The sequence below is a fragment of the uncultured Ilumatobacter sp. genome, from assembly GCF_963980585.1.
Taxonomy (GTDB): Bacteria; Actinomycetota; Acidimicrobiia; order Acidimicrobiales; family Ilumatobacteraceae; genus Ilumatobacter_A.
The window spans coordinates 1-51,921 of record NZ_CAXCAM010000023.1 but is presented as its reverse complement, the minus strand read 5'-3'; the positions used below and the strand labels follow the sequence as shown (position 1 = coordinate 51,921).

The 51,921-nt window shown below is 63.8% G+C and carries 49 protein-coding genes; 29 read left to right on the top strand and 20 right to left on the bottom strand.

All coding sequences use genetic code 11. The annotated features are described in order from the left end of the window. On the bottom strand, positions 1-199 hold a 199-nt coding region (locus ACH2DW_RS09150), incomplete at its 3' end, for an FMN-binding negative transcriptional regulator (RefSeq protein ID WP_394929435.1). A 55-nt stretch (positions 200-254) separates the two neighbouring features. Between ACH2DW_RS09150 and dcd the strand changes: the two genes are divergently transcribed. After that, positions 255-836, top strand: a complete 582-nt coding sequence (gene dcd, locus ACH2DW_RS09145) for a dCTP deaminase (RefSeq protein ID WP_394929434.1) — start codon at positions 255-257, stop codon at positions 834-836. Positions 837-866: 30 nt separating this feature from the next. Here the strand turns inward: dcd and ACH2DW_RS09140 are convergent, their stop codons facing one another. The 5 genes from ACH2DW_RS09140 to gpmI all read right to left on the bottom strand — a co-directional run bounded on the left by ACH2DW_RS09140 (position 867) and on the right by gpmI (position 8,427). Next, positions 867-3,002: a DEAD/DEAH box helicase gene (locus ACH2DW_RS09140; protein WP_394929433.1), complete on the bottom strand. Its 2,136-nt coding sequence runs from the start codon at positions 3,000-3,002 to the stop codon at positions 867-869. Between the two features lie 108 nt (positions 3,003-3,110). Next, the gene (locus tag ACH2DW_RS09135) at positions 3,111-5,399 is read right to left on the bottom strand and encodes a heterodisulfide reductase-related iron-sulfur binding cluster (protein ID WP_394929432.1); all 2,289 of its coding nucleotides are present in this window, start codon (positions 5,397-5,399) and stop codon (positions 3,111-3,113) included. A gap of 61 nt (positions 5,400-5,460) precedes the next feature. Beyond that, entirely contained in the window at positions 5,461-6,204 is a 744-nt protein-coding gene (locus ACH2DW_RS09130) for a hypothetical protein (protein ID WP_394929431.1), read from the bottom strand. Positions 6,205-6,255: 51 nt separating this feature from the next. Further along, positions 6,256-6,681 carry a cyclic nucleotide-binding domain-containing protein gene (locus ACH2DW_RS09125; RefSeq protein ID WP_394929430.1) on the bottom strand — a complete coding sequence of 142 codons (426 nt, stop codon included), beginning with the start codon at positions 6,679-6,681 and terminating at the stop codon, positions 6,256-6,258. A gap of 90 nt (positions 6,682-6,771) precedes the next feature. Further along, positions 6,772-8,427 (bottom strand): 2,3-bisphosphoglycerate-independent phosphoglycerate mutase, encoded by a 1,656-nt coding sequence (gene gpmI, locus ACH2DW_RS09120; protein WP_394929429.1) that lies wholly within the window; start codon positions 8,425-8,427, stop codon positions 6,772-6,774. 78 nt (positions 8,428-8,505) lie between these two features. On the opposite strand from gpmI, the gene ACH2DW_RS09115 reads away from it, so the two are divergent. Continuing rightward, positions 8,506-10,188 (top strand): M14 family metallopeptidase, encoded by a 1,683-nt coding sequence (locus ACH2DW_RS09115; RefSeq protein ID WP_394929428.1) that lies wholly within the window; start codon positions 8,506-8,508, stop codon positions 10,186-10,188. Positions 10,189-10,193: 5 nt separating this feature from the next. Here ACH2DW_RS09115 and ACH2DW_RS09110 read toward each other — a convergent pair whose 3' ends face one another. Continuing rightward, entirely contained in the window at positions 10,194-10,694 is a 501-nt protein-coding gene (locus tag ACH2DW_RS09110) for a GNAT family N-acetyltransferase (protein WP_394929427.1), read from the bottom strand. Between the two features lie 137 nt (positions 10,695-10,831). On the opposite strand from ACH2DW_RS09110, the gene ACH2DW_RS09105 reads away from it, so the two are divergent. The 5 genes from ACH2DW_RS09105 to ACH2DW_RS09085 all read left to right on the top strand — a co-directional run bounded on the left by ACH2DW_RS09105 (position 10,832) and on the right by ACH2DW_RS09085 (position 15,759). Beyond that, positions 10,832-11,257: a cytidine deaminase gene (locus tag ACH2DW_RS09105; RefSeq protein ID WP_394929426.1), complete on the top strand. Its 426-nt coding sequence runs from the start codon at positions 10,832-10,834 to the stop codon at positions 11,255-11,257. A 304-nt stretch (positions 11,258-11,561) separates the two neighbouring features. After that, positions 11,562-13,427 (top strand): molecular chaperone DnaK, encoded by a 1,866-nt coding sequence (dnaK, locus tag ACH2DW_RS09100; protein WP_394929425.1) that lies wholly within the window; start codon positions 11,562-11,564, stop codon positions 13,425-13,427. Positions 13,428-13,429: 2 nt separating this feature from the next. Further along, positions 13,430-14,092 carry a nucleotide exchange factor GrpE gene (locus ACH2DW_RS09095; protein WP_394929424.1) on the top strand — a complete coding sequence of 221 codons (663 nt, stop codon included), beginning with the start codon at positions 13,430-13,432 and terminating at the stop codon, positions 14,090-14,092. A 64-nt stretch (positions 14,093-14,156) separates the two neighbouring features. Beyond that, positions 14,157-15,299, top strand: coding sequence for a molecular chaperone DnaJ (gene dnaJ, locus ACH2DW_RS09090; protein ID WP_394929423.1), 1,143 nt, complete (start codon positions 14,157-14,159; stop codon positions 15,297-15,299). Positions 15,300-15,309: 10 nt separating this feature from the next. Continuing rightward, entirely contained in the window at positions 15,310-15,759 is a 450-nt protein-coding gene (locus ACH2DW_RS09085; RefSeq protein ID WP_394929422.1) for a heat shock protein transcriptional repressor HspR, read from the top strand. A 49-nt stretch (positions 15,760-15,808) separates the two neighbouring features. Here ACH2DW_RS09085 and ACH2DW_RS09080 read toward each other — a convergent pair whose 3' ends face one another. From ACH2DW_RS09080 to ACH2DW_RS09065, 4 genes are all read right to left on the bottom strand, one after another. Further along, on the bottom strand, positions 15,809-16,054 hold the full coding sequence (locus ACH2DW_RS09080) for a hypothetical protein (protein WP_394929421.1): 246 nt from the start codon (positions 16,052-16,054) through the stop codon (positions 15,809-15,811). A 10-nt stretch (positions 16,055-16,064) separates the two neighbouring features. Beyond that, a complete protein-coding gene (locus tag ACH2DW_RS09075; RefSeq protein ID WP_394929420.1) occupies positions 16,065-18,038 on the bottom strand; it encodes a protein meaA in 1,974 nt (657 codons plus the stop codon). Positions 18,039-18,351: 313 nt separating this feature from the next. After that, the gene (aat, locus tag ACH2DW_RS09070) at positions 18,352-19,026 is read right to left on the bottom strand and encodes a leucyl/phenylalanyl-tRNA--protein transferase (protein WP_394929419.1); all 675 of its coding nucleotides are present in this window, start codon (positions 19,024-19,026) and stop codon (positions 18,352-18,354) included. 126 nt (positions 19,027-19,152) lie between these two features. Then, the gene (locus ACH2DW_RS09065; RefSeq protein ID WP_394929418.1) at positions 19,153-20,004 is read right to left on the bottom strand and encodes a 3-hydroxyacyl-CoA dehydrogenase family protein; all 852 of its coding nucleotides are present in this window, start codon (positions 20,002-20,004) and stop codon (positions 19,153-19,155) included. A 96-nt stretch (positions 20,005-20,100) separates the two neighbouring features. On the opposite strand from ACH2DW_RS09065, the gene mbhE reads away from it, so the two are divergent. The 14 genes from mbhE to ACH2DW_RS08995 all read left to right on the top strand — a co-directional run bounded on the left by mbhE (position 20,101) and on the right by ACH2DW_RS08995 (position 34,999). Continuing rightward, positions 20,101-22,548, top strand: a complete 2,448-nt coding sequence (mbhE, locus tag ACH2DW_RS09060) for a hydrogen gas-evolving membrane-bound hydrogenase subunit E (RefSeq protein ID WP_394929417.1) — start codon at positions 20,101-20,103, stop codon at positions 22,546-22,548. Continuing rightward, on the top strand, positions 22,545-23,057 hold the full coding sequence (locus ACH2DW_RS09055) for an MnhB domain-containing protein (RefSeq protein ID WP_394929416.1): 513 nt from the start codon (positions 22,545-22,547) through the stop codon (positions 23,055-23,057). Before mbhE ends, ACH2DW_RS09055 begins: the two co-directional genes overlap by 4 nt. After that, positions 23,054-23,470 (top strand): sodium:proton antiporter, encoded by a 417-nt coding sequence (locus tag ACH2DW_RS09050; RefSeq protein ID WP_394929415.1) that lies wholly within the window; start codon positions 23,054-23,056, stop codon positions 23,468-23,470. Before ACH2DW_RS09055 ends, ACH2DW_RS09050 begins: the two co-directional genes overlap by 4 nt. Then, a complete protein-coding gene (locus ACH2DW_RS09045; protein ID WP_394929414.1) occupies positions 23,467-25,077 on the top strand; it encodes a Na+/H+ antiporter subunit D in 1,611 nt (536 codons plus the stop codon). The genes ACH2DW_RS09050 and ACH2DW_RS09045 overlap by 4 nt, the downstream gene beginning before the upstream one ends. Continuing rightward, complete coding sequence (locus tag ACH2DW_RS09040; protein WP_394929413.1) at positions 25,074-25,652, top strand: Na+/H+ antiporter subunit E; 579 nt, start codon at positions 25,074-25,076, stop codon at positions 25,650-25,652. The genes ACH2DW_RS09045 and ACH2DW_RS09040 overlap by 4 nt, the downstream gene beginning before the upstream one ends. Beyond that, positions 25,649-25,900 (top strand): monovalent cation/H+ antiporter complex subunit F, encoded by a 252-nt coding sequence (locus ACH2DW_RS09035; RefSeq protein ID WP_394929412.1) that lies wholly within the window; start codon positions 25,649-25,651, stop codon positions 25,898-25,900. Before ACH2DW_RS09040 ends, ACH2DW_RS09035 begins: the two co-directional genes overlap by 4 nt. Continuing rightward, complete coding sequence (gene mnhG, locus ACH2DW_RS09030; RefSeq protein ID WP_394929411.1) at positions 25,900-26,277, top strand: monovalent cation/H(+) antiporter subunit G; 378 nt, start codon at positions 25,900-25,902, stop codon at positions 26,275-26,277. The genes ACH2DW_RS09035 and mnhG overlap by 1 nt, the downstream gene beginning before the upstream one ends. 38 nt (positions 26,278-26,315) lie before the next feature. Then, entirely contained in the window at positions 26,316-26,936 is a 621-nt protein-coding gene (locus tag ACH2DW_RS09025; protein ID WP_394929410.1) for a DNA-3-methyladenine glycosylase I, read from the top strand. 175 nt (positions 26,937-27,111) lie between these two features. Further along, complete coding sequence (locus ACH2DW_RS09020) at positions 27,112-28,620, top strand: AMP-binding protein (protein ID WP_394929409.1); 1,509 nt, start codon at positions 27,112-27,114, stop codon at positions 28,618-28,620. Positions 28,621-28,744: 124 nt separating this feature from the next. Continuing rightward, positions 28,745-29,464 carry a redox-sensing transcriptional repressor Rex gene (locus ACH2DW_RS09015; protein ID WP_394929408.1) on the top strand — a complete coding sequence of 240 codons (720 nt, stop codon included), beginning with the start codon at positions 28,745-28,747 and terminating at the stop codon, positions 29,462-29,464. A 12-nt stretch (positions 29,465-29,476) separates the two neighbouring features. Continuing rightward, complete coding sequence (locus ACH2DW_RS09010; RefSeq protein ID WP_394929407.1) at positions 29,477-30,739, top strand: glutamyl-tRNA reductase; 1,263 nt, start codon at positions 29,477-29,479, stop codon at positions 30,737-30,739. A 19-nt stretch (positions 30,740-30,758) separates the two neighbouring features. After that, positions 30,759-31,631: a hydroxymethylbilane synthase gene (gene hemC / locus ACH2DW_RS09005; RefSeq protein ID WP_394929406.1), complete on the top strand. Its 873-nt coding sequence runs from the start codon at positions 30,759-30,761 to the stop codon at positions 31,629-31,631. Between the two features lie 21 nt (positions 31,632-31,652). Next, positions 31,653-32,432 carry a uroporphyrinogen-III synthase gene (locus tag ACH2DW_RS09000; protein WP_394929405.1) on the top strand — a complete coding sequence of 260 codons (780 nt, stop codon included), beginning with the start codon at positions 31,653-31,655 and terminating at the stop codon, positions 32,430-32,432. A gap of 86 nt (positions 32,433-32,518) precedes the next feature. Next, complete coding sequence (locus ACH2DW_RS08995; protein ID WP_394929404.1) at positions 32,519-34,999, top strand: choice-of-anchor D domain-containing protein; 2,481 nt, start codon at positions 32,519-32,521, stop codon at positions 34,997-34,999. An 83-nt stretch (positions 35,000-35,082) separates the two neighbouring features. On the opposite strand, the gene ACH2DW_RS08990 is transcribed toward ACH2DW_RS08995, so the two are convergent. Then, positions 35,083-36,318: a hypothetical protein gene (locus tag ACH2DW_RS08990; protein WP_394929403.1), complete on the bottom strand. Its 1,236-nt coding sequence runs from the start codon at positions 36,316-36,318 to the stop codon at positions 35,083-35,085. 272 nt (positions 36,319-36,590) lie between these two features. Between ACH2DW_RS08990 and hemB the strand changes: the two genes are divergently transcribed. Genes hemB through ACH2DW_RS08975 form a run of 3 tightly spaced genes read left to right on the top strand, consistent with a single transcriptional unit; the run spans position 36,591 to position 39,777 of the window. Continuing rightward, positions 36,591-37,565 carry a porphobilinogen synthase gene (gene hemB / locus ACH2DW_RS08985; protein WP_394929402.1) on the top strand — a complete coding sequence of 325 codons (975 nt, stop codon included), beginning with the start codon at positions 36,591-36,593 and terminating at the stop codon, positions 37,563-37,565. A gap of 47 nt (positions 37,566-37,612) precedes the next feature. After that, the gene (locus ACH2DW_RS08980; protein WP_394929401.1) at positions 37,613-38,974 is read left to right on the top strand and encodes a glutamate-1-semialdehyde 2,1-aminomutase; all 1,362 of its coding nucleotides are present in this window, start codon (positions 37,613-37,615) and stop codon (positions 38,972-38,974) included. 44 nt (positions 38,975-39,018) lie between these two features. Continuing rightward, positions 39,019-39,777: a hypothetical protein gene (locus ACH2DW_RS08975; RefSeq protein ID WP_394929400.1), complete on the top strand. Its 759-nt coding sequence runs from the start codon at positions 39,019-39,021 to the stop codon at positions 39,775-39,777. A gap of 3 nt (positions 39,778-39,780) precedes the next feature. On the opposite strand, the gene ACH2DW_RS08970 is transcribed toward ACH2DW_RS08975, so the two are convergent. Genes ACH2DW_RS08970 through ACH2DW_RS08955 form a run of 4 tightly spaced genes read right to left on the bottom strand, consistent with a single transcriptional unit; the run spans position 39,781 to position 43,350 of the window. Next, positions 39,781-40,728: an NAD(P)/FAD-dependent oxidoreductase gene (locus ACH2DW_RS08970; protein WP_394929399.1), complete on the bottom strand. Its 948-nt coding sequence runs from the start codon at positions 40,726-40,728 to the stop codon at positions 39,781-39,783. A 5-nt stretch (positions 40,729-40,733) separates the two neighbouring features. Further along, positions 40,734-41,594, bottom strand: coding sequence for an alpha/beta fold hydrolase (locus ACH2DW_RS08965; RefSeq protein WP_394929398.1), 861 nt, complete (start codon positions 41,592-41,594; stop codon positions 40,734-40,736). Further along, complete coding sequence (locus ACH2DW_RS08960; RefSeq protein ID WP_394929397.1) at positions 41,594-42,349, bottom strand: hypothetical protein; 756 nt, start codon at positions 42,347-42,349, stop codon at positions 41,594-41,596. Before ACH2DW_RS08960 ends, ACH2DW_RS08965 begins: the two co-directional genes overlap by 1 nt. Then, complete coding sequence (locus ACH2DW_RS08955) at positions 42,349-43,350, bottom strand: NAD-dependent epimerase/dehydratase family protein (RefSeq protein ID WP_394929396.1); 1,002 nt, start codon at positions 43,348-43,350, stop codon at positions 42,349-42,351. Before ACH2DW_RS08955 ends, ACH2DW_RS08960 begins: the two co-directional genes overlap by 1 nt. Here ACH2DW_RS08955 and ACH2DW_RS08950 point away from each other — a divergent pair. The 3 genes from ACH2DW_RS08950 (at position 43,349) to ACH2DW_RS08940 (ending at position 45,692) form a co-directional block, all read left to right on the top strand. Next, complete coding sequence (locus ACH2DW_RS08950; protein WP_394929395.1) at positions 43,349-44,005, top strand: M23 family metallopeptidase; 657 nt, start codon at positions 43,349-43,351, stop codon at positions 44,003-44,005. The genes ACH2DW_RS08955 and ACH2DW_RS08950 overlap by 2 nt on opposite strands. Positions 44,006-44,180: 175 nt before the next feature. Continuing rightward, positions 44,181-44,879, top strand: a complete 699-nt coding sequence (locus tag ACH2DW_RS08945; RefSeq protein ID WP_394929394.1) for a M23 family metallopeptidase — start codon at positions 44,181-44,183, stop codon at positions 44,877-44,879. Between the two features lie 120 nt (positions 44,880-44,999). Then, the gene (locus ACH2DW_RS08940; RefSeq protein WP_394929393.1) at positions 45,000-45,692 is read left to right on the top strand and encodes a hypothetical protein; all 693 of its coding nucleotides are present in this window, start codon (positions 45,000-45,002) and stop codon (positions 45,690-45,692) included. Between the two features lie 12 nt (positions 45,693-45,704). On the opposite strand, the gene ACH2DW_RS08935 is transcribed toward ACH2DW_RS08940, so the two are convergent. The 3 genes from ACH2DW_RS08935 to dnaX form a co-directional block, all read right to left on the bottom strand. Beyond that, the gene (locus tag ACH2DW_RS08935; RefSeq protein ID WP_394929392.1) at positions 45,705-45,899 is read right to left on the bottom strand and encodes a hypothetical protein; all 195 of its coding nucleotides are present in this window, start codon (positions 45,897-45,899) and stop codon (positions 45,705-45,707) included. 100 nt (positions 45,900-45,999) lie between these two features. Then, positions 46,000-46,611: a recombination mediator RecR gene (gene recR / locus ACH2DW_RS08930; protein ID WP_394929391.1), complete on the bottom strand. Its 612-nt coding sequence runs from the start codon at positions 46,609-46,611 to the stop codon at positions 46,000-46,002. Further along, on the bottom strand, positions 46,611-48,731 hold the full coding sequence (dnaX, locus tag ACH2DW_RS08925) for a DNA polymerase III subunit gamma/tau (protein WP_394929390.1): 2,121 nt from the start codon (positions 48,729-48,731) through the stop codon (positions 46,611-46,613). The genes recR and dnaX overlap by 1 nt, the downstream gene beginning before the upstream one ends. A gap of 82 nt (positions 48,732-48,813) precedes the next feature. Here dnaX and ACH2DW_RS08920 point away from each other — a divergent pair, with 82 nt between their 5' ends. After that, entirely contained in the window at positions 48,814-49,284 is a 471-nt protein-coding gene (locus ACH2DW_RS08920; RefSeq protein WP_394929389.1) for a hypothetical protein, read from the top strand. Positions 49,285-49,462: 178 nt separating this feature from the next. Next, positions 49,463-51,316 carry a copper resistance CopC/CopD family protein gene (locus tag ACH2DW_RS08915; protein ID WP_394929388.1) on the top strand — a complete coding sequence of 618 codons (1,854 nt, stop codon included), beginning with the start codon at positions 49,463-49,465 and terminating at the stop codon, positions 51,314-51,316. Positions 51,317-51,404: 88 nt separating this feature from the next. Here ACH2DW_RS08915 and ACH2DW_RS08910 read toward each other — a convergent pair whose 3' ends face one another. Then, positions 51,405-51,794, bottom strand: coding sequence for a hypothetical protein (locus ACH2DW_RS08910; RefSeq protein ID WP_394929387.1), 390 nt, complete (start codon positions 51,792-51,794; stop codon positions 51,405-51,407). Between the last annotated feature and the right edge of the window lie 127 nt (positions 51,795-51,921).

Here is a 51,921-nt window from a genome sequence, read left to right as displayed (position 1 = left end):
GCATCCATTGGGTGTTGGCCCGAGCGAAGTGACCGCGTAAGGATCCCAGATCTCCCGTCTGCCGATCGAGCAGCAGCGGGATTCCGCTTGCGGCGAAGGCGTCAGACGAGCGGGAGATGACGTGTCCAAACGCCGCTTGCTTGATCAGATCGTGCAGCACTGGGAGGTCCTCGACGCGGTTCGCAGGCGGGTTGTACATGATCGGAACGTAGCGTTCTCTTCGTCCTCGCGGTCGGCTGGGTATCGTGGCGACCGTGATCCTGTCTGACCGCAACATGCGCGAACAGCTCGAAGCTGGACGCATCGTCATTGACCCGCTCGATGACTCGCTCATCCAGCCCTCGTCGATCGATGTTCGCATCTCGAACATGTTTCGCGTCTTCCGCAATCACAGTCGTGGTGTCATCGATGTCAAGCAGGACCTAACCGACCTCACTGAACTGATCGAGATGCCCGAGAGCTCAGACGGCCGCGACACCGATGCGTTCATGCTGCACCCTGGTGAGTTCGTGCTCGGCTCGACGTACGAGCGAATCGGCATGCCGGATGACCTGGTCGGCCGTGTCGAAGGCAAGTCGAGCCTCGGCCGTTTGGGTCTGATGATTCACTCGACGGCAGGGTTCATCGACGCGGGATTCGATGGGCACATCACCCTTGAACTCGCCAACGTGGCGAGCCTGCCAATCACCCTGTACCCGGGAATGAAGATCGGCCAGATCAGCTTCATGGAGATGACGTCGCCCGCCGACAAGCCGTACGGCCAAGGCGCCGCCGGCTCCAAGTACCAAGGCCAGCGCGGGCCAACGCCGAGCCGGTACTTCGAAAACTTCAGCTGAGGACGAGTTGGTGCCTGGCACCAAGTCGTGCTAGTCGGTGTAGGGGCGGGCCTTGACGGGCTTGCCGCGCATCGTGGCCCGGTCCATCGCGTTGATCACGCGCTCAACGTCATCCTTCGGTACGCCGACCACTGAGTGCTGCTCGGAGATGCGGATCGGACCGATCTGGCGGCCGGTCAGCCCGGACTCGTTCGCAATGGCGCCCACAAGGTCACCAGGCCGCACGCCAGCCTTGCGGCCGAGGCTGATGAACACGAACGCAGTATCGGAGTTGTCGAAGTCACGCTTCTTGCCGGTGCGGTCATCGCGGTCGAACTTCTTCTTGCCCTTGGACTTCTTGTCGTCCCACTCGCGATCATCACGATGGCGGCCCTTGCCGTCAGCGCGTTTGTCCTTGAAGTTCTTGCTGCGATCGTTGCGCGCCGAGGCATCAGGGATCTCGCGCTCATCCATCACAGCGCCACGCGACTCGTGCACAAGCTTGATGGCAGCGAGTGCAATGTTGCGATCACTGTCTTCGCCGGCAAGGGCATGCAGCACCTTGTTGAAGTCCTCGAGATCGACCGAGGCCAGGGACTCACGAATCTGGTTCACCGTGACTTCGACTTGACGGGCCCGCAGGTCCGCGACGCTGGGCACCTTGGCGACCTCGATGGTCGTCTTCATCAGGCGCTCGATATTGCCGAGCTGGCGGCGGTCGCGCGGGTCAGCAAGTGTGATCGCGGTACCTTCGCGTCCGGCGCGACCGACACGGCCGATGCGATGGACGTAGCTCTCCGCCGCTGCCGGAACGTCGTAGTTCACGACATGGGTCAACGTGTCGACGTCGAGACCGCGGGCGGCGACATCGGTTGCGACGAGCAGTTCAGCGGTGCCGTCGCGCAGGCGCGCCATGACGCGATCGCGCTGGGTCTGGTCCATGCCGCCGTGCAACGCCTCGGCGCGATAACCGCGCAAGCCCATGGTCGCGGTGAGCTGGTCGACATCCATGCGAGTTCGGCAGAACACAATGGCGGCGTCGGGGGTCTCGATGTCGAGGATGCGACCGAGTGCATACGGCTTGTCGTTGCGCTTCACGTAATACACGCGCTGGCGGATGAGCTTCTGGCTCTCCTGCGTCTCGGCCTTGCCGATCTTGATCTTGTGCGGATCACGCTGGTGACGCTTCGCAATCGAGTTGATCCGCGGCGGCATCGTGGCCGAGAACATCACCGTCTGGCGATCATCGGGCGTGCTCTCAAGAATCGACTCGATGTCGTCGGTGAAGCCCATGTCGAGCATCTCGTCGGCTTCGTCGAGGATGACCGTCTTGATCTGATCGAGCCGCAGCGAACCACGACCAATGTGGTCAATGGCTCGACCCGGCGTCGCGACCACGACATGAGCACCACGATCCAGAGCACCGAGCTGACGACCGATTGGCTGGCCGCCGAACACCGGGACCACCTTGGCACCGAGCTTCTTGCCGTACTTTACGATTGCTTCGCTGACCTGGACAGCCAGTTCGCGAGTCGGCGTGAGCACGAGCACCGACGGTGCATCTGGGAAACCGGGCTCGATTGCATTGAGCGCCGGAAGGGCAAATGCAGCGGTCTTGCCCGTGCCTGTGGCCGCTTGGCCGAGCAAGTCTTGGCCAGTCAGGAGAGCCGGGATGGTTTCGCGTTGGATCGGCGTCGGCTCTTCGTAGCCGAGGTCGTTGAGCGTCTGCACGAGTTCGGGACGCAAACCGAGCGCAGCGAAGCCGCTCGGAGCCGGCGTGTGGGGCTCCGCTGCAGCTTCGACCTTTACGTCGGCGGTTTCGGGCTCCTCGACACGTTCGGTGTGGACATCAGCGATTTCGGCAACGGCTTCGGTATCAGCGTCCTCGGTGGCCGCATCGTCCGAAGAGTCGTCCGATCTGGTGGTCTCGGAGCGTTGCTCGAATCCCGCCATGATCTCGGCGATGTCCTCATCAGCGACATCGTCGGTGCTGACGTCGTCAACATCGACGGCAACGAGGTCCGCGTCAGCAATTTCGATGACGTCCTCTCCTGTTACCGAGTCAATGTCAGGCGTATCGGTGCTGCCATCAGTGGCTGGTGCGAGCCGGGTGATGTCGACGAAATCAGGTTCGGTTCGGTCGGTGGGGTTTGGCTGCGCCCAGCTGCCAGTGTCGTCAGTACTCATCACATTGCTCCTCGAAGAAGGAAACAACGATACGGACCGCGACTCAGAACCGTCGTTGACCCGTTTGCGCAGTCGAGTGCTCGGCCGGCGTAGTGGAGCCGATGCGTCTCAGACGGAGGTCAATGGGCCATCGTCAGGCTCAGCGGCCTGCTCGCTGTCGAGCAACGGTGATTCGCCCGCATGGAATTCCGCTTCGCCCGTTTCGATGGCTTCGAGCAGGTGGATCGAAATGTCGGCGACCTTGACCTCGTCCTCTTCCTTGCCAGCGGCCTTCACGCCATCGTCGAGCATGATGTAGCAGAATGGGCAGGCGGTCGCGACGCGCGATGCGCCGGTGGAGATGGCCTGCTCGGCCCGCTCGTCGTTGACCTTGACGCCGGTGTTCTCTTCCATCCACATGCGGGCGCCACCGGCGCCACAGCACATGCCCTTGGTGCCGTTGAGCGACATCTCGACAACCTCGATGCCCTTGATGGCACCAACGACCTTGCGTGGAGCGACATAGACGTCGTTGTGGCGACCGAGGTAGCAGGAGTCGTGGTAGGTGATCCGCTCTTCGAGCGTGGCCTGGCTCACATCGAGCTGACCCGATTCGATGAGCTGCTCAAGCAACTGCGTGTGGTGAATGACTTCGTAGTTGCCACCGAGTTGCGGATACTCGTTCTTCAACGTGTTGAGGCAGTGCGGGCACTGGGCGATGATCTTCTTGACACCCATCTCGTTGAGCATCTCGACGTTCGGCTGAGCGAGCATTTGGAACAGGTACTCGTTGCCCGAACGACGAGCCGAGTCACCGGTGCACATTTCTGATGGACCAAGAATGGCGACGTCGATGCCAGCGCGCCGCAGCAGTTTGGCCATCGACTGGGTGACCTTCTTGTTCTTGTCGTCAAACGAGCCGGCGCAGCCAACCCAGTAGAGGTACTCGCTCTTGAGCGCTTCGCCGGGATCGACAATGTCGACGAACTCGAGCCCTTCGGCCCAATCGCCACGCTCGCCCTGGTTGAGGCCCCACGGGTTGAACTGGTTCTCCATCGCCCGGTAGGCGTTGCCAAGTTCAGCGGGGAAGTTCGACTCCATCAGCGACAGGTAGCGCCGCATGTCGAAGATCTTGTCGGTGATCTCGATATTGACCGGGCAGATCTCGTCGCACGCCTTGCAGGTCGTGCAGGCCCAGATTTCTTCGGCCGTGATGCGGTCGAACAAGTTGTTGGCCGGCACGGTGATCTCTTTGTCCTCGCTCAGCGGAGGACTGGTGGCCGGAGCACCCGAAGCGGCCATCACGGCGCCGGCCTTGAGCACGATCTCACGCGGGTCGAGCGACTTGCCCGTGGCATGGGCGGGGCACACCGATGTGCAACGGCCACACATCGTGCAAGCATCGAGGTCGAGCAGTTGCTTCCAGGTGAAGTCCTCGACAACCGAGGCACCGAACGACTCGAGCTCGGTCTCCATCAGGTTCGGCATCGGGCGCATGGCACCCTTGGGACGGTCCTTGTCCTTGAGGTACATGTTGATTGGCGACGTGAAGATGTGACGCAGCATCGTGATGGGCAAGATCGCAAGGAAGGCAACGAACGCGGCGACGTGGCCAATCCACCACCACTGATGCCACACCTCGAGGCTGCTTTGTGACCAGCCGTCGACGAGGGTCGACAGCGGGTAGCCAATGAAGCTCCACTGCTCGTAGTCCGGGCCACCTTCGAGGGCGATTCGGAACATTTCGGCGCCGAAGCCGGTGACGCCGATCGCAAAGAAGACGCCGAGGATGATGGCGTGCTCGGGCTTGCTCTTGATGCGGATGCGGTACGGCCGCTGCACGTAGCGCCGCACGATCGCCCACACAATGCCGCCGAGGAACACCAGGCCGGCGAGATCGCCGATGAAGGCGTAGGCCTTGTACGTGGTGCCGTGGAGGAACTTGAGCTGCTCGGGAAGCTGGTGGTCGATTTCGAGCACGGTGGTGACGCCGAGCAGCACGAGGAACCCGAAGTAGATCATCGAGTGCATGAGGCCGGCACCCGCATCGCGCAGCAGGGTCTGCATGTAGACGCCTGCGCGGAAATCCTTGAGGCGCTGCTTGGCGTTCTTGGTCGTGGTGCGCCGCTGTGACGGTGCGCCGCGCTCCCAGTTCTTCATCCGGAAGCTGAACATGATGCCGACCCAGATGAGCAAGACCGGGATGACGGTGTAGAAGACGATCTGGATGGGTCCGGGGATATTCACGAACACGGTGCGGTGCACCGCGTTGTCGTTTTCCCACTTGGTGATCTGGGGCAAGATGCCCGAGACGAGGGTGAACAGGGCGACAGCAGTGAACAGAACGAGCGCGAGTTGGTTCGGCTTGAACCGTTTCGGGGTCGTGTCGGCCTCGGGAGAATCAGTGGCAGCACTCATGCGCCCGCAAATCTACCCGCGAGCAACCACGCGCTTCATTTCTGCTCAGAGTTGCTCGTGACTACCCGCGCAGATACGCGAGACCGTGCAGGAAGAACTCGACAGCGCGACCGAGCGGTTCTTCGACGATGTCCAACTCGGCAAGGGTCAGCGTGGCGCCGAACGGAGCGGTCCAATACTCGGCTGGTCCCGGACGTTCCGGACCCCACGGGCCGACATACAGGTAGGGCTCGTTGAGGCCACCATCGCCCGCGGCGGCCCCGAGATTCAGCCGGACACCCGGCTTTGCGGCAAGGTCGATGCCGAAGTCGAAGTGCTCGGGCCACAGCCGGCCCACCGACGCCTCGGCGCCGGGGATCGACGCAACTGCTTCTTCCATTGCGCGTTGGCCAACCAGATACCACTCGCCGAGCACCGACGACGTGACGCTGTCCAAGATGATGAGTTCGTCAGGGTCCCCAAGCGGTGGGGTGTCACCGCCCACCCAGAAGCCGGGGTCAGGCTCGAAACCAATGGCATTGCACAGCCCGCGGATGGTGTTGCCGACAACAATCTCGACCTGTGTTGTTGCGACCAACTCGCGGACGTCGTCGCCAACGACGCGCTCGATGAACATCGAGCCGCCGACAAGGCGGACACGTTCGCGCTGCGGGCCAACCGGGGGTGTGCCAAAGCCGCCCGGCAACGGGACGAGGTCAAACAGTCCGTCGTGACGGAACCGGGCCTGACCGAGGACATGGGTGGCGAGCCGTTGCGCGACGAGCCGCTGCTGCTCCCAGTTGTCCGGCAACGGATGAAAGTTCATCGCGCCAGTCTCTCAGACTTGCAACGCCGCCATCGCTGCGACGCGACCATGTCAGCCCGTGTAGGTGCGATCCATGATCCGAATGCGGGACGCAAGTGAACCCATCAGCTTGTGCGCAATCGAGGGCACCTCGTCGAGCACGTTGATGAACCGGCGTTGGTCGATGACCAGCAGGGTGCAATCCGTGGCACACACCACCGACGCGGTACGGGGCCCGTGGTCGAGCAGCGAGAGTTCGCCGACGACGTCGCCGTCGCTGAGCGTGGCGATCTTGCGGTTGTTGCGCTTGATCGTGACCTCGCCCTTGAGGATGACGTAGGCCTCGCGGCCCATATCGCCCTGGTCGACGACAACCGAGCCCGCCGTCATGGTGATCTCGTCGGCCGCCTTCGCGACTTTTTCCAGCTCCTTCTTGCTACACGCGCTGAACAGCGGGACGTTCTTGAGACTGTTGAGTTGCGCTTTCATGCTGGCCATTCCGGCCACACTAGACGCAGGTCGATGTGTCGGGTGTCACTGAAGCACGCGCGGGTACCTCAATGGCTCTGCGAGCAAGCGGTGACGAACTCAGAATGTGATCAGCGGGGCGAGGTAGTCATCCGGGGCCTCGTAGCCGAGCAGGTTGAACACCGTCGCAGCAACGTTGGCGAGGCCATGGGCGGCGCCCGGCTGGCCATCGGCCATGTGGTACTCGCCGTCATAGTTCGGGTCGTGGATGGCGAACGGCACCGGGCTGAGCGTGTGGCTGGTCTTCGGCGATCGGACGCCGTCTTTCTCTGTGTACATCACATCGGCGTTGCCGTGATCCGCGGTGTACACGAGCACGCCACCGAGGTCGTCGATCGCCGCAACGAGCTGCGCCATGCACTCGTCGATCACTTCCATTGCTTCGACCGTGGCGTCCAAGTGGCCGGTGTGGCCGACCATGTCGCCACTCGGAAAGTTCAGCCGGCCGAACCGGTACTCGCCTGAGCGGAGGAGATCGATCGTCTCGGCGGTGATCTCGCGTACCTTCATGGCGGGCGTGGTGTCGAACTCGACGTTGTCGGATGGGATCTCGATGTAGGTCTCGAGCGACTCGTCGATGTAGCCAGACTTGTTGCCGTTCCAGAAGTAAGTGACGTGGCCGAACTTCTGGGTCTCACTGATCGCAAAACTCTTCACTCCTTCCGCGCAAAGGAACTCACCCATCGTTCGATCGATGGCAGGCGGCTCTACCAGGTATCGCTTCGGGATGAAGGCGTCGCCGTCGTACTGCAGCATCCCGGCGAAGAACACATCAGGGCGTGGCTCGGCGTTGGCGCCGGTGCGGTCGAACACGTCGAAGTCGTCTTCTTCGAACGCGCGGGAGATCTCGATGGATCGGTCGCCGCGATAGTTGAACAGAATGACCGTGTCACCGTCGACGATCGTGCCGACCGCGCGTCCCGCGTTGTCGCCGACAACGAAGCGTCCGAGGTACTGATCGCCCTTGTCGGTCTCGGCGTACATCGTCTCGACGGCCTCAGTCGCTGAGTGGAACACCGGACCTTCGCCGTGAACGTGGCACATGTAGCCCCGCTCGACCATGCCCCAGTCGGCTTCGTAACGATCCATCGTGATCGTCATCCGGCCGCCACCGGAGGCAATGCGGAAGTTGCGACCCACTCCCGTCGCGTTGATCTCGGCGAGCACGGCCTCGGTGTCTTGAATGTAGGCGAGCGCGGAACGGGCGGGGACGTCGCGGCCGTCGTGGAGAATGTGCACCGCACAACTCGTCACACCCTCGTCAGCCGCGCGCTGCAACAGCAGATACAGGTGTTGGTTGGTCGAGTGCACGCCACCGTCGGAATGCAACCCGAGGAGATGCAGCGTGCCCGCCCGGTCACCGACGCATCGCGTGATGGCCTGTTTCCACACGTCGGTCTCGAAGATCGCACCGTTACTCAATGCCTTGTTCACGAGCTTGGCGCCCTGCGCGAAGATCCGGCCGGCACCGAGCGCGTTGTGCCCAACTTCGCTGTTGCCCATGTCGTCATCAGTGGGCAAGCCAACCGATGGGCCGTGCGCAGCCAGCTCGGTGTACAACTCGCCAGCGGTCAGCTCGTCGAGTGTCGGCGTCGTTGCGGCGGTCACCGCATTGCTCGGACCGGCAGGTGCAACTCCGACGCCATCGGCAACGACTACCAACACCGGGCCGGGTCGGCCGGCGAACGACGGATGCTTCTGCAACGACAACGTCATACGCCCAGGCTAAGGAGCAGAACGGGGCGGCATGGTGTCCAGGTGCCCGGATGCCGCCGGCCGTCGTACGATCACGCAATGGCCGACGTGTACGACTTCGACAGCTTTCTGCGCTACGAAGCGTTGGTCACCTGGCTCGATCAGCTCGCCGACAAACATCCCGCACTGGTCACGATCGAGACGTACGGTCAGTCGCACCAGGGACGCGATCTGCTGATCGTCACGGTCACCGACTCTTCGACGGGCGGGCACGGGACGAAGCCGGCGCACTGGATCGATGCGAACATTCACTCGGTCGAACTCACCGCCTCAGTCGCCGCCTGCCGTGTGTTGCAGCACCTGGTCGACGGCTTCACAGCCGGTGACGAACAGGTTGTCCGCGCGCTGCAGACCCGGACGTTCTATGTGGTCCCGCGGGTCAACCCGGACGGTGCCGAGTGGGCGATGGCCGACTCGCCGCAATTCCGGAGATCGAGCGTCCGTCACTGGCCACTCGCCGACGGTCATCGCTGGCCCGGACATCAGAGCGAAGACATCGATGGTGACGGCCGCATCCTGCAGATGCGTCTTGCCGACGACGATGGCCAATGGGTGCCGCACCCCGACGACGCGCGGCTGCTTGTGCCGGTCCCGCTCGACGGAATCGCTGGAGGAACACAGCGCTACCGGTTGTTCGGTGAAGGAACAATCGAGGACTTCGACGGCTTCACGATGCCGAAGCCGCGTCCGCCACAGGGACTCGACATGAACCGCAACTTCCCGGCCGGGTGGGGAACCTCCGTTCCTGGCTCAGGTGACCACCCGCTGTCAGAACCCGAGATCGACGCGCTGATCCGCGCAATGGTGGCCCGACCCAACATCTGCGGCTTCAATGCATTCCACACCAGCGGTGGCGTGCTGCTCCGACCGTCGTCGACGAAGTCCGACTCGGCGCTGCCACCGAACGACGTCTGGGTGTGGAAGGAGCTTGCCAAGCGTGGCAGCGAGTTCACCGGCTACCCGGCGCACTCGGTCTACGAAGACTTCACGTGGGACCCCACTGAGACGATGAGCGGCGCATCTGACGACTGGGCCTACGAGCATCTGGGCGTCTACGGATGGACCACCGAATTCTGGGACCTCGTCCACGCCGCCACCGGCGAGAAGGCGTCGACGCACTTCTGGTACACAGGCCCCACGGACGCCGAGGCGCTGGCCGTGGTGCGCTGGCTCGACGGGCAACCCGGTGGCGCTCGAACAGTGGGCTTCGTCGACTGGTACGAGTTCGACCATCCGCAGTTGGGGCCGGTCGAGTTGGGTGGATGGAACGATCTCTACTCGTGGGTGAACCCGCCGCTGCATCTGCTGAAGGCCGAGGTCGACGGGCACGGCGCGTTTGCCGTCGCACAGGCGCTCGCTGCTCCGTGTCTCGACATCAAGTACACCGACGTCAAGCAGCTTGGACCTGACACCTGGCAGGTCTCCGTCGGCATCGCCAACGTCGGGTGGTTGCCAACGCAGGTGACCGAAAAGGCGAAGAAGGACGGCATCGTCCGCCCGGTCGCCGTCGAACTCGCGGGTGCCGAAATCGTCAGTGGTTCTGCCCGCATCGAGCTTGGTCAACTCGACGGTGCGATCGCGGCCCGGTTCAATCGAGGCGACGGTGGCGCACCGGAGCGGGCCCTCGCGTCATGGGTGGTTCGTTGCCCGGCCGGTACCGAGTTGTCGGTCACCGCGTCGCATCAACGAGCCGGAACGAAAGCGGCCGTGATCACGACCTGAGTTGCTCAGGCGTATTGCTCGCGGCGACCAGCTGAACGATTCGGTGTCCAGTCCAGGTCGAGGTACTGCTTGAAACCCTTGTGAGTCTCCTTGAAGCCGTGGTCCGCGTAGAAGACGTGGGCGTCATCACGCTTGATGCTGCTCGTGAGTTGCAGGCGGTAGCAACCGAGGTCCTTCGCTCTGCTCACTGCATAGTCGAGCAACTGTCCGCCCACACCGGTGCCGCGCTGATCTTCAACGACATGCATCGACTCGATTTCGGCGCAGCGACCGCCGCGATGTTGGAAGTGGCGGAACGTGAAGAGCTGCAGCATTCCCACGATGCGGCCACCCAGTTCGGCGACCAAGAGGTACGAGCCGTCGGTGCGATCAATCTCGCGAAGCGCGTCGACATAATCGTCGATGTAGTACGGGTCGTCGGCGCCTGGGCCGAGCCGCCCACCGAGCAGGACATCAACAAGGTCTTCAACATCACCGTCGAGCGCGTCTCGGACATACAGCTGCACGGAAGCAGATTCTTGCAGATCTGAGCGAGGCCCCGCGCGATGGTCGATCATCGCTCTGCGTGGCACGATGGAGGCATGACCCGTTGGACTCCGGAATTCGTCACCGTGCGACGTTGCGTCGTGGCGAGGTTGGCACAGTGACTTCCACCGGAGGTGCCAGCGCTCCGACACCTGCTGACCTGTTGGATGCAGCTCGCGCCGCGCAGGCTCGAGCGCACTGCCCGTACTCGGGTTATGCCGTTGGCGCAGCGATCCGCACGGTGTCCGGTGCGATCTATGCCGGCTGCAACGTCGAGAACGCGGCGTATCCCGAAGGCACCTGCGCGGAGGCTGGCGCGATTGCCGCGATGGTGCTTGACGGCGAGCGAGAGATCGTTGAGGTCGTCGTCGTCACCGGGGGAGCGACACCCGGGACCCCGTGCGGCGGCTGTCGCCAACGCCTCCGCGAGTTCGCCGGCCCGGACGCGGTGATTCACGCGACGACTGTCGACGGTGCCGAGCTCACCGTGACGATGGCCGACCTGCTCCCCGCGTCATTTGGCCCAGAGTTTCTCGCCAACTGACCATCCAGCGCACTCACCATCCAGCGCACTCACCATCCAGCGCACTCACCATCCAGGGCCTGAATCATCCGGAGCACCCGTCCGCTCCGAAAGATGTTGGACCAGCGTTGCCTGGCGACGATTTTCCTGCACATTTCGGGCCAAGTCGGGCCAAGTCGGGCTGCGCCGTTGCAAAGTTGAGTCGTCTTGACTCAGGATTGATGATGGGAGGTTGTGATGCGGGGAGGAAACCTCTATCTTGAGTGTCACTACATCAGGATCTACCCCCCGTACATCTCTCGAACACAGCAAGAAGGAGCATCACATGCCCAAGGCAGTCGGTATCGACCTCGGTACCACCAACTCAGTCGTCTCGGTCCTCGAAGGCGGCGAGCCCGTCGTCATTCCGAACTCCGAGGGCGGTCGCACCACCCCGTCGGTCGTGGCGTTCTCCAAGACCGGCGAAGTGCTCGTCGGTGAAGTCGCGAAGCGCCAGGCCATCACCAACCCCGATCGCACCTTCCGAAGTGTGAAGCGCCACATGGGCGAGGCCTGGAAGTCCGACGACATCGACGGCAAGCAGTACACCGCACAGGAAATCAGCGCCCGCACACTGATGAAGCTCAAGCGCGATGCCGAGAGCTACCTGGGCGACACCGTGACCCAGGCAGTCATCACCGTGCCCGCGTACTTCGACGACGCGCAGCGCACCGCCACCAAGGAAGCCGGCACAATTGCGGGCCTCGAAGTGCTCCGCATCATCAACGAGCCGACCGCAGCTGCGCTCGCGTACGGCCTCGACAAGGGCGACGAAGACGAAACCATCCTCGTGTTCGACCTCGGTGGCGGCACGTTCGACGTGTCGGTCCTCGAGATTGGCGACGGCGTGTTCGAAGTCAAGTCCACGCACGGCGACACCGTTCTCGGTGGCGACGACTGGGACCAGCGCATCATCGACTGGCTCGTCCAGCAGTTCAAGGCTGCCCAAGGTGTCGACCTCAGCGCCGACCGCATGGCAGCACAGCGTCTGCAGGAAGCAGCCGAGAAGGCCAAGATCGAGCTGAGCCAGACGCAGTCGACGCAGATCAACCTGCCGTTCATCACCGCCACGGCCGACGGCCCGCTCCACCTCGACGAGACGCTCAGCCGCTCGAAGTTCCAGGAGCTCACCGCGGACCTCATCGAGCGTTGTCGTGTCCCGTTCGAGCAAGCTCTCAAGGACGCTGGCGTCGCCAAGGGCGAACTCAACCACGTCATCCTCGTCGGTGGTTCCACCCGCATGCCGGTCGTGACCGAGTTGGTGCAGGATCTCACTGGCAAAGAGCCAAACAAGACCGTCAACCCGGACGAAGTGGTCGCCATCGGTGCTGCTGTCCAGGCAGGCGTGCTGCGCGGCGACGTCAAGGACGTGCTCCTGCTTGACGTCACCCCGCTGTCCCTCGGCATCGAGACCAAGGGCGGCATCATGACCAAGCTCATCGAGCGCAACACCACCATCCCCACGAAGCGCACCGAGACCTTCACCACGGCCGAGAACAACCAGCCGTCGGTCGAGATTCACGTGATCCAGGGCGAGCGCGACATGGCGAGCTACAACAAGACCCTCGGCAAGTTCCAGCTCGTTGATCTGCCGCCTGCAATGCAGGGGGTGCCGCAGATCGAAGTCACCTTCGACATCGACGCCAACGGGATCGTGCATGTCAGCGCCAAGGACCGGGCCACCGACAAGACCCAGTCAATGACCATCACCGGTCAGTCCACACTCGACAAGGACGTCATCGACCAGATGGTGAAAGACGCCGAGGCGCACGCCGAAGAAGACAAGCAGCGGCTCGCCGAAGCCGAGGCCCGCAACAACGCCGACAGCCTCGTGTACCAAACCGAAAAGGTGCTGCGGGACCAGGGCGACACAGTGCCTGCCGAAGAGAAGGACGCGGTCGAAGCACCGCTCGCCGACCTCAAGAAGACACTCGAGGGCAACGACCACGACGCCATCAAGACCGCCACCGAGGCGCTCATGGCCGCCAGCCAGGCATTCAGCCAGAAGCTCTACGAGGCAGCGGCCAAAGACGGTGGCGCCGAGGGTTCGTCAGCATCGGGCCAGGGCGACGGCGCAGTCAACGACGACGACATCGTCGATGCCGAGATCGTTGACGATCCGGCCGACGGAGACGCCGAGGCAGGTGCTTGAGCATGTCCGATATGGGAGACGGTGATCTTTACGATCCCGACGACCTGAGCGACGCGGAGCTGACCGGGACCGTTTCTCGGTCAGCATCCGAGTCCGCCGCCGCCGCAGATGCGGCTGCAGCATCGACCACGGACGGCGATGACACTCCTGAACGACAGAGCGAGTTCGACGATATCGACACGCTGTCGGCGCTCGACTTCGACACGCCCGACGCCAGTGGTGCCGAGGCAGACATCGACTGGTCCGAAGTCGACGTTCCGGCGTTGCTCGCCGAGCGCGATGAATTCAAGTCGATCGCGCAACGCGTGCAGGCTGAGTTCGAGAACTTTCGCAAGCAGGCCAACATCCGAGCGCAGGCCGACGCCGACCGGGCAACCGGCCGGTTGGCCGAAGCGTTCCTGCCGGTGCTCGACGCGGCTGAGGCCGCGTTCCTTCGCCATCCCGACGAAGTGGGCCCGCTGCTCAACCAGATGCTGACCGAGCTCAAGAAGCAAGGCCTCGAAAGTCTGGACCTCGACGGGCAACTGTTCGATCCCGAGGTGGCCGAGGCTGTGGCGCACGAGCCTGTCGACGGTGGCGAACCGTTGGTGGCTGAGGTGCTGCGCAGCGGATACCAGTGGAAGGGCAAGACCCTCCGCGCCGCCATGGTGAAGACAAAGGACTGAGAACATCACACGTGAGGTCCGCCTCACGTGTGATGTGAAGAGCGCTCCGAGGAGGTGAGCACAAATGGCTGCACAACGAGACTGGTACGAAAAAGACTTCTACAAGGCGCTGGGCGTGGCTGAGAGCGCCACCGACAAGGAGATCACGAAGGCGTATCGCTCGCTTGCTCGCGATTTCCACCCGGACAAGAACCCCGGCAACGACGCCGCCGAAGAGAAGTTCAAGGAAGTGTCGGCCGCGTACGACGTGCTTGGTGACGAGGACAAGCGCGCCGAATACGACGAGGTCCGTCGCATGGGTCCCGCCATGATGGGTGGCCGACCTGGCGGATCGGACGGATTCTCCTTCAACGTCGGTGACATGGGCGACGTCCTCGGTGGCATGTTTGGCCGAGGGGGCAGCCAGCGCGGTCGCGGAGGCGCAGGCGTCCAACCCCGCCGCGGTGCTGACATCGAAGCGTCGCTGACCATCGACTTTGCCGACGCCGTCACCGGCCTGGAGACCGCCCTCTACCTCACGACTGAAGCACAGTGCTCCACGTGCGGCGGCAGCGGCGCGAAAGCTGGCACTGCCCCGAAGGTCTGTGGCCACTGCGGCGGCAGAGGCGTGACCGACGACAACCAGGGCATGTTCTCGTTCTCGTCACCGTGTCAGGTCTGCCAGGGTCGCGGCAATGTGATCGAGTCCCCATGCGGCACCTGCCGCGGCGGAGGCATCGAGAAGCGACCACGCGAAGTCAAGACCCGTCTGCCGGCGGGCGTGAAGGACGGCCAGACCATCCGACTCAAAGGCCGCGGTGGACCGGGGCGCAACGGTGGTCCGAACGGCGATTTGCTGGTCGAGTTGACCGTGATGCCCCACGACCGGTTTGGTCGCAGCGGCCAAAACCTCACCGTGTCGGTACCCGTGTCGTTCGCGAATGCCGCACTTGGGGCCGACATCGACGTGCCGACACTTGGTGGCCCGTCAGTCACCATGCACATCAAGCCCGGCACTCAGTCCGGAAGCCGGCATCGGGTGAAGAGCAAGGGCATCGAAACCACGAGCCGGGCCAAGGGCACCGTGCAGGGCGATCTGATCGTCACGGTCAACGTGGTCGTACCCACCGAGTTGAACGACGAGCAACGTTCGGCAATCGAGCACCTCCGCTCAGCAAGTACGGTGGAGAGCGAGCAGGCAACGCCCACGACAGGCGCAACCGCCTGAGGAGGCTCACATGAGTGACCAACCGGACAACGGCGGACCCGAGCGCAAGCGCCCGACCGCGGTCTACGTGATCTCGGTCGCCGCTGAGCTCTCTGGAATGCACCCTCAGACGTTGCGGATTTACGAGCGCCGCGGTCTAGTCATGCCGGCGCGTACCCAGGGCGGCAATCGTCGTTACAGCGACGCCGACATCGAGGTGCTCCGCCGAATCTCGGAGCTCACCAACGAGGGAATGAACCTTGAGGGTATTCGTCGAGTGATGCGCCTGGAAGCCGAGAACGCGCGCCTGCGTGCTGAACTGGAGCAGGCTCGCTCGATCGCTGTGCACGCCATCGAAGACGCCGAACGAAACCAGCGCGGAGCGCGTGCCGCACAGCACGGCTCCGGCAGCGAGCTGGTTCCGCTCAAGCAGGCCGTTGCGGTCTTCGGAAAGCGCGCCAGCATCTTCCGTCGCGACTAGCTGTCACCCGACTCGGCTGTCACGCACGGGTTGGTGCCCGGAGCGAGCCTCAGCCGTCGTCGACCCAGGTCTGCAGGTCGCGCCAGTCGATCAGAGCTTGCTCAACCAAACCCACCACGGCGGCGACATCGCGCCGGGCGAGGTCGAGCACGGCGCGTGGAAGCCGGTCCCGGTCCCGTTGGCGGGTGTCGGGCATCCGGTCGAGTTCGGCGATCACGCGGTCGGAATCGTCGCCGAACTCACGCCGAACACGGGTGATGATCTCGTCGGAGAACAGGTATCGGGGCCCAGCCATCAGCGAGCCATCAGTCGGCGCGGTGGGCGACAGCAAGCTCGGCCACGTCACGCATGATGCCGGCGATCTCGTAGTCCTTCGGCGTGTAGATCGCAGCGATTCCGATCTCGCGCAGGCGCGGCCGATCGTCTTCAGGGATGATGCCGCCGACGACAACGGGGGCATCGACACCCATTGCCTTGAGATGGTCGAGCACGTCGGGCACGAGATTGAGGTGCGAGCCAGACAGGATCGACAGGCCGATCACGTCGGGGTCTTCATCGCGAGCCGAGGCGGCGATTTGTTCTGGAGTGAGCCGAATGCCGGAGTAGACGACTTCCATGCCGGAGTCGCGTGCCGCGACAGCGATTTGCTCGGCGCCGTTCGAGTGTCCGTCGAGGCCGGGCTTGGCAACGAGGAACTTCGGCGGGCCACCTGTCATCGACTTGACGAACTCGACCACCTCGCCGAGACCTGCAGCGGACCCGGTTGCACCTGCCACTCCGGTCGGTGCCCGGAACTCGCCGTACACCTCGCGCATGAGGTTGCCCCACTCACCGGTCGTGCCGCCCGCTCGGGCGAGCGCGATTGAGGCAGGCATCACGTTGTGGTCACCCTCGGCCGCAGCGCGCAGCTCGGCGAGTGCGGCATCAACGGCTGGCTGGTCACGACCAGCGCGCCATGCCGCGACGTCGGCAACCAACTCGGCTTCGACCGCGTGGTCGACCTTGAGGATCGCGCCTTCGCCGCCCAGCGGTGAGTCGGTGGTCTCGCGGAAGTCGTTGACGCCGACGACGGTCTGTTCGCCTGACTCGATGCGTCGAGTGCGTTGCGCCATCGACGACACGAGCCTCGACTTCAACGTTTCGACGGCTTCGAATGCTCCGCCCATTTCGAGGACGTCGTCGAGTTCAGCTTGAGCGGACGCCCGTAGCTCGTCGGTCTTTGCTTCGATCACCGTGGAGCCATCGAAGATGTCGCCATACTCGAGGAGGTCGGTCTCAAAGGCCAACACCTGCTGCATGCGCAACGACCACTGCTGATCCCATGGCGTCGGCAGACCCAACGCTTCGTTCCAGGCAGGGAGCTGCACCGAGCGGGCGCGGGCCCTCTTCGACAGGGTGACTGCCAGCATCTCGAGCACGATGCGTTGCACATTGTTCTCGGGTTGGGCCTCGGTGAGACCGAGTGAGTTGACCTGCACGCCGTATCGAAATCGCAGCGCCTTCGCGTCGGTCACGCCGTAGCGCTCCCGGCCGATCTGTTCCCACATGTCGGTCATCGCACGGAGCTTGCAGACCTCTTCAACAAATCGAATTCCGGCATTGACGAAGAACGAGATCGAACCGAAGACCTGACTGAACTGTTCGTCGGACACCTGCCCTGAGGCCCGCACGGCATCGAGCACATCGATCGCCGTCGCCATGGAATAGGCGATTTCCTGTGTGGGCGTCGCACCGGCTTCCTGCAGGTGATACGAGCACACGTTCATGGGATTCCACTTGGGTGCGTGCTCGGCGCACCAGGCGACCATGTCGACGATCAGCCGACGCGACGGCGCAGGGGGGAAGATGTAGGTGCCGCGAGACAGGTACTCCTTGACGATGTCGTTCTGCGTCGTGCCGCGCAGCTCGCTCGAGGCCACACCCTGCTCTTCGGCGTTGGCGACGTACAACGCGAGCAGCCAGGCCGCGGTGGCGTTGATCGTCATGGAGGTGTTCATCTGACCGGGCGGGATCTGGTCAAGCAGCGTGCGCATGTGGCCGAGGTGCGCCACGGGCACGCCGACCTTGCCAACCTCGCCACGCGACATTTGGTCGTCCGGGTCATAACCCGTCTGGGTGGGCAGGTCGAACGCGATCGACAGGCCGGTCTGGCCTTTGGACAAGTTGGTGCGATAGAGCTCGTTGGATGCCGCAGCAGTGGAATGGCCGGAGTAGGTCCGCATCATCCACGGCCGGTCGCGTGTTGCCCGCTCAGCCGTCGTCTTGCTCGCGTCAGTCATGACTCCAGTGTCGTCGGTTCGGCAGGAAATCCTCAAGTTTCTGTTCAAGTATTGGGCCGTTGCGCCGAAACAAATGGTGTCAGCAACTTGCCGACTGAACACGATCCGGAGGATCCAAAAACCTCCAAAAACCTCCGCAAACATCGCAGCCAGAGCTCATCGTCTTCTCCCCCTTGACGAGAGTTCTTGGCTGACAGGTTTCCCTCCTTTGGCGGGAACCCCGTCAGCCGGATGGCGGATCCGGCCGACGACGAATACAGGAGCGGAGCGACCAAGGGTCGCTCCGCTCTATTCGTTTTCCCAGCCGGACGAGTCAGCGGGGTTGGATGGCGTGCGCCAGCAGCCGCACGTAGTCGTTGCGACTCACTTCAATGGCGCCGAGCGATGCGAGGTGATCAGTCGCCCACTGTGTGTCGAGCAGGACGGCCCCGGTGGCGTTGAGGTGGTTGACAAGATGCACGAGCGCAACCTTCGACGCGTCGCTGACATCATGAAACATCGATTCGCCAGCGAAGAAGCCATTGACGCGCACGCCGTACAGGCCGCCCACGAGTTCATCGTCGAGATATGTCTCAACGGAATGGGCCCAACCCAGTTCGGCCAGACGTACGTAGGCGTCGACGAACTCGGGAGTGATCCATCGACCCTGTCGCTGGGGATCGGCGCACCGCTCCATGACGCCGCGGAAGTCGGTATCCATCCGAACGTCGAATCGACGGCAACTGGAGCGGAGCGACTTCGAAACGATGAGGCCGTCGAGCGGGATGACGCCGCGCGGATCAGGTGAGTACCACGCGATCTTGCTGCGCCGTCGATTGGGGTCGACCGGCATCGGGAAGAGACCGGTGCGATACGCGGCCAGCAGCGTGCCTGGTTCGAGGTCGGCGCCGAGCGCCACGAGTTCTTCGCCCGGTTCGCTGGTGATGGGGTCGGGGAGCGCGTACCGCGTCGCTGGCGGTTCCAGCGGAGACGGGCTGACGCGTGACATGGTCCCAGCGTGGCAACAAACGCCGCAAGTGAACGAAAGAGGGACAATCTTCCTGTCAGATTCTGGTCAACCCGCCACCGAGGGTGACCGTTGCCTCACGCATAACTGACTTCTGGGACTGACTGCTCAGTACGAGCGGAAGCCCTGCTTGGTCTTGCGGCCAAGGTGGCCGGCGGCAACCATGCGGCGCAGAAGCGGCACAGCGGCGTAGTTGGGATCGCGGAACTCGGTATAGAGCGCGTCAAGAATCGACACCGACGTATCGAGGCCAACAAGGTCCAGCAGCGCAAACGGGCCCATCGGGAAGTTGCAGCCGCCCATCATGGCGGTGTCGATCGAATCCATCGACGCCGTGCCCGCCTCATACATGCGCACGGCATTGTTGAGGTAGGGGAAGAGCAGTGCATTGACGATGAATCCTGCGCGGTCTTCGACCAGTACGGGGTCCTTGCCACACGCGCTGGCGAATGCCGTTGCTGCCTCGATCGTGTCGTTGGACGCAGTGAGAGGGCGGATGACCTCGACGAGTGACATGGCGGGTGCCGGGTTGAAGAAGTGGATGCCGCAGACCTTGTCAGGGCGCTGCGTCATCATTGCCAACTCGACGACGGGGAGCGTCGAGGTGTTGGTGGCGAGAATGCCCTCGGGCTTGACGATCTGCTCGAGTTCGCCGAACAGTGCACGCTTCACTTCGAGGTCCTCGACAACGCTTTCGATAACGAGGTCGCAGTCGGCGAGCTGACCGAGATGATCGGTGACCGAAATTCGGCCGAGGATGGCCTGGCGCTCATCTTCGGTCAGACGTCCCTTGGCGACGTGTCGAGCAAGACCAGAGTCGACCTTTTGGAGTACGGCGTCAGCGCCAGCCTGGGTGCGCGACCGCACGATGACTTCGAGTTCTGCACGCGCCACCACTTCGGCCAGGCCTGAACCCATGATCCCGGAGCCGAGGATGCCGACCTTCTTGATTTCCGTCATGGCGACGAGCTTAGTTACCGATGGGTAACACACAGCAATCTGTTGCTGACCTCGTATCGTCGGTCCCTGGCGTCCAGCCGACGTCGGCCTCTCCACATGTTCGTCCTGCTCGTCTTCCATCTCGTCCTCGGTGTCGCCATCATCGCGGCAGGACGCAGTCTCGGTCGTCATGGATTCGCACTGGCTGCTCTCGCGCCGCTCGCCACGATCGTCTGGGCGATCACGCAATCGGATCGGGTGCTCGATGGCGAGGCGAGCATCGAGACGTTCTCGTGGGTCGGCGGCCTCGATATCGCGATCGATCTGCGACTCGACGCCTTCGCGTTGTTGATGGTTGCGCTCGTGTCAGGCATCGGGCTGCTGATCTGCATCTACGCCCTCGGTTACTTCCAGCCGCACGGACCTGATGACGTCGTCAAGGACAACGTCGGCCGGCTGGCCGGGATGATGACGCTCTTCGCCGGCGCGATGCTCGGTGTCGTTCTGTCGGACCATCTCATTGCGCTGTTCATTTTCTGGGAGTTGACGTCGATCACGTCGTACCTCCTCATTGGCAACGACGACACCAACCCCCGCGCCCGCGCAGCGGCGCTGCAGGCGATCCTCATCACCGGCATGGGTGGACTGGTTCTGCTCGCTGGGTTGATCATCATCGGGCAGTCAGCAGGGACCTATTTGCTGTCAGAGTTGATCATCGATCCGCCGACCGGGGCAATCGTCAATGCCGGCGTTATCTGTGTCTTGATCGGAGCCTTCACGAAGTCGGCTCAGGCGCCGTTCAGCAGTTGGCTCCCAGGTGCCATGGTCGCACCCACGCCGGTCAGCGCGTATCTGCACTCGGCGACCATGGTCAAGGCGGGCGTATACCTTGTGGCCCGCCTTGCCCCGATGTTCGCCGTCTCTGGGAACTGGCGTGTGGTCGTCCTTACGGTCGGGTCGGCCACGATGTTGATCGGCGGACTGCGGGCGCTTCGTCAACACGATCTCAAGCTGCTCCTGGCGTACGGCACGGTCAGCCAGCTTGGCTTCATGATGCTGCTGTTCGGCACCGGCGACGATCACATCGCGCAGGCCGGAGTTGTTCTGCTGCTTGCGCATGCTGCATTCAAGGCCGCGTTGTTCATGGTGGTCGGAATCGTTGATCACCAGGTCGGCACCCGCGACATCCGCAAACTGCACGGCTTCGGGGCGTCCTGGAGGCCGGTACTCATCGCCGGTGTGGTCGGGGCCGCGTCGATGGCGGGGTTGCCTCCGCTGTTCGGGTTCATCTCGAAGGAGAAAGCTCTCGAGGGCTACGTCGACCACGGTGATTTTGTCGGATCGACGATCGTCCTCGTCGTCATTGTCGTGGCATCAATTCTCACGTTCGCCTACTCGGCCCGTTTCGTCCTTGGTCTCTTCGGAGCATTTGCCGAGTCCGACGCCGATGACGTCTCCCATGCCGCGCACGCCCCGTCGTTCACGTTCGTTGCACCAGCGTTGCTGCTGACCGTCGTCAGCCTTGCTGCTGGTATTGCGCCGGTGCTGGTCGATCGGTTGGTCGAGGCGGCCACCGTCGCATTGCACCCCGAGGCCGAACCAAAACACCTGCACCTGTGGGCCGGTTTCACCACAGCGTTCGCGCTGTCGCTCGTGGTCATCGGTGTCGGTACGTTGCTCACGCTCTTGCGTCGTCAGGTGAGCGCTGCCCAGCGCTCCGCGTCGCGCGCGTTGCGATTTGTTCCCACCAGCGAACAGGCCTTCAACTTCCTGCTGCGTGCCGTCGGGGTCACGGCGCGTCGAGTCACCGGATTCCTGCAGAACGGTTCGTTGCCGATCTATGTGTCGGTGATCCTGATGGTTGCCACGGGCGTGCCGTTGATTGCCTTCGCGAGTGCTTGGAGCGGCTTTGGTGACATGATTGAAGCACCGGCTCAGGTGGTGCTTGTCGCGATGATCATGGCCGCTGCGCTGGGCGCCTCGATTGTGCGGCGACGTATCGCCGCCGCGCTGATGCTCGCTGCAGTTGGTTACGCGATGGCCGGTTTCTACGTCTCGCAAGGTGCACCGGACCTCGCACTCACCCAGTTCGCGATCGAGACGCTGAGTACCGTCTTGTTCGTTCTCGTGCTGCGGTACCTCCCCGCGACGTGGACGCATCGGGCTCCGGCTATCGCGGCACCGATGCGGATCGCCGTCTCGGTGTTCGTTGGCATCGCCATCTTTGTTTTCGCTTTGGTCGCCAGCGGAGCTCGCAGCGATGTCTCGGGTCCGCAGCAATCCGAGGCGATGGTCGAAAATTCGCTGACGAAGGGCAAGGGCCGCAACATCGTCAACGTGATCCTGGTCGACTTCCGCGGTTGGGACACGATGGGTGAGATCACGGTGCTGCTCGTTGCCGCGGTCGGCGCGGTCAGCCTTGCCCGCAGCGGTCGGCGGCCCGACCAGACCGGTGCGCCAACCTTTGAAGAGATTCTCGATCCGGTTGAGCCCGATGACTTCGTCGACGACGACGGTCCGGCGTCGTCGCTGGTCGGCGCTGAGCCTCCCGGGGGTATCTCGTGAGCCCGCGCGGCGCGCCCGGTCGCGTCTTCGTCCTCGATCAGGCGATCAAGGTCATTTACCAGTCGATTCTCGTGCTTGCGCTGTATTTCGCTTTCGCTGGGCACAACCTGCCCGGAGGAGGATTTGTCGGTGGCCTGATGGCGGGCGCGGCAGTCTCGCTGCGCTACGTGTCCGGCGGCGCGGAAGCGGTGCGGACCACGTTCCGGGCACCGTCGCACGTGATCCTCGGCTGTGGCCTGCTGTTGTCGTCAGGAACCGCGATGGTGCCGGTGCTCCTCGGGGGCGCTGTGCTCGAGCACGGTGAGATCGAGTTGGAGCTGCCGATTTTCGGCACGGTCAAAGTGGTGTCTGCGCTTCCGTTCGACACGGGGGTGCTCTTGGTCGTTGTCGGTCTCGTGCTGATGCTGTTCGCTGCCTTTGGTGATGATCGTCCGATCGAGTCGGCCGAGCCAACGGTCTCGGCCAGTGCGCCGGACAGTGCCCCGGACAGTGCGGAGGCATCCATATGAGCGTCTTGCTTGCGTTCGCCGCGGCGTTTCTCTTCGCAACCGGCACCTGGCTGCTGTTGCAACGTCGCCTGTCGCGCATCATCGTCGGCATCGGCCTGATCGGGCACGGCTCAAATATCTTGCTGCTCACGTCCAGCAATGGCCGGGGCCTGCCGCCGATCATCGACTCGGCGGATCCGACCGATTTTGCCGACCCGTTGCCGCAAGCTCTCGCGCTCACCTCGATTGTCATCACCTTCGGAGTGACTGTGTTCCTGTTCGCAGTCGGGTTCCGAAGCTGGAAGCTGACCCACGATGACGTTGTCGAAGACGACGTGGAAGACCGCTTCATTGCCCGGCGTCGCGCGGATCGCGACGTCGAAGAGAGCGAAGCCGCCGAACGCGAACATGCCGTCGAAGAGGATCGCGCATGACCGGCGCGTTCGCTTCCGCGCTCGGCGCAGATTTGCTCGCGGCTGACGTGACGGCGCCGAGCAGTGGCATCTTCGACGCATTGGTGCCGATGCCGGTCTTGCTTCCGTTGCTTGCTGCATCGCTCAGCGTGATCTTCGCCCGACTCCGAAACGTGCAACGCGTGCTGAGCATCGTTGCGCTGCTCGGTGTTGTCGTCAACAACGTCATCTTGCTCAGCCGGGTCGACGAAGCGACGGGCGACGCAGCCGGCGGCATCGTTGTGTCCCAGGCAGGCGGTTGGGTTGCCCCCCTCGGAATCTCCCTCGTGGTCGACCGGCTATCGGCAATCATGCTGGTGGTCTCCTCACTGATGCTGCTCTCGGTCCTGATCTACGCGATCGGGCAGGACTCAGAGGAACGCAGATTTGCCGCGTTCCATCCGGTGTACCTCGTCTTGGCAGCGGGCGTCTCAGCCAGCTTCATCACCGGTGACCTCTTCAACCTGTTCGTCGCGTTCGAGATGATGCTCGTTGCGAGCTACGTGCTGCTCACCCTCGGCGGCCGAGCCGGGCAGGTGCGCTCAGGAATGTCGTACATCGTCATCAGCCTGATCGCCTCGACGTTGTTCATCACCACGCTCGCGTTGTTTTACTCAGCGACTGGCACGGTCAACATGGCCGAGTTGGCCGAACGCATCCCCGAACTGCCCAGTGGTGTCCGAACCGGATTCTCACTGCTGCTCATCGCCGTCTTCGGCATCAAGGCCGGAATTTTCCCGCTCTTCTTCTGGCTACCGGACAGCTATCCCACAGCGCCCAACGCGGTCACCGCAATCTTTGCGGGCCTGCTCACCAAGGTGGGGGTCTACGCGATCATTCGCACCCAGCTACTCCTGTTCCCAATGGACGCACAGCAAGGCAAACTCCTGCTGGTCGTTGCCGGGTGCACGATGGTCGTCGGCGTCCTCGGAGCACTCGCGAATGACGACCTCCAGCGCATCTTGTCGTTCCACATCATCAGCCACATCGGCTACATGATCATGGGCCTCGGCCTCTTCACCCTGGCGGGAGTGGCTGGCGCCGTCTTCTACGTCGTGCACCACATCGTCGTCAAGACCGCACTGTTCCTCGTCGCTGGCCTGATCGAGCGCAAGGCTGGCTCCGACCGGTTGTCGAGGCTCGGTGGCATGGTGCGCAGCGCGCCGATGATCGCTGTGCTGTACGCACTTCCGGCCTTGAGCATCGCTGGGCTGCCGCCGTTCTCTGGCTTCGTCGCGAAATTCGCGCTGGTCGGCGCCGCGATCGAAGCCGAGCAGTGGGCGATTGTCGTCGTGGCGCTGTCCGTCAGCTTGTTGACCATGTACGTCATGGGCCGAATCTGGTCGAGCGTGTTCTGGGGCGAATCCGACGATGCAGCAGTGATGGCCAGACTCGCGCCTGGTGTCACAAGGGTCCCGATGTTGATGACCGCGGCGACAGTCGTCGTGGTCGGGCTGTCCCTTGCACTGCTGGTATTCGCCGGCCCGCTCTACGACCTGGCAGAGCGAGCTGCAACAGACTTACTCAACCCGCAGGGATACATCGACGCCGTATTGCCAAACAGCGGTGACGTGGAGGTTGGCGGATGATCGGACTGCTTCGTGTCCCCAGCCTGCTGGTCTGGCTCACGTTGCTGTGGGTGGCTTTATGGGGCGATGTGACTGCCGGCAACGTGCTCGGCGGACTGCTCGTCGCGATCGTCGTGGTTGCCGTCGCCCGACCGACCGGAGTGACCGGTTTGGAACGGACGTACTTCCGCCCTGTCTCAGCGCTGCGCTACGGGCTGTACTTCCTCGTGCAGATGGTCAAGTCCAACCTGATCGTCGCCTGGGAGATCATCACGCCAGGGATGTCGCTCAACCGAGCGATTATCGCCGTGCCGATGCATACATCGTCGGCCGGCGTGGTGGCGCTGGTCGCGAACTCGATCACCCTCACGCCTGGCACCGTGACCATCGAGGTCATCGAGGAGCCGACCGATGATGGACTGATCGATCGCACGCTGTTCATCCATGTGCTCCACTTCCTCGGGGTTGACGCAGTGCACCGCGATGTGCTCCGACTCGAACGGTTGGCCATCAAGGCGTTCGGCTCGCCTGACGAGTTGCCTCGACTCGATGCCGAACTGGCAGCAATGGTGATCGAAAAGGACGTGTCGTCATGATCGTTGTCCCGTTGTTGTTGCTGACCGTCGCCCTCGCAGCGTTCATGTTCCGGGTCCTTCGGGGCCCATCGATTCCCGATCGGGTTGTTGCACTGGACGGCGTGCTGTCGGTCGTGGTGAGCGGCATCATCGTTGCTGCAGCGCGAGCCGACAGCGGCATCACACTCTCCACCGTCCTGGTCGTGTCGCTTGTCGGCTTCGTTGGCACGGTGGCCCTCGGGCGCTTCGTCGAGCGGAGGGGCGGCTGATGGGCATCGTCGCCAGCATCTTCATGATCACCGGAGCGACGCTCACCATGATTGGTGGCATCGGCGTCATTCGGTTCCGCGATCTGATGTCACGCGTCCACGCCGCCGCCAAGGCGCCGACGCTCGGCCTCATGCTCGTGGCAGTTGGCGCGGCCATCGAGATCGGAACGTTTGACGCTGCCGTGGCGTTGGTGCTTGTCGTCGTGCTGCAACTCCTCACGTCGCCGGTGGCCACGCACGTGCTCGCCCGCGCCTCGTACGGGCAAGTCGACATGGCCCTTGACGGCGAAGATGACCTTGCCGCCTTTCTCGCCGCCCGCGCGGAGTCCGGCTCCTCGGATCCTGATCACGATCCTGACGCCCCCGGCGCTCCGTAACGCCGGTACCCGGCAGTGAACTGGCACGCTTCGTCACGATGAACGCAACGAGTTCCGAATCTGTGCGGTGCGGCTGGCCCACGGGGAACGACACCTATCTGGAGTACCACGATGCCGAGTGGGGCCGGCCGACAACGGACGAATACCGTCTGTTCGAGAAGATCTGCCTCGAAGGTTTCCAGTCGGGCCTGAGCTGGCTCACGATCCTGCTCAAGCGTCCCCGTTTCCGTGAAGTGTTTGCCGACTTCGACTACCGGGCAGTGGCGGAGTTCGGAACCGACGATGTCGAACGACTGCTCGATGACGCGGGCATCATCCGGCACCGAGGCAAGATCGAGGCGACGATCAACAACGCGCAGCGCGCCGTCGAACTGGCCGAGGTCGAAGGGTCGCTCGTCGACTGGGTGTGGGAGTGGGCGGTCACGACGCCCCACCGCGAGCTCGACGGCGCCATCCCGGCCAAGACCGAGCGATCCGCTGCACTTGCCAAAGACCTGAAGCGGCGAGGCTGGAAGTTCTTCGGCCCGACAACTGCCTACGCGTTCATGCAATCAGAGGGGCTCAGCAACGATCACGAGACGTCGTGTTTCGCACACGATGCTTGTGCAGCAGAACGAGCGGCGTTCCTGACCGGTCGCACGCTTCGGCCAGCCGACTGACCACGCCGGGTGGCGGAGGATCTGCGCTGTTGGGACTCCGGGTCGTGGCGCCGACCATTCGGTACGATGATCCGATGCGGCCAGCGACCACTCTTGCCCTCGGACTCCTCCTCCTGGTGATTCTCGTCTCGGGAATCATTTCGCTGGTCCGGCTCTGAGAAAACAGGAAACCTCGATGAACATCGCTCACGTCCTCGACGGCCATGCCGCAGACTCGGTGGCCCTGATCAGCCGGAATCGAACAACGACGTACGGCGAACTTCGTGACCAGATCAACCACCTCCGCGGGGGTCTCGCCTCGATCGGTGTCGGGCGCGGCGACCGAGTCGCGCTGCTGTGTGGCAACGGTCGCCACTTCGTCATCACCTACTTCGCCACGGTGGGCCTCGGTGCTGTCGCCGTCCCACTCAACCCGCTCAGCCCCGCACCGGAACTTGAGACCGAGATAGCGGCTGTTGGGGCCAAAGTGGTTGTCATCGAGAAGTTGAGCGCTGGCACATGGGCGAACGTCGATCGCTCGCAAGTCCCGACCGTCGCCACGGTCATCAGCTCCGAACACGGATCCGGACCGGAGGGAACGCAGTCGGTCGATGAGCTGCTCACGGCCGACCCTGTTCCGATCGCCGAGGTCGCGTCCGACGACGACGCTGCACTCATTTTCACCAGCGGTACCGCTGGCCTACCTCGCGCCGCCCGCCTCACCCACGGCAACAACCACGCGAACATCGAACAGAGCAAAGCCACCGACGTCCTGCAGCCGAGCGACCTGATTTACGGCGTGCTCCCGCTCTTCCACATCTTCGGGCTCAACATCGTGATGACAACTGGCCTGGCGGTCGGCGCCACCGTGATGCTCGTGCAGCGCTTCGACCCGCACACCGCGGCCGAGTCGATTTCGGGCCGGCAGGTCACGGTCGTGCCGGGCGCTCCAGCGATGTGGACGGCGTTCACGCACTTCGACGAACTCCCTGCTGACACGTTTACGTCAGTGCGCGTGGCTCTGTCTGGTGCTTCGAAGCTGCCGGTTGCCACATTCCACGCAATGCGCGACCGCTTTGGCGTCGAGGTCGCCGAGGGATATGGCCTGACCGAAACATCTGCGACGGTCACCACGTCGCTCGGCGCGCCGATCCGGCCCGGCTCGGTTGGCCGCGCATTCGACGGGGTCGAGATCCGTCTGATCAACACCGACGGCCATGACGTCCTCGTCGGTGACATCGGCGAAATCTGGGTCCGTGGTGACAACGTCTTTCCGGGCTACTACGGCGATGACCCGGCGACTGCCGTGGTGCTCTCGCCTGACGGGTGGCTCCAGACGGGTGACATGGCGGTTGCCGATGACGACGGCTTCCTCTACCTCGTCGATCGTGCCAAGGATCTCGTCATCGTGTCCGGCTTCAACGTGTACCCGGCCGAGGTCGAAGGTGTGTTGACGATGCACCCCGACGTGCATGAGGCAGGAGTTGTCGGCGTGCCTCACCCGCATACCGGCGAGGCGGTCAAGGCCTTTGTCGTCGTGCGTCACGATGCCGATGTGGACGAAGAGACGCTCATCGAGTTCTGTCTCGGTCACGTCGCGCGCTACAAGTGCCCGTCGAAGGTGATGTTCGTCGACGAGTTGCCACGAAACACCACCGGCAAGCTCGTCAGGCGTCGCCTCGACGACGCACTCTCTGTTTCCTGACCGCGCGCAACACGCGCCTCGCCTGACCGCAGGAAAAGACGACCTGCACCGGGTGACGAACCTCACACGCTGGTTCCGAGCTGGCTTTGTGAAAACGTGCACAAACGTTTAGCGTGTCTCTTGCATGGCCGTTCAGCGATCACGACGCCGAATTCCCGAGGCAACTGTTGCCCGGCTTCCGGTGTACCTGCGCATCCTCGGTGAGCAGTTCGATATCGGCGTTGGAAACATGTCATCGGAGGAACTTGCCGAACTCGCCGGCGTCAATGCTGCCAAGGTCCGCAAGGACCTGAGCTACCTCGGCAGCTACGGCACGCGTGGAGTCGGGTACGACGTCGAATTTCTCGTGTACCAGATTCGTCGCGAGCTTGGTCTCACTCATGATTGGCCCGTCGTCATCGTCGGGGCCGGCAACCTGGGCCAAGCCCTCGCCGGCTACAACGGTTTCGGCGACCGCGGTTTCCCGGTCGGTGGCATCGTCGACATCGACGACGCCAAGGTCGGATCGGTCGTCGGCGGCGTGCGAGTCCGGCACCTCGATGAGATCAAGCAGGTCGTCCAGGCCCGCAACATCTCGATCGGCGTGATCGCCACCCCCGGCGCGGCGGCCCAGGATGCCGCCGATTCGCTCGTTGCTGCTGGCGTGACCAGCATCTTGAACTTCACTCCGACGGTCATCAACGTTCCGCACGGCATCAGCGTCGGCAAGGTCGACCTCGCCGTTGAGCTCCAAATCCTCGCCTATCACGAACAACGTCGGATCAATGCAGCGCAAGGTTCTGGCGTGCAATCCTTGTCAGGGCTTTCGATTCCGGGCGAGTCGCGCCGGGGCGCAAGCGCCTAAGGTTGTCTGCACATGTCCATCCTCGTCATCGGCGTCAATCACCGGAGTAGCCCAGTCGCGCTACTCGAACGCTTGACGCTTGCACCCGACACTCTGGGCAAGGCCGTCGCGGGGCTCGCGCAGCGCGACAACATTCGCGAAGCAGTGGTCCTGTCCACCTGCAACCGCACCGAGGTCTATGTCGTTGCAGAGCTCTTCCATGGCGCCTACGGCGATGTCCGTGACTTCCTCTGCGAGATCAGCGACCTGTCGGTTGATGAACTGACGCCGCACCTCTACAGCCAGCACGACTCCGCCGCAGTGACGCACCTGTTCGAGGTTGCTGCTGGTCTCGACTCGGTCGTGCTTGGCGAAGGCGAGATTCTTGGCCAGGTCCGTACCGCCTGGGAAACCGCACAGCTCGAAGGCGCGGCGCGAACCAGCCTCAACCTGCTGTTCCGTTCGTCGATCGAGGCGGGCAAGCGAGCTCGCAGCGAAACGGGCATCAGCCGGGGTACGGCTTCAATCAGTCACGCTGCTGTCGAGATGATCACCGACGTTATCGGCGACCTGGCGGGCAAACGGGTTGCCGTCATCGGTGCCGGCTCCATGGGTGAAGGTGTCGCTGTCGCGCTGCATCGTGCCGGCGGCGCCACGATCACCGTCGTCAACCGGTCACCCGAGCGCGGCGCCGCCTTGGCAGCGCGAGTCGACGGCAAGACGGTCGGGTTCGAGCAGCTCGCCGACGTCGTTGCCGTCGCAGATGTTGTTGTGGCGGGCACTGGTGCCGGAGATCCGGTCATCACCGCCGACCTGGTTGCTCGTGCCCGCACGGGCTCTGGCGCCGGCTCGCTTCACATTGTTGACATCGGCATGCCCCGCGACGTCGAGCCAGATGTCGGCGCGCTTTCGGGTGTCACGGTCTTCGACCTCGATGACCTGAGTGCATGGGCAGACCGTGGCCTGGCGCATCGCGCCGGTGAAGCTGATCGTGTGCGTGCCATCGTCAACGAAGAGGTCGAAGACTTTGCCGTCGAGTCCACGGCGCGCCAAGCCGCTCCGCTCGTTGCGTCGATGCACGAGGCTGCCGAGCGTGTGCGGTCTGGTGAGCTCGATCGATTCGCCAATCGCCTCAACGGCCTTGACGAGAGCGGCCGTGGCGCCGTCGAAGCCTTGACAAAGGCAATCATTGCGAAGCTGTTGCACGAGCCATCGGTGCGTCTCAAAGGCCAGGCCGGTACGCCGCAGGGCGATCGCAACGCCGCTGCGGTACGCGACCTGTTCGACCTGAGCTGACACCGTTCGAGATACTGGCATGTCCACGCCACTGCGCATCGCGACGCGAGCATCGCGTCAAGCACTCGCTCAATCCTCTGCAGCCGCCGCCGCCTTGCGCGCCGCTACCGGCCGTGAAGTGGAGCTGGTCGAGGTCAACACCACCGGCGACATTCGCGTCGACGTCCCCCTGCACACGATGGGCGGCCAAGGCGTGTTCGTCAAAGAAGTCCAGCTGGCTGTGCTCGATGGCCGAGCCGACTTGGCCGCGCACTCGGCCAAGGACCTGCCGTCCGCTCCTGCCGACGGTCTGACGATTGCTGCGTTCACCGAGCGCCGCGACCCGCGCGACGCGCTGATTGGTTCCACCCTGGGCGACTTGGCCGAAGGAGCGACAGTCGCGTCGGGCTCGGTCCGGCGCCGAGCGCAGCTGCGCCGCGTCCGCCCCGACCTTGCGTTCGCCGAGCTGCGCGGCAACATCGACACCCGGCTCTCGAAGATCCCCGACGGCGGGGCAATCGTGATGGCCGTCGCCGCCTTGCAGATCCTGGAGATGACCGATCGCCTCACCGAGACACTGGGGATCGACGAGTTCGTTCCAGCCGTGGGACAGGGGTGCGTGGCCATCGAGTGCCGTTCGGACGATGCGGCCACCATCGCAGCGCTCGCGATGATCGATCATGCGGTGACGCGTCATGACGTTGAAGTTGAGCGAGCGTTTCTTGCCGAACTCGGATCGGGCTGCTCGCTTCCCGTTGGTGGCCATGTCGTCGACGGGGTCCTGCGTACGTTCCTGGCCAACCTCGACTCTGGTGTGTCAGTCAGCGATCAGATCGAATTGAGCGGCGCTGTCGAGGCCGATGTCGATCTCGCCCGTGCCGCTGCGGCCAGCGCGCATGGCGCCGTCTCATGATCCACATTCGTCGGAGCTGACATGACGGCCGGACCGGACAGTGGCGAAGGCTCGGCATCGATCGGGGAACTCGCTGGTTGTCGGGTGCTGGTCACCCGCGAACGGCCCGGCGAACTCGGACGAATGCTGGCCGAGCGCGGCGCCGACGTGGTCCACGTTCCGCTCATCGTCGTGACCGACCCGCCCGATCACGGAGCGGCGCTCCAACGTGAGTTCGACCGGCTCGACCGGTACTCGTGGCTCGTGGTCACCTCGCCTGCGGGCGCCGAGCGCGTCGGCAAGGTCGCAGCACTCCACCCGCAGATCCGACTCGCCGCAGTGGGCACCGCGACCGAGCAGCGCTTGGCAGCGCTCGCCGGCCGGCCGGTTGACCTGGTCCCGCACCGCCAGCTTGCTGCGGTGTTGGCCGAGGAGCTGATCAAGCGTTGTGCCGAACCCGCCACGATCCTTGTCGCTCAAGCTGACATCGCTGGCGACGCGCTCGGGAGCCAGTTGTCCATGGCCGGGCACGACGTTACTTCGGTCACGGCCTACGCGACAGTGCTCGTCGAACCCGACGTCGCTGCGATCGACGGCGCCGACGTACTTGTACTGGCAAGTGGTTCTGCCGCTGCAGGGTGGGTCAACGCCTTCGGGGTTCACCAACCGCCGATCGTTGTGGCCATCGGCCCGTCAACCGCTGAGAGAGCACAGGAGAATGGGCTCAAGGTCGACGGGGTTGCCGCCGATCACTCTCTTGAAGGTCTTGTCGACGAAGTTGTTCATCAGGTCATTCGCCATCAAGCGGAGGGCCGGAGATAACCAATGTTGGCAAGCAATGCAGTAATCTTTCCCGGATCGACCAGTCAGTGAGGAGCCTTGTGGCTGCACGCAGCAGAAGCCGAACAATGGCTTCAGCAGTAGCAACTGTGCTCGGGGCAGGGCTCATTTTGAGCACGAGCGCCTCGAGTGTTCTCGCGCGGCCGGTCGTCGTCCTCGAACAGGTCGAAGTTGCTCCGCTCGGCACTGCCGCCTCTTCGGTCGGCGACACGCTCGGCTCGAACCCATCAGTGTCTGGCGACGGGCAATTTGTGGTGTACCAAGGCGCACCACAGCAGCCGCCGCTGCCTGAAGAGCTGGAGGGAAATGTTGAGCCTGTTGAGCCGCAGGTCGACCCGCGAGGTAGCACGATCTATCTCTCGAGTCGCGTCGACAATTCCACGATCGAACTCTCACCGATTCCGAACGGTCTCCGGCCAGGCAACTCAGTCCGCCCCGTGATCTCCGGCGACGGCTGCAGTGTCGTGATGATTTCTGAGATGGCACTTGATGTCTTCCGCGATGACGACGCCGGTGCCCGGTGGGACGTCTACCGCTCGGTCCTCCCACATTGTGACGGAGCGATCGGCAACTGGGAACTCGTATCTGCACGCGCCGATGGCAGCTCACTTGCTCGCGACGATGTCGATCCGAATCAGACTCCAGCCGTGTCGCGTTCCGGTGCCGAGATCGCGTACGTCCACCCCGACGAACGGCTCTTTGAAGCCCCCAACGTCACGACGATCACCGTGATTGACCTGGCCGTTCCCCCGACCGACCCGCGTCGCTCCGAAGTCGTAGCCGGCACTCCTCGCGACCGGCCAAACACCACCTTCGTACACACAGGCATCGATCAGCCCGCACTCTCTGACGACGGCCGACAGGTCGCATACCGGTCTGACGCAGCATCAGCAGAGGGCGTTCCGGTCTGGGGTACGGGCCCAGCTGATGGTGGCGCTGCGACCAAGCAGGTCTTCGTGTGGAATCGGCTCGAAGCCGATCCGTTCGCCGCAGTGCAGCTGGTTTCGGCCCTGCCGTCGGGTAAGCCAAGCACAGCCGGTGCCGCCGAGCCAGCGCTCTCCCGCGATGGCCGGGTGGTCGCCTTCTCATCTCCTGACCAAGGTCTCGTCCCGGCAGTCTTCCCGCTCTGTGTTGACGATTGCCCATCGCAGATCTATCGACTCGACCGTGACGTCGACGCCGACGATGATTTCGACGAGCCCGGTGCAACTGAGCTGGAAATCATCAGTGTCGAACCCGGCTCGGATGGCTCAAGTGCTCCGGTCGTCGGCAGCGGTGCTTCCACGCAGCCCACGCTCAGTGCCGATGGCCACGTCCTCGCGTTTGTCTCGAAGGCGCCCAACCTGCAGCTCCTCGAAGCGCCAGGAAGTGGCGAGGTCGGCGATGGCGACATCCTCGTCGCTGACGAAGGTCAGAGCGATTTGCGCCGCATCACTGTCGCTATCGACGGCGTTCGTCCAACGATCGGTGCCCATTCGCACCCGCAACTCAGTGACTCGGGCCGCATCACCGTGTTCGACACTCTCGCTGCGTCTGATCTGCTCGTCGAAGGCGCTCCGGCCGGCCGTCAAGTCGTCGCGCTGTCTTCACCCCCACGTCTCTCACTCCCCGACGCTGACGTCGGAACCACCGTGGTTGGCCTCGAAAGTACTGGCTGGTTTGTCGGCCTCGTCAACGAGGGCCCTTCGGCATTCGATCCCGCAATCGTGACCATTGACGATGCCCGCTTCACCATCGACGCCCAGAACAGCACGTGCGTCATCGGAACGCTCGTCCCGGCGGGCTCTGATTGCAAAGTGCAGTTCACGTTCACGCCCACCTCAGAAGCCGCCGTCAACGCCACGCTCACTATTGCCGAAGAAGGCTTCGAAGCGGTGTCGGTCAGCTCACGGTTGGGCGGCGGCGGCGGCGAACCCGCTCTGCAGCTGTACCCCGGCGGTGCAGATATCCCCGGCGAAATCCTCGTTGGCGAATCGGCACCCGAGTTCCTCTTCGACGTCGGCAACATCGCACTCGTCCCAACTTCGATCGAACGAGTCGAAATCCAGGGCGCGCACGCCGGTGACTTTGCTGTCACCTCGTCGAATTGCGTGGATCGCCCGCTGAACCCGCGAGCGAACTGCGCCATCGGCGTCACGTTCACGCCAACAGACAGCGGCCGACGCACAGCGCTCATCGAAGTGTTCACCCCAGAGGGCCAGTCATCGTCCGTCATCATCGCTGGCGACGCAGTTTTTGAGCCGATTCTTGCCACGTTCGGGTCCGAGGTGCGTGCCGGTGAGCTGTTCCTTCTCGCTGGGTCGGCCTACCCGGCCGGAATGCCGTTGGTGATCACCTATGCCGATGGCCAAGGACAGCCGATTGAGATCGACATGGTCACCAACGAGAACGGTGATTTCTTCGTGTCGGTTCCTGTCGACCCGAACGAATTCGGTGGTGATCGCCAGATCGTGGTGCAGTCGTCAGAGGGTGTTGCCGCTGTCACTCAGATCGACGTCGTTGCCGAGACCGAACAGCACGTTGGTCTGCCTGGCTTTGGCCTCGGCTGACTGGCGTCAGATCCCGGCGTCACCCGAACCCTTGAGGATGTACCGCTCGTTGGCGGCAGCCGACTCGGGTCAATCGTGAGGTGCTATAGGGCAGGGCGGGTTCGGCCGCCGATGTTGATGCGCGTGGAACACGTATCGGCAGTCGAGGTGGCACCCTTGGCGTCGCACTTCACCGAGAAGGTCAGGTTGTCGCCGGGCTGAAGCCGAATGGGGGTGATGCGCGGCTCGAAGTACTGCCCTCGGATGTTCGACAACGACCACTGGTACACCTGCACGCCGTTGATGAACAGTTGGGCGATGCCGGTGTCGTTGAGTGAATTCTCGACTCGAATATCGGTGAGGTCGAACGTGATGCCCTCGCCAATGGGCTGGGAGGCGTCGGCCGTGCCGAGGATCGGAGCATCGACGGTCAGACGAATGAACGACGGCTCACCGTCACCGTCATCAGCGGTCACCGTCTCAACTGCCGCCTCGTCGCTGTCGACTGCGGTGGTGGCGGGGGCGGGGGTGGCGCCGTCGACGGGTGCGGGAGTGAGCTCAGCAATTCGTTCGTCGACGAGGTCGGTCGCGGCGTCGCGAATCTCGGGTCGAATGACGCCGAACCAGGCGGCAGCCAGGCCGCCAAGAAGTGCTGCAATTGTGAGCGCGCGGACGATCGCTGCCCCGGGGATGGTGGGGGGCTGAACGAGCGACATCGATGCGATGGCGGGGTCGTGCCCCTGCTGCTCCGCTTCGACCTCGAAATCGAGCGTACGAGTTGCGCGCCGAAAGAACCCGCGCCGAGCTTTGGCCTTGAATCGCACCAGGCTGGCCCCGCCGGGCGCGACGCCGACCGCCGGGGGATCGAATAGTCCATCGACTCGTTCGCTGGTGTCGACGAGCTTGAGACGACAACTGGCGAGCTCATTGCCGTGGTTCTCGACCATGAACTCGTACGTCGCGCGATGCCGAGCGCGCTGCACCGGCTGCAAGCTGACGATGCGCCGATCGTCGAATGGCTGAATCGCGAGCACGATCTCGGCGACCACAGTGTCATCGGGTTCGCTGAGTGGAATGACACGCACGGCAATAACGGTCGGGCCCGCCGATGTCGTGGGGACTTCGGGTGGTGTGACCACGACGTCGACCACGTCCTGCGATCCGCCGAACAGGGTGATGCTGCTGCGTTCGATCGCGGTCCAGCTTGCAGACAGACCGGCGGGCACGACCGTGTACGACTCGGCTGACTGACGCAGGTTCTGTATCGACAACGGCAGCGTCAACTGCGCGCCCGGTTGGGCAACCATCTCACCGCTGGAGAACCACGTCTGCACTGACACGCCCGTCAAGGTACTGGCTGACTTGCCGCTGCGTTGGGCATCCCGCCGGGCAAGATCATCGGCTGCCCCTCCGTCCATCGCACTCACGACCGTCCAAAAAATGTGGGATCAGCGTCGCAGAGCGACCTTCATGCCACAAGTTTCGGGCGTGATCGATGCCGCAACCGAAATGTGCCGGAAAATCGTCGGTCAGCGACGCTGGTCTGTCATTTTCTGGGGCGGGGGGTGACGTGGTGGAAACATGGATGGACGCGGTCTCGTAGGCTAGAGAGGTGACGACGATCCGACCGCGCCGCCTTCGACGAACTGCCGCGATGCGCGAACTGATGGCGGAAACGCACGTCCGCGTCGACGATCTGATCGCTCCGCTGTTCGTGCGCGAGGGAATCGACCAACCGGTACCGATTGACTCGCTGCCCGGCGTCGTGCAACACACCCGCGAATCCCTTCGTGCCGAGGTGTCCGGTCTCGCCCAACTGGGGGTGAAGTCGGTGATTCTCTTCGGGGTGCCGTCTGAGAAAGATGCCGTCGGGAGTGGCGCCTCTGACCCGAATGGCATTGTGCAGCTGGCCCTCGGAGACCTTCGTGCCGAGGTGGGCGATGACGTCGTGGTGATGACGGATCTGTGCGTCGACGAGTACACCGACCACGGACATTGCGGCATTGTCGACGAACACGGCAGCGTCGACAATGACGCCACTCTTGACCTCTATGTACAGGCCGCGCTGGCGCAAGCCCGGGCAGGCTCGCAGGTGGTGGCTCCGAGCGGGATGATGGACGGCCAAGTTGCGGCGATTCGCACGGCGCTCGACGCGGAGCAGTTCAGCGAAGTGGCGATACTTGCCTACGCCGCCAAGTACGCAAGCGGCCTGTACGGGCCGTTTCGCGATGCGGTCGACGTCGAGATCGCCGATGGCGGCGATCGGCGCGGTTACCAGCAGGACTATCGCAACGTCCGCGAGGCCCAACGCGAGATTGATCTCGACATCGCTGAAGGTGCCGACATGATCATGGTCAAGCCGGCATTGGCGTATCTCGATGTGATTGCCGAGGCTGCTGCGCGCGTCGACCTTCCTGTCGCCGCGTATCACGTGTCGGGCGAATACGCGATGATCCATGCCGCCGCTCAGAACGGTTGGATCGACGGAGATGCCGTCGCTCTCGAACACCTCACTGCGATCAAACGCGCCGGTGCAAACATCATTCTCACGTACTTCACCCGCTGGTTCGCTGAACAGCACCAGTAGTCGCTCAGTCGGTGCACCGCGCCGAGTGACCGCCCGATAGGAGCAACATGGTCGACACCCTCATCCCACCCTGCGATGCCACGCGATGCGCGGCGGCTGGCTGCACCCCGACGGTCTGCGTCGGTGCTGGTGTCGCGTCAAATGCCGAGATGTTCGACCGATCGAAGCGAGCGATCCCTGGTGGCGTGAACTCGTCGATCCGTGCATTCAAGGCGGTCGGCGGAGAGCCTTACGTGGTCGCACGTGCCAACGGTGCGACGATCACCGACGTCGAAGGAACCACCTATTTCGATCTGGTCCAGAGCTACGGCGCAGTGATCCTCGGGCATGCGCATCCCGCCATCACACAGGCAGTCACAGCGGCTGTCGGCGATGGGACGTCATATGGCGCGCCGACGCCACGTGAGATGAAGCTCGCAGAGGCGATCAGCGAGCGTGTGCCGAGCTGTGAACGGGTGCGCTTGATGAACTCGGGCACCGAGGCCACAAGCACCGCGGTGCGCCTGGCGCGCGGTGTCACCGGCCGCGATCGAATTGTCACGTTCGCCGGCAACTTTCACGGGGCGACCGACGCACTCCTCGTTGCCGGTGGTAGTGGCGTGGCGACGCTCGGGCTCCCTGGCACTGCAGGGGTTCCGAACGGTGCCGTCGCTGAGACGATGGTGGTGCCGTACAACATTGTCCCCGAGCTCGACGACCAGGTCGCGGCGGTCATCGTCGAGCCGGTCGCGGCCAACATGGGCGTTGTCGCGCCGGTCCCTGGCTTCCTGAGTGGCCTGCGCGCTGAGTGTGACCGCGTCGGCGCTCTGTTGATTTTCGACGAGGTGATCACCGGTTTCCGGCTCGGGTCAGGCGGTGCGCAGGCAAAGTACGACGTGCGCCCCGACATCACATGCTTCGGCAAAGTGATCGGCGGTGGACTGCCGATCGGATCGATTGGTGGTCGCGCCGACATCATGGAGCGTCTGTCGCCGCTTGGTCCGGTGTTTCATGCCGGGACGTTGTCGGGGAATCCACTCGCCACGGCAGCGGGGCTGGCTGCGCTCGGGCAACTCACCGATGACGTCTACATGGAGTTGATGGCGCGCGCCCGTCACCTCGCGGCCGGAATGCGCGATGCCTGTGTATCGGAAGGTTTCGTTGCGTCGTTCCCGGTGGTCGGCACGCTGATGGGCATGGTCTGCGGATCGGCGGCGGGGTCGGTCCAGAACTTCGACGACGCGAAGCGCACCGACGAAGCTGCATATGCAGCGTTCTTCCAAGCAATGCTCGCTGAAGGTGTCGCGATGGCGCCTGGAGCGTACGAAGCGATCTTTGTCGGAGTGGGTCACACCGACGATGTGCTTGATGCGATCGTTGCGAAGACAGCGGTGGCCGCGCGGACCGCGGTGGCTGCGCTCACTGGTTAAGGGGTGACGCCACCGCTGGCGCGACCGCCGCTACGTTGGCGGCGGTGAGGCAGCTGTTCACTTGGCGATTCCTGGCAGCAGTAGCAACGCTGGCAGGGCTGGCGTTGATCGCCAACGCAGTCATCGCTGACGACGACCAACTTGCCGCAGTGCTCGAACCTGAGATCCCTGAGCATCGCGTCGACCTGATCGCTGGAGTCTTCATCACCGAGACCTCTGACGATTTCACGATCGGTCAGGATGGCCTGACTCGCGGGTTCGTTGACTTCACCCTCCAGAATCGTAAGGTCATGCGCGTTGCCCCGGGCACACCGGGCGAGGTCAATTGCCGACTGTCATCGATCAGCAGCTGCGTGGTGTTCGTCGACCTGCTTGGTGACGCCGTCGTTTGGTTTTCTGTGGAGCCCAAGGCTGAGCGGAACACCGTCGAACTCGGGCCGATCGTCGATCTCGAAGATGGTTATGCACTGTTCGCGAGTGGCTGGCAGATCAAGTACCCGCCGGTCATCGAACGTCGCTGTGAAGGCGAGGACATCGTCAGCTTCAGTGACTTCCTGCGCCGCTTTGGGCCGGGCAGCACGACGGTGATCGACGTCGCAACACAACGGGTCCTCCGTGTCCGCTGCGCCGGTGAGGATCGCGTCGTGGTCACCACGACGACCCAGCCGCTGATTGATGTGCCGGTCATCGATGGTGAACTGATTCCGGGCGACGAGATTGACGAGAACGACGGCGTCGTCGAAGTGCCGACCACGCTCGAAGAATCGACCGGCAACGTGACCGGCAGCCCTGCCGACGACTGACAGTTAGGCGAGCAGTGTGTGTGCTGCGGCGAGCCCCGAGTTGTGGGCGCCTTCGACCTTGGGTCCGGCGAACGCGTCACCGGCCATGATCACTTTGCCATCCGCTGTGGTCCAGCACGGATCCGGCCAGATCGATCGTGGTGTGGCGAGGCGCCATTTCTTCAAGGAATGCTCGACGATCGTCGCGTCACCGAGCCATGGGTGCGCTGCGACGGCGAGCTGCTTGACGAGCTCGTCGTTGTCGTCGTCCCAGTGAGCCTCGCTCCACGTCGGGTTGGCATGGAACGTAACGGCGGGTTCGAGGCTGACGCCCTTCGAGGCGTTGTCGCCGATGAAACTGAATACGTCGTCAGCGTTCTGAATTCCACCCGACGGAGGGAGGTCAGGAGCCTGGTCGAGTCGGACGAGTAAGCCGATGGTGCGGTCGTAGTCAGTTCGGAACAGGGTCTCGTCGAGCTCGATGCCGCCGTCGATCATCAAGGCGAAGGCCTGGGGGAGCGGCGCAGTGACGATCACGGCGTCGGCCTCGAACGAGGTGCCGTCGTCAATCGCAACAGACACATCGCCGCTGTCGGCGTCGCGTCGTACAGCGAACGCCATGGTGGAGCAGCGGATATCAAGGCCAACTGCCAGATCCTTGGCGAGTGAGTTCATTCCGCCGGTGGCGACGTAGCGCGGGTGGCTATCGCCATCGCCATCATCGAAGCCGTGGTTCCACGCGTGCACGAGCCCGCGTGCGAGCCAATCGTCGACCGTCTTGGCGAATGCAGGGGACCGCACGGTGAAGAACTGGGCGCCATGGTCGAGTGTTGCGCCGCCGACTCGGCGTGTGGCAAGACGGCCACCGGGCGAGCGGCCCTTATCGAGGACCAGCACGTCAGCGCCCGCGGCATCGAGTTCGCGCGCTGCGATCAGTCCCGCAAGGCCGGCTCCGATGATGATGATACGCACGAGCGTCAGCTTGCCGCAGCAGTGGCCTCGGGGGCCACTTCGGCGGTGCGTTCGCGATGCGCGTCCTCGGCCCGGCCGAGGAAGTCGAAGAGAACGCGATTGAAGGAACGAGCGTGCTCGATCATCAGTCCGTGAGCAGCGCCGCTGATCACGGCAAGTTCTGCCGTGGGGATTCGATCGGCGAGTTCTTCGCTGTCGCCTCGCGGCGTCAGGATGTCCTGATTGCCCACGACGACCAGTGTCGGCACGGTCACGTTTTCGAGTTCGCCCGCATACGACGTGTCGACGTTCATGATGGCGTCGACCTGTGCGGCGAATGCGTGCGACGGTCGCCCGAGCGCAAGCGGTCCAAGCCAGCCCATTGCTGGCAAGAGTCGGCGGAACGAGCGTGGGCCGATGACCCAGCGAGCGGCATCGTGGCCCATCGAGCCGATTCCACGCTCCAGCGCCGCATCGCGCCAGCTTGCCAGCAGCTCTTCGCGCCACGGATGGTTCTGGCCAGCAGTGCAGGCGAGCGTGAGTGAGCGGAGCCGTTCGGGATACTTCACGGCGAGGATTTGGCTAATCGCGCCGCCCATTGATGCTCCGACGACGTGTGCGGTCTCGACGCCAGCGTGATCGAGGACAGTGACGGCATCGTGAGCCATCTGTTCGAGCGAGTACTCGCCGTGCGGTTTGTCGCTGCGGCCTGCGCCCCGATTGTCGAGGGCGACGGCTTGGTAGGACGGGGCCGACGCGATCCGCTGGAGGTTCCATCCGTTCTTGTCGGCACCCAGACCCTGGATGAACAAGATCGGGGGAGCGCCAGGACGCCCGGTGACTCGGTAGTGAATGCGGGTCCCGTCAGATGCACGGACGTAGGTCATCAGTTTCCTCCGAGCCCGCTGAGCGGCAGCCAGTCGAGCGGGGTCCCGGTCGTCATCTCGCCCATTTCGGTGAGCAGCAATGTGAGGTCGTCGGCGACGTGATCGGCGAGTTCGACTTCGGCGAGCGGTCCGCGTCGGCGTTGCCGCTGGCGCGTGGCGTCTCCGATCTCGATACGGGCTCGGCGTCCAAACGGCGAGCTCGTGGTGGCGGCGGGGAACACGTCGACGTTGGATCGGATCGCCGCACCGATCAGGGCGTGGTCGATGGTGCCGACATCGCGGGGGCGAGTGGTGGCGCTCGCAGAACACACGACCAGTTCGCCTGCCCGGAGTGCGCCAGCGACCTCGTCGGGATGATCGAGCAGGCCGCCGAGTCGCTGAGCCAGTGCACCAACGGGGCCGCCGTCCGGTCGGCCGACGAACCGAACCGGCCGGTCGACGGCGCGGCTGATCGCAAACGCGCTGTAGACCGCGGCGAGCGCGAAGCGACGGGCATTGACAACGATGAGTGCGCCCTTACGGGTGGGGAGGCGCTGATCGCCGCCCGTCGACACGGACCAGCGGATCTCGGACAGCATCGTGACCGTGCGGAACAACCCCGCATCGCGACCCCAGTTGTCGACATGACCTGCTGGCTCGTCGGTCACGCGGTGAAACATTGTTGCGCCCTCAGAGGCGACCGCCGCGACCCGCTTCGTCGGAAAGTCGACGACGCTACCGAGTGGAGAGTTTGATGAGGGGTTGGGTGCGGGCATCAGGCGCTCACTTCGTCCGGTGTGATCTGTTCGGCGGCGGGCACCCGAGCCTGCTTGCGAATGACTCTGGGCCATCGATACAGGTGGTCGATGACCTCGGTGGTGCTCGTATCGGGTGTCATGCCGAGCAGTGCTTGCATCCGTCCGTTGTCGGCAAGGCGGCCACGGGTCAGTGCTTCGCTGACATGGTCAGGGATGGGTGCGCCGGTGATGTGCGAGAGTTGGCGAGCAAACCACCACTGGGGTCCGAACAACGGCAGCGGAATGCGTTGGCCGCGACGGATGGCGTGGAGGCAGGTGATCGCGCCGGGGGCGACCACGTTGACCGGGCTCGACAATTGGTTGCGGGCAGCAGCAACGATGGCGCGGGCTGCGTCACGGTGCTCGATGACGGCAAAGGGTGGGTCGGTGGTTGCATGGAAGGGCACCACCGGCTGGCGGAGCAAACGGCCAAGTGGGGAGGGCACGTGCGGTCCGAGTACTGAGGCGAGACGCACAGCACCAACGGTGACCCCGACGCGTTCGGCGACGTTGGCAGCCGTGCGCTCGATGTCGGCAACGGTGCGGCCCCATTCACTCGTCGGGCGCAATGGTGCGTCTTCGTCCGGACGGGTGAGCGATCCGGGGCCGCGGCCGTAGATCTCGATGCCACTGCGAACGATGATGCTGTCGAGCGCCCGGCACTCGGCAGCGGCTCCGAGCACAGAGACGGCGGCTTGATCGGTCAGCGCAGCGGCCACCCGCGGGGCGGCACGAGCGTCCGGCTCCCAGACGCCGACATGGACCAGCACATGGGGGTTGAACTTGGTGACGGTGTCGACAATGGTGTCGTGGTCGTCTGGAGAAATCCGGTGGAACGTCGTACGCTGCAGACGACGACGCGGAGGATCTGCGTCAATACCGGACAGCGAACCCACCCACGGCTCATTTTCGAGGAGATTGGCCACCAAAGTGCCGAGTTCGCCACCCACACCACTCACGAAGACTCGCCGCCCTGCCATGACTCTTGAAGATACTCCGACCCGCCGCCAGTTGATTGGTTCAGCGCTGGGCGCAGCGGTCACGTTGGCGGGCGCCAGCCAACTGTTTGGCAGCGCCGATCGGGTTGCTGCGCTCAGTAGTGCGGTGATGCGGCCAGGGGCTGCGACTAAACCGGCTGTCCGCTTGGCCATCACCGACAAATTGACGTTTCCGGTCGACGCCAACCCGATCTATGGAACGCTGGTGTGCCTAAACAACTTCGGTGGCCGAAGTACGGCGAATGGTCCCTGCAGTCACAATGGCGTCGACATCGGTAACGACAAGGTCAGTGGTCGGGGAAGGCCGCTCTTGGCCTGCGTCGACGGTGTGGTGCACAAAGACGAGGCGTTCAGCACGGGCGGCCTTACGCGCATTTTGCGTGATGGGATCGGTACCTACTACCGCTATCACCATCTCGACAGCTACGAGTCGTCGCTCAAAGAGGGTGATCCGGTGACAGCAGGCCAAGTCATCGGCACGATGGGAAATACTGGGAACACGGTCTGGAGCCACCTCCACTTCGAGATTTGGCAAGACAGCCTGACGCCAAGCCGGGCGACGATCATCGACCCGGTGCCTCGGCTGTGGTTCCCGCACGGTGTCACGCTCCGTGCGCCGACGGCGTGCGCGACCTAATTGGCGCCGCTCCCGAACGGGCTCCATCACCAAAAGTTACGGTTGGGTGACGAAACGGTTGCGCTTTTCGTCATATAATGCGCTCAAGCCGTCCCCCAGACGTGCCGAAGTAGTGATATCGCCGTTGTGCCGTCTGGATTCGCCAGTCGACGTGATGCGACTTGACGAATCCCTGATGAACGATCCCACCGACCTCCCTCTCGGCGAAGAGCAGCACCGACTCTCTCGACGCCGGATGATCACGGCCTCGCTGGGCGCGGTCGCAGGCCTCGTCGCTGCCAGCCAGGTGGCGAACGCATCACTCCCCGGCGTTTTCAACGGAAGTGCTGGCCCGCTGCAGAACAGCGAACTCCAACCCGCTGTTCGGATTCCTCAGACCACGACAACCACAACAACGACGCTTCCACCGGTTGCCGACGGCCAGATCATGTTCCCAATCGATGCCCTCCCGGGAGACTGCTGGATCAGCGACAACTTCGGCGACTGCCGGGGCAGCAACTGTTCGCGTCGCCACGAGGGTCTCGACATCTCCGGGAACCGCGGTGCAGACCTGTTTGCCGTTGTCACCGGTCGCCTGACCAAGAAGTACGTGGATCGCGGACTCACCTACGGGGCCGGTCATGGCTGGACGTTGTACGACGAAACGACCGATGTCACCTACAAGTATTTCCATATGGGCTCTCATGCAGAAGGCCTCGCGGAGGGCGACATCGTGCAGCAGGGCAGTGTGATCGGCACGGTCGGCAATACCGGCACATCAGGCGCGAACAGCGACAGCAACTATCACCTGCACTTCGAGTACCGGCCAGGCAACGTTGCTCAAGATCCTCGACCGCTGCTGGTTCGCCACCCCAACTGCACGTTCTACGACTGATCCACAACAGTGTCTCGCCCCACGCCGCCGGCGCAGCCCGGAGATGGACGTGGCAAATCCATGACCAAGGTCCCAGCCGGTTGCACCCGACGCGCGGTCAGAGGTTCGTAGGCTATGGAAATGAGCTTCTGGCCGAATTCCGAACACTGGAGCGTGAAGATTCCGCTCGAGACCGCACACTCGCGTCTCGACGTGCTCGCCGAGACCGGCGTCGTTATCTTGAAAGATGCCGACTTTGACGTTCCCGAGTCCGAGTATCTCGCGCTCGAGTACATGGACTGGAAGTCGGGTGGCGATACGAACTTCGCGCCGATCGCCACGGCCGACGGGGAACTCGACTGCCGCGGATTTTGGGACAAGGGCAAGACCGACAAGGACGCGGTGTGGACGTCGAATGCCGATGTGGCGCCGAGCATCAAGAACTATGTCGACGGCGTGGGCGCCAACTTCGGGCGGGTGCGCGCCATCAAGCTTGAGCCGCAGGATCGTGAGTCGGCGATCCGAAGCCTGCACCGCGATGACAACAACCGCTTCAACCCCGATGACGAGGGTTGGGTCGTGCGAACGTGGGTTGAGTTGACGGACAACCCAGACAGCTACATGATCTTGATGGACAACGACGCCGACGGTCTTCCTGATGCATCGACCGAGGTCCGCGTCCCGTTGCACAAGGGCGCTCGCTTCATCGTCGACACGCAACGCCTCTGGCATGTCGTTGTGCACCCGGGCGCCGAGTCGCGCTACGCACTCATCACGAGCTTTGAGTCCAGCCCCGTGCTGGACACCTGGATCGCGGCCGAAGCCGCGAGCTGAATCGCTCCAACCTCACCTTCCACCTCGACGCGGAGTCAGCAATTCGTGTCGCAGCGCGAGGAGCTTGGGTGCAGGTTCTCCGTCCGACCAGGCATCGCCAACGATGACCCGTTCGTACGACTCCCATTCCTGGCGGACACCGGCAAGATCGCCGGCGCTGGCATGGGCGCGCATGCGCACTCCGATGAGTTCGTTATGGCCTGCCAAGACCTTGAGACCCTGCCCGGTTGCCCAGAACACCAGGCCGGTGTTGCCGAGCGACAGGGCATGCCCTGCGAGTTTCAGGGCGATGTTCTGATGCGGACAGTTACTCGTCGACGGAACGGCGGCCCTCGAGGGCGCGTCCGAGCGTGAGCTCGTCGGCGTACTCCAAGTCACCGCCCACGGGCAGCCCACTCGCAATGCGGGTCACGTTGAGCCCGAGTGGCTTGAGCAGCCGTCCGAGATACATGGCCGTGACTTCACCCTCGGTATTGGGGTTCGTGCACAAGATGACTTCGGTGATCCCTTCGGGATCGAGCCGAGCAACGAGCTCGCGAATCTTCAACTGCTCAGGCCCGATGCCTTCCAGCGGCGACATCGCGCCGAGCAACACGTGGTAGCGCCCGCGGAACTCGCCGGTCTTTTCGATGGCCACGACGTCACGCGATTCCTCGACGACGCACAGGACATGACTGTCGCGTCCGTCATCGGTGCAGATGGGACACAAGGTGTCGTCGGCGACGTTGAAGCAGCGTTCGCAGAATCGAACTCGGGCCTTGGCATCGGTGATGGCATGCGCGAGGCGTGTGACGTCGTCCTCGGGGACCTTCAGAAGGTGAAACGCGATTCGCTGAGCCGATTTTGGACCGATGCCAGGCAGCCGGCCGAATTCATCGATCAGTGCCTGGACGGGAGCGGTGTACGTCGTTGAGGCCATCAGTACGTCTCGGTAACGAGTTCGGAACCGGGGAATGCCTCAGCGAGTCGATCGATGGGCGTCTTCACGGTTTCAGGCGGGGCATCGACCAATTCAGTGAGGTCGACCTCGTGGTCTTCGGGCAGCACGTGAATCTCGGCCTCGGACGCTGCAGGCACATCTTCGTCAACTTGGAGGGGGGTGCCGCTGGCCTGCGCCTCGGCCGCCTTGCGTTCGGCTGCGCGGCGCGGCGACTCAGATCGCTGACGAGGTGAATCTTCGACCGGCATGTCGCCGTCGTCGACCATCACCGAATCAGCCTGGGGATCAGCGGCAGGGTGTCCCGGATCCATTGGCGGTTCGTTCGCGGGCGGTGCTGCTGGAGTCGTCGGCTCGGCTGACCGAGGGGGCGCACTAGCTGTTGCCGGATCGCTGGACGGGCCGCCACCGGAATCGGGTGATTCGCCACCGCCACCGCCACCGCCACCGGCAAGAACGAGTTCGATCGAGACCGGACCGCCAACAGCGGAGGTGAGTGCCTGCTCAACCGCAGCTCGATGCTGCTCGCACTTGTCGCGATGTACAGGGTTGGGCAGCGACAGCGTCAGGACCGTGTCGGTATTCGAAACGTAGGTCGCGGGTGAGAACACTGCACGAGTCATGCCACGCAGGCCGGGCTTGATCGTGTCATCCCACATCGACTGATTCATCGCAGCACTATTCGACGCAGCTACCGCCGCCGGTTCAGACCTGGCCGCCGCCTGCGATGGTGCTGGCTCCGGCTCGCGTGCGACCGCAGCCGGCGCTGCCTGGTCTTTCGACGTTGCTGCAGTGGTCTTCGCAGCGGACTGTGATCGCTGGACTCGTCCCCCGAGCGTGGCGCGGCCGGTCGCTTCGTCGCGCGGCGCCTCGACGACAGTGGGCTCGGGCTCGGGCTCGGGCTCGAGCTCGGCAGCAGCCGGTGTGGCTTGGGCAGCGGCCGGTGTGGCTTGGGCAGCAGCCTGTCTGGGAGTCGCAGCCGGCGCCCCGGCAAGTTGCTGCTCGAGCTTCGCGACGCGCGCAGTCAGCGCGCCGATGGCTGCACCCGCATCACCGGATGCTGCCGAATCGGACGTGAGCTTGACGATCGCCACATCGAGGAGGACCCGCGGGTCGGGAGCGTGACGCATCTCGGTCAACGCCTCACCGAGTTGTTCGATGCCGCGCACGAGGCCCGCAGCACCGAGCCGCTGCGACTGTTCCGACAGCGCTGCCACCCGATCGGACGGCAGCTGCACCAGGTCGGATGCCATGATCGACAAGAACCCGTTGCGCAGGAACCCAATCAGTTCCTCGGTCAAGGTGCGCGGATCGCGACCCAAACCGATTGCTCCGGCTGCCATCTTCAGCGCCCGACCGGGGTCGCGTTCGATCATCGCCTCGACGAACTCCTCGATGGGCACGGTTTCAGCGCCCTCGCCACCGGTGTTGGCCACCAATTCGAGTGCAGACAGCGCGTCGCGTGCTGACCCGGCGCCCTGGGCCAGCACCTGTTGAATCGCCGCGTCGGAAACGACGAGGCCCGCATCGTCGGCCACCCACCGGACGTGCTGCTGCAACGTGTCGGCAGGAAGCAGATGGAACTGCAGGTGTTGCGTGCGGCTCCGAATCGTGTCGGACATCTTTTGCGGGTCGGTCGTTGCCAGCACGAACACCACGTGCGGTGGCGGTTCCTCGAGCGTCTTCAACAACGCGGCCTCGGCGGGCTTGGTCAGCATGTGCACCTCGTCGAGGATGTACACCTTGTGCCGCCCGGGCGTGCCAAGTGATGCCTTGTCGATCAGATCGCGCATCGAGTCGACGCCGTTGTTGCTCGCCGCATCAAGTTCGTGCACGTCATAGCTGGTGCCGCGCTCGACCGACAGGCACGACTCGCACTCGCAACACGGCTCACCGTCTTGGACATCGGTGCAGTTGAGCACCTTGGCAAGAATGCGTGCCGAGGTGGTCTTCCCGGTGCCGCGGGGACCCGAGAAGAGATACGCCTGGCCTTCGCGTCCTTCGGCGACGGAGGTGCGCAGCGCCTTGACGACGTGGTCTTGACCCCGAACCTCACTGAAGCGGCGGGGCCGATAGCGGCGGTACAGCGACTGGGTGGCCATTGCGGTCACGATAGAGGTTCGCGGGCGCAGCGCCATCGACGGTGTGGACACCTGACCCCTGACCAGTCCTACAGTAGGGGTGATGTCATCTCTTGGCCGACTGAGTCGAGCTGCAGCGATACTTGCCATGAGTGCGTCGATCGTGATGACGGCGGGCTGCGCAAGCGAAGCCGCACCAGCCGTTGACGCTTCCGCCTACCGAGCTGAACTCGCTGCGATCTGCGTTGCGAGCAATGCGGAACGGTCGGCAATTGCTGATCCGCTCGACCAAGCCGGCGTGGCCAGCTTTGCCCGCTCGGTTGCTGACGTGCTCACTCGGCAAGCTGAGGCGGCCCGAGCATTGCGGTCACCGGACGACCTCGACGACGATCACCGAGCGTTCGTACAAAACACCGCTGACCAAGCCGCGGCATGGACCAGCCTCGCCGTCATTCCGTCCAGCGACACGGAACAGTTCGGTGCGCTCCAAACCACCATCCTCGAACTCACCCTCGGGCGCGATGATTTGGCCACGGAGATGGACATTTTGGCCTGTCGCGTCGCTCCGGCATGAGAGCCGACGCGTTCGGGCGGCCACGCTCAGCGCGTGCCTCACGCCCTTGGCTGTGGGCTGGCAGTAGCCTCGGCACACTGTGAACGAGCACACACCTGTTCTCCTTGGCCGACGACGGTCGGCCCGGTCCAATCTGGCCCAAGCCGCCACCGTTTCGCGGCAGCCTGTGGCGTCTCGCTTGGGGCGCTCCGTCCGGCTCGGACTCGCGTTCGTCCTGATCGCCTTCGTCGGAGCATTCGGCCTTGCGCCGGGAACTGCCCTCGCCGACAACGAGATCATTACCTCTGAGCCTGCCGACGGTGCGACCCTCACGACGTCGCCCAGCGAAATCGTCTTCAATTTCACCGAGGAAGTCGGCGAACTGCGCGTCGTCTCGGTCGAGTGCAACACCGAGCCATACCTGGTGCCGCGGCCCACTTTGAGCGGTAACGCGAGAACGATGACGGTCGAGATCCCGGCCCCCGGTCTTCCCCAGGGTCTGTGCGTCGCAACCTGGACGGTCAGCGACAGCGACGACGAGCCGAATGGCAGCGGCCAGATCTCCTTCTCGATCGAGGTGGACCCGGCGCCGACGACCAGCATTGCCGACACAGGCAACGACACGACGACCACATTGGCAGGCGCCGGCGAAGGAACGCCGGCATCGACCACCGGAAGCACTGATGCATCCGACTCGGCGATCGTCGACCTGAACAGCGTCGAGACCGGAACGGGGCCGCTGTGGCTCGGGCGGGTGTTGTCGACGCTCGGCATCGCAGCAGTTTTTGGTGCACTCGTCGTGATCGCTGCGGCGTGGCCAGAGGGCGTCGAATACCTGATCACTGTCCGATTCGTCCGCTCAGCGTGGGTGCTTGCCCTGATCGGAACGTTGCTGTTCACGTCAGCGGCAGCTGCAGCGGTGTCGGGTTCCTCGCTGGGATCTGGCTTCAGCCCCGCTGCGTGGCTGGACCTGCTTGATGCCGGGTGGTCCGGCCGAGCCGCACTCCTCCGACTGGTCTTTGTCATTGCCGCTGCCTGGGCAGCGTTCCGACCTGATCGCGTCATCGACCCCGTCACCCAACTTGTCGCGCTCGGGCTCCCCGCGCTGGCGGTCGTGATGATCGGCGTCGGCCGCGTCGACGGGCCACTGGTACTGCTCGGTGTGCTGCTCGGCATTGCCCACGCATTGGCGATGGCCGTGTGGGTTGGCGGCGTGATCTTGCTCGCACGCGTCATCCTGTCCGGCCCCGGCGAGGAGGACCTCGTCCACGCCGTACGCGGCTTCGCGCGCATCTCGGTGCTTGCCATCGTCGTCACCATCGGCACCGGGCTGGTGCAGATGTTCCGCCTTGATGGCGGCAATCTCTTCAACAACGCCCACGGCCGCGTCACCGTGCTGAAGGTTGTGTTGGTCGCAGCGATGGTGTTCGTCGGTCTGTCCGCCCGCCAGTTCGCGCAACAGCGTCTGGCCCGGACCCATGAAATGACCGTGCCGATGGCTGACCGGTTGCGACGGGCGTTCGGCGTCGAAGCCGCGATCGGTCTGGTCGTTCTGCTTGCAAGTTCCTGGTTGCTGGCACTCACTCCGGTCAACGTCAACAACGAACCCTCGATCGACTACGCGATCGAGCGGCGAGTTCTGGTCGAGGCCGAAGAGATCGTTGTCCTCGACGTCACCGTCAAGCTCACCAACGATCGAGTCGGGTTGAACGGCCTCGAAGTTCGCGTCGACGAGCCAGGCGATGGCATCATCGGTCTCGAGGTGGTCTTCACGCCGCCGGTCGACGGAGTGAGCGGCGCAATCGTGCAGTCCGTACCGCTGACCGGAGCAGGACGGGCCGTACGAAGCGAAGCGAACGGACTCCCGATGGAGGTCGCCGGCGACTGGCAATTACAGGTCAACGCCAACACCGGAGCAGGCTTGGTGCGCAGCGACCCCATCGTCATCGCGATCGCAACAGCCGATGGCACCGCGCCGACCACGTCGATCACGATCCCCGAACCGATCCTCGTCCCGATCGAAACCACCACCACCACCACCGTCGCCGGTTGATGTCCGCCTGATCTCTGTCTGGCCCCTTATCGGACCCCTTGTCTGCTCGATCCCGGGTGCCATGCGACATTGAGCACGACCGTCGCAGTCAGCCAGTGGATGCAGCCGCAATGAACTCGTGGAAGTCGACAGGCGCGGCGACGTCGAGCTGGTCGTAGCGACACTGGGCGGGGACGATGTCGGGCCGCCACCGCACAAACGACACGCCGTGGCGAAATCGGCCACCCTCGAGCTGACCGAAGGTGACCTCGGCGACGAGGCCCATCGCCAGCGGCACAAACGAGAGATCCTTGCCGGCATTCCAACGGCTGCCGCCTTGGGTCGACACCGACCCTGACTTCGTCGACGCGGCCGCGCGCTGTTCGTCCTGCGCAACGGCCCAGCCACGCCATGGATGATCGACAAGAGCATCGTGCGTGCGCGGCTCGAGCTCGGCGAGCAGTTCAGCGCGCCGGGCGACAGAGAATGCCGCCGCCACACCGACCGAATGCAAGTCACCACTACCGACACCACCACCACCGCCACGGCCGTCGCGACCACCAACGTCACCACCACCAACGTCACCACCACCAACGTCACCACCACCAACGTCACCACCACCAACG

Excerpts from the sequence above, each read along its gene's own strand:
- ACH2DW_RS09080 (WP_394929421.1), bottom strand. The coding sequence starts at position 16,054 with ATGGCTGGGCCCCGATACCTGTTCTCCGACGAGATCATCACCCGTGTT.
- ACH2DW_RS09075 (WP_394929420.1), bottom strand. The coding sequence starts at position 18,038 with ATGACTGACGCGAGCAAGACGACGGCTGAGCGGGCAACACGCGACCGG.
- ACH2DW_RS08940 (WP_394929393.1), top strand. The coding sequence starts at position 45,000 with ATGAGCTTCTGGCCGAATTCCGAACACTGGAGCGTGAAGATTCCGCTC.
- ACH2DW_RS08980 (WP_394929401.1), top strand. The coding sequence starts at position 37,613 with ATGGTCGACACCCTCATCCCACCCTGCGATGCCACGCGATGCGCGGCG.
- ACH2DW_RS08920 (WP_394929389.1), top strand. The coding sequence starts at position 48,814 with ATGTCATCTCTTGGCCGACTGAGTCGAGCTGCAGCGATACTTGCCATG.
- ACH2DW_RS09095 (WP_394929424.1), top strand. The coding sequence starts at position 13,430 with ATGTCCGATATGGGAGACGGTGATCTTTACGATCCCGACGACCTGAGC.
- dnaJ (WP_394929423.1), top strand. The coding sequence starts at position 14,157 with ATGGCTGCACAACGAGACTGGTACGAAAAAGACTTCTACAAGGCGCTG.
- ACH2DW_RS08995 (WP_394929404.1), top strand. The coding sequence starts at position 32,519 with ATGGCTTCAGCAGTAGCAACTGTGCTCGGGGCAGGGCTCATTTTGAGC.
- mnhG (WP_394929411.1), top strand. The coding sequence starts at position 25,900 with ATGGGCATCGTCGCCAGCATCTTCATGATCACCGGAGCGACGCTCACC.
- ACH2DW_RS09065 (WP_394929418.1), bottom strand. The coding sequence starts at position 20,004 with ATGACGGAAATCAAGAAGGTCGGCATCCTCGGCTCCGGGATCATGGGT.
- hemC (WP_394929406.1), top strand. The coding sequence starts at position 30,759 with ATGTCCACGCCACTGCGCATCGCGACGCGAGCATCGCGTCAAGCACTC.
- ACH2DW_RS09040 (WP_394929413.1), top strand. The coding sequence starts at position 25,074 with ATGATCGGACTGCTTCGTGTCCCCAGCCTGCTGGTCTGGCTCACGTTG.
- dnaX (WP_394929390.1), bottom strand. The coding sequence starts at position 48,731 with ATGGCCACCCAGTCGCTGTACCGCCGCTATCGGCCCCGCCGCTTCAGT.
- ACH2DW_RS09135 (WP_394929432.1), bottom strand. The coding sequence starts at position 5,399 with ATGAGTGCTGCCACTGATTCTCCCGAGGCCGACACGACCCCGAAACGG.
- ACH2DW_RS09000 (WP_394929405.1), top strand. The coding sequence starts at position 31,653 with ATGACGGCCGGACCGGACAGTGGCGAAGGCTCGGCATCGATCGGGGAA.
- ACH2DW_RS09020 (WP_394929409.1), top strand. The coding sequence starts at position 27,112 with ATGAACATCGCTCACGTCCTCGACGGCCATGCCGCAGACTCGGTGGCC.
- ACH2DW_RS08965 (WP_394929398.1), bottom strand. The coding sequence starts at position 41,594 with ATGACCTACGTCCGTGCATCTGACGGGACCCGCATTCACTACCGAGTC.
- ACH2DW_RS08945 (WP_394929394.1), top strand. The coding sequence starts at position 44,181 with ATGAACGATCCCACCGACCTCCCTCTCGGCGAAGAGCAGCACCGACTC.
- ACH2DW_RS09010 (WP_394929407.1), top strand. The coding sequence starts at position 29,477 with ATGTCCATCCTCGTCATCGGCGTCAATCACCGGAGTAGCCCAGTCGCG.
- dnaK (WP_394929425.1), top strand. The coding sequence starts at position 11,562 with ATGCCCAAGGCAGTCGGTATCGACCTCGGTACCACCAACTCAGTCGTC.
- ACH2DW_RS09045 (WP_394929414.1), top strand. The coding sequence starts at position 23,467 with ATGACCGGCGCGTTCGCTTCCGCGCTCGGCGCAGATTTGCTCGCGGCT.
- gpmI (WP_394929429.1), bottom strand. The coding sequence starts at position 8,427 with ATGACGTTGTCGTTGCAGAAGCATCCGTCGTTCGCCGGCCGACCCGGC.
- ACH2DW_RS08955 (WP_394929396.1), bottom strand. The coding sequence starts at position 43,350 with ATGGCAGGGCGGCGAGTCTTCGTGAGTGGTGTGGGTGGCGAACTCGGC.
- ACH2DW_RS08950 (WP_394929395.1), top strand. The coding sequence starts at position 43,349 with ATGACTCTTGAAGATACTCCGACCCGCCGCCAGTTGATTGGTTCAGCG.
- ACH2DW_RS09035 (WP_394929412.1), top strand. The coding sequence starts at position 25,649 with ATGATCGTTGTCCCGTTGTTGTTGCTGACCGTCGCCCTCGCAGCGTTC.
- ACH2DW_RS09050 (WP_394929415.1), top strand. The coding sequence starts at position 23,054 with ATGAGCGTCTTGCTTGCGTTCGCCGCGGCGTTTCTCTTCGCAACCGGC.
- ACH2DW_RS09125 (WP_394929430.1), bottom strand. The coding sequence starts at position 6,681 with ATGGCCAGCATGAAAGCGCAACTCAACAGTCTCAAGAACGTCCCGCTG.
- mbhE (WP_394929417.1), top strand. The coding sequence starts at position 20,101 with ATGTTCGTCCTGCTCGTCTTCCATCTCGTCCTCGGTGTCGCCATCATC.
- ACH2DW_RS09025 (WP_394929410.1), top strand. The coding sequence starts at position 26,316 with ATGAACGCAACGAGTTCCGAATCTGTGCGGTGCGGCTGGCCCACGGGG.
- ACH2DW_RS08960 (WP_394929397.1), bottom strand. The coding sequence starts at position 42,349 with ATGCCCGCACCCAACCCCTCATCAAACTCTCCACTCGGTAGCGTCGTC.
- recR (WP_394929391.1), bottom strand. The coding sequence starts at position 46,611 with ATGGCCTCAACGACGTACACCGCTCCCGTCCAGGCACTGATCGATGAA.
- ACH2DW_RS09015 (WP_394929408.1), top strand. The coding sequence starts at position 28,745 with ATGGCCGTTCAGCGATCACGACGCCGAATTCCCGAGGCAACTGTTGCC.
- ACH2DW_RS09115 (WP_394929428.1), top strand. The coding sequence starts at position 8,506 with ATGGCCGACGTGTACGACTTCGACAGCTTTCTGCGCTACGAAGCGTTG.
- aat (WP_394929419.1), bottom strand. The coding sequence starts at position 19,026 with ATGTCACGCGTCAGCCCGTCTCCGCTGGAACCGCCAGCGACGCGGTAC.
- ACH2DW_RS09140 (WP_394929433.1), bottom strand. The coding sequence starts at position 3,002 with ATGAGTACTGACGACACTGGCAGCTGGGCGCAGCCAAACCCCACCGAC.
- ACH2DW_RS09130 (WP_394929431.1), bottom strand. The coding sequence starts at position 6,204 with ATGAACTTTCATCCGTTGCCGGACAACTGGGAGCAGCAGCGGCTCGTC.
- ACH2DW_RS09085 (WP_394929422.1), top strand. The coding sequence starts at position 15,310 with ATGAGTGACCAACCGGACAACGGCGGACCCGAGCGCAAGCGCCCGACC.